Source organism: Bacillus sp. JST-5, from assembly GCF_057747715.1.
Map to the genome: position 1 here is coordinate 1 of NZ_JBYLHW010000015.1, position 42,871 is coordinate 42,871.

General features: G+C 36.2%; 39 protein-coding genes, 1 pseudogene and 1 riboswitch. Of the genes and pseudogenes, 2 read left to right on the forward strand and 38 right to left on the reverse strand.

Annotation, left to right across the window (positions count from 1 at the left end; genetic code table 11):
• Positions 1 to 108: 108 nt before the first annotated feature.
• From AC3ASS_RS05105 to hprK, 5 genes are all read right to left on the reverse strand, one after another.
• Positions 109 to 636, reverse strand: a complete 528-nt coding sequence (locus AC3ASS_RS05105) for an acyltransferase (protein WP_488282437.1) — start codon at positions 634 to 636, stop codon at positions 109 to 111.
• 1 nt (position 637) lies between these two features.
• A complete protein-coding gene (gene ppaX, locus AC3ASS_RS05110) occupies positions 638 to 1,285 on the reverse strand; it encodes a pyrophosphatase PpaX (protein WP_488282438.1) in 648 nt (215 codons plus the stop codon).
• On the reverse strand, positions 1,275 to 2,222 hold the full coding sequence (locus tag AC3ASS_RS05115) for a nucleoside recognition domain-containing protein (protein WP_488282439.1): 948 nt from the start codon (positions 2,220 to 2,222) through the stop codon (positions 1,275 to 1,277). Before AC3ASS_RS05115 ends, ppaX begins: the two co-directional genes overlap by 11 nt.
• A gap of 11 nt (positions 2,223 to 2,233) precedes the next feature.
• The gene (gene lgt / locus AC3ASS_RS05120; RefSeq protein WP_488282440.1) at positions 2,234 to 3,055 is read right to left on the reverse strand and encodes a prolipoprotein diacylglyceryl transferase; all 822 of its coding nucleotides are present in this window, start codon (positions 3,053 to 3,055) and stop codon (positions 2,234 to 2,236) included.
• 67 nt (positions 3,056 to 3,122) lie between these two features.
• Positions 3,123 to 4,052, reverse strand: a complete 930-nt coding sequence (hprK, locus tag AC3ASS_RS05125; protein WP_488282441.1) for an HPr(Ser) kinase/phosphatase — start codon at positions 4,050 to 4,052, stop codon at positions 3,123 to 3,125.
• Between the two features lie 167 nt (positions 4,053 to 4,219).
• Between hprK and nagB the strand changes: the two genes are divergently transcribed.
• Positions 4,220 to 4,963, forward strand: a complete 744-nt coding sequence (gene nagB, locus AC3ASS_RS05130; protein WP_488282442.1) for a glucosamine-6-phosphate deaminase — start codon at positions 4,220 to 4,222, stop codon at positions 4,961 to 4,963.
• Between the two features lie 139 nt (positions 4,964 to 5,102).
• Here the strand turns inward: nagB and AC3ASS_RS05135 are convergent, their stop codons facing one another.
• The 9 genes from AC3ASS_RS05135 to AC3ASS_RS05175 form a co-directional block, all read right to left on the reverse strand.
• Positions 5,103 to 5,459, reverse strand: a complete 357-nt coding sequence (locus AC3ASS_RS05135) for a phage holin family protein (RefSeq protein ID WP_488282443.1) — start codon at positions 5,457 to 5,459, stop codon at positions 5,103 to 5,105.
• Between the two features lie 13 nt (positions 5,460 to 5,472).
• Positions 5,473 to 6,555: a DUF4097 family beta strand repeat-containing protein gene (locus AC3ASS_RS05140; RefSeq protein WP_488282444.1), complete on the reverse strand. Its 1,083-nt coding sequence runs from the start codon at positions 6,553 to 6,555 to the stop codon at positions 5,473 to 5,475.
• 95 nt (positions 6,556 to 6,650) lie between these two features.
• Positions 6,651 to 9,527, reverse strand: coding sequence for an excinuclease ABC subunit UvrA (gene uvrA, locus AC3ASS_RS05145; protein WP_488282445.1), 2,877 nt, complete (start codon positions 9,525 to 9,527; stop codon positions 6,651 to 6,653).
• A gap of 7 nt (positions 9,528 to 9,534) precedes the next feature.
• Positions 9,535 to 11,511, reverse strand: a complete 1,977-nt coding sequence (gene uvrB, locus AC3ASS_RS05150; RefSeq protein ID WP_488282446.1) for an excinuclease ABC subunit UvrB — start codon at positions 11,509 to 11,511, stop codon at positions 9,535 to 9,537.
• A 476-nt stretch (positions 11,512 to 11,987) separates the two neighbouring features.
• Positions 11,988 to 12,734 (reverse strand): flagellar motor protein MotB, encoded by a 747-nt coding sequence (gene motB / locus AC3ASS_RS05155; protein ID WP_488282447.1) that lies wholly within the window; start codon positions 12,732 to 12,734, stop codon positions 11,988 to 11,990.
• A gap of 2 nt (positions 12,735 to 12,736) precedes the next feature.
• On the reverse strand, positions 12,737 to 13,519 hold the full coding sequence (gene motA, locus AC3ASS_RS05160) for a flagellar motor stator protein MotA (protein ID WP_488282448.1): 783 nt from the start codon (positions 13,517 to 13,519) through the stop codon (positions 12,737 to 12,739).
• A 180-nt stretch (positions 13,520 to 13,699) separates the two neighbouring features.
• Positions 13,700 to 13,927 (reverse strand): CsbA family protein, encoded by a 228-nt coding sequence (locus AC3ASS_RS05165; protein ID WP_488282474.1) that lies wholly within the window; start codon positions 13,925 to 13,927, stop codon positions 13,700 to 13,702.
• A gap of 71 nt (positions 13,928 to 13,998) precedes the next feature.
• Positions 13,999 to 14,826, reverse strand: coding sequence for a M15 family metallopeptidase (locus AC3ASS_RS05170; RefSeq protein ID WP_488282449.1), 828 nt, complete (start codon positions 14,824 to 14,826; stop codon positions 13,999 to 14,001).
• A 128-nt stretch (positions 14,827 to 14,954) separates the two neighbouring features.
• Positions 14,955 to 15,491, reverse strand: a complete 537-nt coding sequence (locus AC3ASS_RS05175) for an NADPH-dependent FMN reductase (protein ID WP_488282450.1) — start codon at positions 15,489 to 15,491, stop codon at positions 14,955 to 14,957.
• Positions 15,492 to 15,703: 212 nt separating this feature from the next.
• Between AC3ASS_RS05175 and AC3ASS_RS05180 the strand changes: the two genes are divergently transcribed.
• The gene (locus tag AC3ASS_RS05180; protein WP_488282451.1) at positions 15,704 to 15,946 is read left to right on the forward strand and encodes a YuzB family protein; all 243 of its coding nucleotides are present in this window, start codon (positions 15,704 to 15,706) and stop codon (positions 15,944 to 15,946) included.
• 237 nt (positions 15,947 to 16,183) lie between these two features.
• Here the strand turns inward: AC3ASS_RS05180 and AC3ASS_RS05185 are convergent, their stop codons facing one another.
• The 24 genes and pseudogenes from AC3ASS_RS05185 to AC3ASS_RS05300 all read right to left on the reverse strand — a co-directional run bounded on the left by AC3ASS_RS05185 (position 16,184) and on the right by AC3ASS_RS05300 (position 41,904).
• Positions 16,184 to 17,374 (reverse strand): PDZ domain-containing protein, encoded by a 1,191-nt coding sequence (locus AC3ASS_RS05185; protein WP_488282452.1) that lies wholly within the window; start codon positions 17,372 to 17,374, stop codon positions 16,184 to 16,186.
• A gap of 156 nt (positions 17,375 to 17,530) precedes the next feature.
• Positions 17,531 to 18,976, reverse strand: a complete 1,446-nt coding sequence (locus AC3ASS_RS05190) for a S41 family peptidase (RefSeq protein WP_488282453.1) — start codon at positions 18,974 to 18,976, stop codon at positions 17,531 to 17,533.
• A 303-nt stretch (positions 18,977 to 19,279) separates the two neighbouring features.
• Positions 19,280 to 20,518, reverse strand: coding sequence for a homoserine dehydrogenase (locus AC3ASS_RS05195; RefSeq protein WP_488282454.1), 1,239 nt, complete (start codon positions 20,516 to 20,518; stop codon positions 19,280 to 19,282).
• Positions 20,519 to 20,525: 7 nt separating this feature from the next.
• Complete coding sequence (metX, locus tag AC3ASS_RS05200) at positions 20,526 to 21,590, reverse strand: homoserine O-acetyltransferase MetX (RefSeq protein WP_488282455.1); 1,065 nt, start codon at positions 21,588 to 21,590, stop codon at positions 20,526 to 20,528.
• An 18-nt stretch (positions 21,591 to 21,608) separates the two neighbouring features.
• Positions 21,609 to 22,901, reverse strand: coding sequence for an O-acetylhomoserine aminocarboxypropyltransferase/cysteine synthase family protein (locus tag AC3ASS_RS05205; RefSeq protein ID WP_488282456.1), 1,293 nt, complete (start codon positions 22,899 to 22,901; stop codon positions 21,609 to 21,611).
• A gap of 142 nt (positions 22,902 to 23,043) precedes the next feature.
• Positions 23,044 to 23,155: riboswitch (SAM riboswitch) on the reverse strand.
• Between the two features lie 303 nt (positions 23,156 to 23,458).
• Entirely contained in the window at positions 23,459 to 24,400 is a 942-nt protein-coding gene (locus tag AC3ASS_RS05210; RefSeq protein ID WP_488282457.1) for a hypothetical protein, read from the reverse strand.
• A gap of 235 nt (positions 24,401 to 24,635) precedes the next feature.
• Positions 24,636 to 25,091 carry a pyridoxamine 5'-phosphate oxidase family protein gene (locus AC3ASS_RS05215; RefSeq protein WP_488282458.1) on the reverse strand — a complete coding sequence of 152 codons (456 nt, stop codon included), beginning with the start codon at positions 25,089 to 25,091 and terminating at the stop codon, positions 24,636 to 24,638.
• Positions 25,092 to 25,103: 12 nt separating this feature from the next.
• Positions 25,104 to 25,841, reverse strand: coding sequence for an ABC transporter ATP-binding protein (locus AC3ASS_RS05220; protein ID WP_488282459.1), 738 nt, complete (start codon positions 25,839 to 25,841; stop codon positions 25,104 to 25,106).
• Positions 25,842 to 26,615 carry an ABC transporter ATP-binding protein gene (locus AC3ASS_RS05225; protein ID WP_488282460.1) on the reverse strand — a complete coding sequence of 258 codons (774 nt, stop codon included), beginning with the start codon at positions 26,613 to 26,615 and terminating at the stop codon, positions 25,842 to 25,844.
• Positions 26,612 to 27,676: a branched-chain amino acid ABC transporter permease gene (locus tag AC3ASS_RS05230; RefSeq protein ID WP_488282461.1), complete on the reverse strand. Its 1,065-nt coding sequence runs from the start codon at positions 27,674 to 27,676 to the stop codon at positions 26,612 to 26,614. The genes AC3ASS_RS05225 and AC3ASS_RS05230 overlap by 4 nt, the downstream gene beginning before the upstream one ends.
• Before the next feature lie 12 nt (positions 27,677 to 27,688).
• A complete protein-coding gene (locus AC3ASS_RS05235) occupies positions 27,689 to 28,573 on the reverse strand; it encodes a branched-chain amino acid ABC transporter permease (RefSeq protein WP_488282462.1) in 885 nt (294 codons plus the stop codon).
• A gap of 110 nt (positions 28,574 to 28,683) precedes the next feature.
• Positions 28,684 to 29,856, reverse strand: a complete 1,173-nt coding sequence (locus AC3ASS_RS05240) for an ABC transporter substrate-binding protein (RefSeq protein WP_488282463.1) — start codon at positions 29,854 to 29,856, stop codon at positions 28,684 to 28,686.
• Between the two features lie 123 nt (positions 29,857 to 29,979).
• On the reverse strand, positions 29,980 to 30,963 hold the full coding sequence (hpaD, locus tag AC3ASS_RS05245; protein ID WP_488282464.1) for a 3,4-dihydroxyphenylacetate 2,3-dioxygenase: 984 nt from the start codon (positions 30,961 to 30,963) through the stop codon (positions 29,980 to 29,982).
• Between the two features lie 85 nt (positions 30,964 to 31,048).
• Positions 31,049 to 32,527 (reverse strand): 4-hydroxyphenylacetate 3-monooxygenase, oxygenase component, encoded by a 1,479-nt coding sequence (gene hpaB, locus AC3ASS_RS05250; protein ID WP_488282465.1) that lies wholly within the window; start codon positions 32,525 to 32,527, stop codon positions 31,049 to 31,051.
• 57 nt (positions 32,528 to 32,584) lie between these two features.
• Positions 32,585 to 34,090 (reverse strand): 5-carboxymethyl-2-hydroxymuconate semialdehyde dehydrogenase, encoded by a 1,506-nt coding sequence (hpaE, locus tag AC3ASS_RS05255; RefSeq protein ID WP_488282466.1) that lies wholly within the window; start codon positions 34,088 to 34,090, stop codon positions 32,585 to 32,587.
• Positions 34,080 to 34,868: a fumarylacetoacetate hydrolase family protein gene (locus AC3ASS_RS05260; RefSeq protein WP_488282467.1), complete on the reverse strand. Its 789-nt coding sequence runs from the start codon at positions 34,866 to 34,868 to the stop codon at positions 34,080 to 34,082. The genes hpaE and AC3ASS_RS05260 overlap by 11 nt, the downstream gene beginning before the upstream one ends.
• The gene (hpaI, locus tag AC3ASS_RS05265; RefSeq protein WP_488282468.1) at positions 34,868 to 35,797 is read right to left on the reverse strand and encodes a 2,4-dihydroxyhept-2-ene-1,7-dioic acid aldolase; all 930 of its coding nucleotides are present in this window, start codon (positions 35,795 to 35,797) and stop codon (positions 34,868 to 34,870) included. The genes AC3ASS_RS05260 and hpaI overlap by 1 nt, the downstream gene beginning before the upstream one ends.
• 90 nt (positions 35,798 to 35,887) lie before the next feature.
• On the reverse strand, positions 35,888 to 36,565 hold the full coding sequence (locus AC3ASS_RS05270) for a GntR family transcriptional regulator (RefSeq protein ID WP_488282469.1): 678 nt from the start codon (positions 36,563 to 36,565) through the stop codon (positions 35,888 to 35,890).
• A gap of 786 nt (positions 36,566 to 37,351) precedes the next feature.
• A complete protein-coding gene (locus AC3ASS_RS05275; RefSeq protein WP_488282475.1) occupies positions 37,352 to 37,777 on the reverse strand; it encodes a M23 family metallopeptidase in 426 nt (141 codons plus the stop codon).
• Positions 37,778 to 38,119: 342 nt separating this feature from the next.
• Positions 38,120 to 38,629: pseudogene (locus tag AC3ASS_RS05280) on the reverse strand (coiled-coil domain-containing protein); the annotation flags it as partial.
• Between the two features lie 92 nt (positions 38,630 to 38,721).
• On the reverse strand, positions 38,722 to 39,615 hold the full coding sequence (gene ftsX, locus AC3ASS_RS05285; RefSeq protein ID WP_488282470.1) for a permease-like cell division protein FtsX: 894 nt from the start codon (positions 39,613 to 39,615) through the stop codon (positions 38,722 to 38,724).
• Complete coding sequence (ftsE, locus tag AC3ASS_RS05290) at positions 39,605 to 40,291, reverse strand: cell division ATP-binding protein FtsE (protein WP_488282471.1); 687 nt, start codon at positions 40,289 to 40,291, stop codon at positions 39,605 to 39,607. The genes ftsX and ftsE overlap by 11 nt, the downstream gene beginning before the upstream one ends.
• A gap of 392 nt (positions 40,292 to 40,683) precedes the next feature.
• The gene (gene cccB / locus AC3ASS_RS05295) at positions 40,684 to 40,998 is read right to left on the reverse strand and encodes a cytochrome c551 (RefSeq protein WP_488282472.1); all 315 of its coding nucleotides are present in this window, start codon (positions 40,996 to 40,998) and stop codon (positions 40,684 to 40,686) included.
• A gap of 51 nt (positions 40,999 to 41,049) precedes the next feature.
• Complete coding sequence (locus tag AC3ASS_RS05300) at positions 41,050 to 41,904, reverse strand: YitT family protein (protein ID WP_488282473.1); 855 nt, start codon at positions 41,902 to 41,904, stop codon at positions 41,050 to 41,052.
• Positions 41,905 to 42,871: the final 967 nt, after the last annotated feature.

The following is a 42,871-nucleotide window of genomic DNA, read 5'->3' on the forward strand; positions in this document are numbered from 1 at the left end:
TATTTTTTTATCACTTTTTGTAAATCCATCTCTGCCCTTGAGATGATAAGCATGACCACCACATTTAGTATAGAGCCATAAAAAAAGAAAGGGGAACAATACCCTTTCTTAACTAGAATAGATTGGATCATTTTTTCTTCGTTCTTCTAATTCTTCTTTTGTATATATGATGCGCATTGGATTTCCACCGACGAAACTTCCTTCAGGGACATCTTTATGTACGAGTGTCCCTGCAGATACAATCGCACCATTACCTATCGTCACACCAGGTAATATCGTTGTATTCGCTCCGATCATAACTTCATCACCGATGACGACTTCACCTAACCGATATTCTTTAATTAAATATTCATGGGCTAAAATCGTTGTGTTGTAACCAATCACCGTATTTTTCCCGACAGAAATTTTTTCCGGAAACATGACATCTACCATAACCATTAACGCAAAAGAAGTTTTTTCTCCAACCTTCATTCGTAATAGTTTTCGATACATCCAATTTTTCACGGATAAAAACGGAGTATAACGTGCGAGCTGAATCACAATAAAGTTCTTTACCACTTTTAAAAAAGGAACGGTTTTATATACATGCCATAGTGAGTTAGCACCTTCAACTTTATATCTTGTCGTTTTTCTCATCTTATTCAACTCCGACAATCTTTAGCAAATCCTTCATTTCTTTTAAAATAAAATCTGGTTCAAAGCTTGCTAAGTAGTCTGCGCCTTTAATAGACCATCCAACACCCGCAGTCAGTGTACCCGCATTTTTTCCAGCTAATATATCGTGATAATTGTCACCAATCATGATCGCTTCATCCGGTTTGGAATCAAGCTTATCTAACGCTTTAAATACCGGCTCAGGATTTGGTTTAGCATGCTTTACATGATCAAGAGCGATGATTACTGGAAAATATTGATCGAGCTTTGTCAAAGTTAAGCCTTTCATCACCGTATCTAACATTTTCGTTGTAACAATTCCAAGTTTAAATCCTTGTTCGGATAAAATCTTTATCGTTTCATGAACCCCTTTATACTCCGTTACTAATTCATCATGGAAACGAAGATTATGCTCACGATAACATTGAATCAATTCATCTACTTTATCCTTTGCGATTGATTCAAACGTTTCCCGCAATGTTGGTCCGATAAAAGGAAGAATATCATCACGTGTATATTCGTTTGGAAAATATTTGTTTAACGTATGTGTAAACGACGAAATAATAAGTTCGTTCGTATTAATTAATGTTCCGTCTAAGTCAAATAACAATGTTGTAATATTACGATTCATATGATGGTTCCTTCTTTCCTTGAGCATTGACTCGTTTCCATATATTTGCCACTACCAATGTCAGCAATATAGCCGTAAATAAGCGAATGAAGAATAGTGGTATAATCGGAATTCCTAAAGGTATAAAAATTAATGTATCTTCAATGATAGCGTGACAGGCAACGAGAAAAATAAACGCCACTGTCGCATCTTTTTTTCCTACACCATCTTCTTTTATCGATTGAATAAGGACACCTGCCCCGAATGCCAAACCGAATAAAAGACCTGCTGCTAAAGTAGTAGACGTATTTGCACTCATTCCTAGCATTCTTGTTACAGGAGCCATCCATTTAGAAAAGACATCTAACCATTTAATATCTCGTAAAATTTGAATCATGATCATTAATGGAATGACAATGATGGCAAGTTGAAAAACACCGATAGCTGCTTTCTCCAACCCTTCGAGCAAAATTTGCCATAAACCATTCGGCTCATCGACCGTCTTCGGTACTAGTCCATATTGGGCTAATTGACTTCCCCCATGCCAAACTAGATGAATCAATATGGCAGAAACAATCGCTAAACCAATCCTTACACTTAAAATCACCCAGAGCTTGACTCCTGCTTTAATCGCAACACTAGATTCAATTAATAAGTTATGGGAAAACGAAAGCATAACGGCAATGATAAATACTTCTTTCACCGTTAAATCGAGCGTTAAAATCGCCCCAATGCCAGCATACAAATTCAGTAAGTTCCCTAAAACAATTGGGATAGCAGCATCCCCAGATAATCCTAGTAATCCCATAAACGGAGATACGATTTTAATCAACCATGGAAGCACCGGTGTAAATTGTAAGAAATATACGATTAACGTAACGGGAAAAATGATTTTCCCCAATGTCCATGTCGTTTTTAATCCACTAATTAACCCTTTTTGTAAAGATTGTTTGAACATGTCTTCTCTCCCTATTGGTTGTTATTACTTGAGTAGCGAGGTTCGTTTCTTTTCACTCTTCTCCAAATCCATAAGAAAATAGCTACAGCAATTAAAATTAATGACATGATTTGCGCTGTTCTTAACATTTCCCCAATCATAAGGCTATCTGTTCTCATTCCTTCAATAAAATAACGGCCAATGGAATACCAAATGACATACGATAAAAAGATTTCTCCGCGTTTTAAGTTCACTCTTCTTAACAATAGTAATAGGACAAATCCTATTAAATTCCAGATCGATTCATATAAAAAGGTTGGGTGATAATAAACACCGTCAATATACATTTGGTTAATAATAAAATCTGGAAGATATAGACTTTCTAAAAATTCTCTCGTTACTTCTCCACCGTGCGCCTCTTGATTAAAAAAGTTCCCCCAACGCCCAATCGCTTGAGCAAGAATAATACTTGGCGCAGCGATATCGGCTACCTTCCAAAACGATACGTTCTTTATTCTCGTATATACAATCGCAGTTAATGTTGCACCGATGAGCGCTCCATGAATAGCTAATCCACCTTCCCAGACCGCTATAATTTTTCCGGGACTTGCTCCATAATAATCCCATTGGAAAATAACATAATACAATCTAGCGCATATAATTGAAATCGGTATAGCCCAAATTAATAAGTCTGGTAATAAATCTTTATGTAATCCTCTTCTTTCACCTTCACGCATGGCAATCCAAAGCCCTATCGCTATCGCAGTGCCAATAATAATCCCATACCAATAAACCTGCAATGATCCAATTTTAAATGCGACCCGGTCGATTGGTTCAATTGATTGTAAGATCATATACATAACTCCTTACCATTCATTTACTGTACTACCATTTTAACATGAAAAATAATTTCAAATTCATTTATTCTTGTTCCGATTCTTCAATCACTTCTGACAATTTCATTGTGAATTGTTCCGCTGCATTAACTCCCATACGTTTCAACCGATAGTTCATAGCCGCAACCTCGATAATGACAGCTAAGTTTCTACCTGGTCTAACAGGAATGGTTAACCGTGGAATATACGTGTCAATAATTTTTATTTTTTCTTCCTCTAATCCTAGTCGATCGTATTGTTTGTTCTGATCCCATAATTCTAAATGAATACATAAAGTAATTCGTTTATAGGAACGAATCGCTCCTGCACCAAACAATGTCATGACGTTTATTATGCCTAGCCCACGAATCTCCAGCAAGTGTTCGATTAGTTCCGGTGCGCTACCAATGAGCGTATCTTGATCTTCTTGCCGAATTTCTACACAATCATCGGCAACAAGGCGATGTCCACGTTTAACTAACTCTAATGCTGTTTCACTTTTTCCGACACCGCTTTTTCCGGTAATTAATACTCCGACACCGTAAATATCAACAAGAACGCCATGGATGGCAGTTGTTGGGGCCAATTTCCCTTCTAAATAATTTGTTAAATGACTAGACAAACGAGTCGTTTTCATACTTGAACGCATGACCGGCACCGACTGTTTTTCTGCGGCATCGATTAATTCTTGAGGTACTTCAAGATTTCTAGTTACTATGATTCCCGGGGTAATATCTGTACATAATCGCTCCATTCGATCTTTTTTTACATGTACCGGTAATTGCTCAAAAAAAGAAATCTCGGTTTTTCCTAATAATTGAATACGATCGGAAGGATAGTATTCAAAGTATCCAGCGATTTCCAAACCCGGTCGATGAAGATCACTTGTGATAATGGAACGGTTAATTCCATCTTCTCCAACTATAAGTTCCAGTTGAAACTTTTCAATGATGTCTTTCGTTTTCACCTTTGCCAAGGAAGGTTCCCCCTTTATTGGTCCATATTGGCTTACGTTATCCTTCATTTTACCATGATTATTTGCAAATCGAAATGGATTGTCATCGAATCACTTAAGCATGAAATATTTATTTTTTTTATTTTAATGGCATAATAGGTGTTGAACATAAAATAGGAGTGTATGTCATGAAACTAATTATTGCAGAAGATTATTTAGACATGAGTCAAAAAGCAGCCAATATTTTCATCGAAAGAGTTCGTAAGCAGCCGTCAATTACTTTAGGACTAGCTACCGGCTCTACACCAAAAGGAGTTTACGAAATTCTCATTCACGATCATAAAAATAATGGAACCGACTACTCCCAAGTGAAAACGGTAAATTTAGATGAATATGTCGGTATTTCTATTGATGATCCAAATAGCTATCATCAATTTATGATGGACCAATTATTTCGATATATAAACATTGAAAAAGAAAATACATTTATTCCAAATGGAGAAGCCGAAGATTTACAAGAAGAATGTGAAAGATATGAACGTTTAATTCAATCATTAGGAGGAATTGATTTACAATTGCTTGGAATTGGAAATAACGGACATATTGGGTTTAATGAACCAAATACTCCTTTCCATAGCCGAACTCATATCGTTACTTTAGCAGAAAGTACTAGAATCGCGAATTCTCGCTTTTTCCATTCATTAGATGAAGTGCCTAAACAAGCAATCACGATGGGAATTGCGACCATTATGGAAGCAAAGGAAATTTTACTACTTGCATCAGGGAAAACAAAAGCCGATGCCATTTACAAACTTTTTAACGGTCCGGTAGACGAGAACTTCCCTGCTTCAATTTTACAAAAACATGCCAATGTTACAGTCATCGCCGATCAAGAGGCATGTTCATTATTAGAAAAAGAAGGAGTCCGCTAACCCCTTCACAACATCCAAAAAAGTAGTAGGCATCCGCTAGCTATTCTCAGAAAAAATCAAAGGAAAAAAACAGAAGTGGAGAAAACGATTTGTTATTCTCCACTTCTTTCTATGTATGGGACTTACCAGCCCATCCCTTTTACCTTTTTTTCATTGGTTCAAAAACCGCTTTTTGGATAATGATATTCGCTAAAGATAACAAGATCGCGATGATAAATGCTAATCCAAACCCATCTATTTCAAAGGCATCTCCCATTATTTTATCCGTCAATACTAATGTAATCGCATTAATCACAAATAAAAATAATCCCAATGTTAACAGCGTAACCGGTAATGTAAGAATTATTAAAATCGGACGTACTAAAATGTTTAAAATTGAAAGGACAAAACTTGCTCCGATTGCTGCTTGAACGCTTGATAAATAAAATCCTTCAAAAAACCCGCTAATTGCCATAAATAAAACAGCATTGATTAAAATTCCAATCAACCATTTCATGATTCGATCATCCTCACCAATTATTTTTCAACGGTTCCACTAAAATTGAACCTGTTTTCGACTCAACCAATAAAAGTAACGAATGTTGTTTTTGTGTGAACGATTGAAAGCTAATTTTCTTTTGAGCAAAGTCTTTTTTATCTTCAGTCAAATAAATTCCATCAAAGTTAATGTCAATATTTCCCAAATTCGTCTTTAATTCTCCACTCGGTTCAACGTTTTCATTTAATAAAATTTGAACCGAACTGGTAACCGTTTTGGCACAAATTTTTTCAACGGTATCATTTTGAGCCGTACAAAATATTTTTCCACTCATTGTTTTTAAGTCTAGCTCTTGGAACTCCCCCTCTGTTCGAATCGTCCCGTTTACTGTTTCTGCCTCTAAACTTTTAATTTCACTTTGTATTAAAGAAATCCGTCCGTTTCCGGTCTCAAATTCTCCATTCCTTCCTTTTAAATCACGCCCCTCGATATGACCGTTTATTGTTTTCACTTCCCATTCTTCTGCTGTTAATTTCTCGCATTTTATATGTCCATGAAATAATTTTGCTTTGATTTTTTCATATTGTGCGGATGGGATATATATAACAACATCTGTTTTAATTAACTTTTGCTTGGAACTAAACGATAATATACCATTTTCAATTTGAAATGAAATTCCTTCAAAAAACTTCCTTTTTGCTTCTTCCTTATCTTTTTCACTATAAACTTTCCCCATACATTCGACTCTAGTATCGGCTTGATCCCAAGAATAAATCGTTAATGAACCATGGGTGATATCGACATTTATTTCGTTAATATCCGGCATCTTTTCATAAAACACATGGTTAACATCTACGGAATGGTGAAAATCAAATTCGATTTCTTTCATTTTTTCAATTGCTTTGTTGATAAAATTGAAAAAATTTGTTTTGGTCGATGACGTATGGTTTGATTCATTAGAATCGGCTTTCGCTTCATCATATAAAATTAATTGCTGGATGGATTCTTTCTTCTTTTCAGCATCTTCTAATGTTTCTAACAAACTTAACGCTTCATCGATCGATATTTTCCCATCTTTAACCATTTGTAAAATTCGTTTTTTATCTTGTTCCAACCCCATCATCCTCACATTTCAAATCAGTTTTTATATTTTTATGATTTCTACATAATAAAAATGAGAGAAGGTAATTCCTCTCTCATTTTATCATACTATTTTATGGTTACAGCCTCTTCATTCTCTTGAATCCATGTTTTCATTCTTTCATGATCACGTTCTATGATTTTCTTTAAATATTTTCCGGTATGGGATGTTGGGTGATTCGCCACTTCTTCTGGTGTTCCTGTTGCAACAATCGTTCCACCATTATCTCCACCTTCTGGACCTAAGTCTATAATATAATCGGCTGTTTTAATAACATCAAGATTATGTTCAATGACGACAACGGTATCTCCGTTTTCTACAAGTCTTTGTAGGACGATTAATAATCTTGCAATGTCATCAACATGTAATCCAGTTGTAGGTTCATCTAAAATATATAAACTTCTTCCTGTGGAGCGACGATGTAATTCGGATGCTAGTTTCACACGTTGTGCTTCTCCACCAGATAAAGTTGTTGCTGGTTGACCGAGTTTCATATACCCGAGTCCAACATCATAGAGTGTTTGAATTTTCCGTTGAATTTTCGGGATGTTTTCGAAAAATTCCAGAGCATCTTCAACAGTCATATCTAAAACTTCGGATATATTTTTTCCTTTATATTTAACTTCCAATGTTTCACGGTTATAGCGTTTTCCATGGCAAACTTCGCACGGAACATAAACGTCTGGTAAGAAGTGCATTTCAATTTTAATAATCCCATCTCCACGACAAGCCTCACAACGTCCGCCTTTAACGTTAAAACTGAATCGTCCTTTTTTATATCCACGAACTTTCGATTCATTCGTTGCGGCGAATACATCACGAATATCATCGAATACTCCTGTATACGTAGCTGGGTTGGATCTTGGTGTTCGGCCGATTGGTGATTGGTCGATATCAATGACTTTATCTAAATGTTCAATCCCTTTCAATTCTTTATGTTGTCCAGGCTTAACTTTAGCGTTGTTCAGCTTTTGAGCTAATGCTTTATATAATATTTCATTTACAAGTGTACTTTTTCCGGAGCCGGAAACGCCGGTTACAGCTGTAAATGTCCCAAGAGGAATTTTAATATTAACATTTTTTAAGTTATTTTCCCTTGCACCTTTTATTTCTAAAAAGCGGTCTCCTTTATTTCGTTTTAATGGAAGAGGAATGAATTTTTTCCCCGATAAATATTGTCCCGTCAATGATTTTTCGTTTGCCATCACTTCTTCAGGTGTTCCAGATGCGACTACTTCTCCTCCGCGAACACCTGCTCCCGGTCCAATATCAATTAAATAATCGGCCGCAAGCATCGTGTCTTCATCATGTTCCACGACAATTAATGTATTTCCAATGTCACGCATATTTTTTAACGTATCTATTAAACGATCATTGTCTCGCTGATGAAGTCCGATCGACGGTTCGTCTAAAATATAGAGAACACCTGTTAAACGTGAGCCTATTTGTGTGGCAAGGCGGATACGTTGTGCTTCTCCCCCAGATAACGTACCGGCAGCACGGCTTAATGTTAAATATTCAAGTCCAACATTTAACAAAAATCCAAGTCGTTCTTTAATTTCTTTAAATATTAATTTAGATATCGCTAAGTCTTTTTCTGATAACGTTAACTGATTGAAAAATTCTAACGCTTCACGAATAGATAGCTCAGTAACTTCGCTTATATGCTTTCCGCCAATTTTCACCGCTAATGCTTCTTCTTTAAGACGGTAGCCTTTACATTTCGGACAGGCTTGTTGAGCCATATATTTTTCCATTTGTTCTCGAATATAATCAGATGTTGTTTCTTTAAATCTTCGTTCTACGTTAGGAATCACCCCTTCAAATTCAACATATCCTTCACGTATTTGCCCAAAATCATTTTCATATTTGAAATAAATTTTTTCTCCATCTGATCCGTATAACACTTTGTCTAATAAGTGTTTTGGGATTTCTTTTACAGGAATATCCATATCGATTCCATAATGTTGGCAAACCGCTGCAAGTAAAGATGGATAGTATTGAGAACTGTTTGGCTCCCACGGGGCAATAGCATGTTCTTTTAATGATAAGTCCCAATTTGGAATGACTAAATCAAGATCTACTTCTAATTTTGTTCCAAGTCCATCACATTCAGGGCATGCACCATATGGGCTATTAAACGAAAACATTCTCGGTTCTAATTCCCCAATGGAGAATCCACAGATTGGACATGCATGATTTTCACTAAACAACAGTTCTTCCTCGCCAATAACATCGATAATGACGCGCCCGCCGCCAATTTTTAATGCGGTTTCTAACGAGTCGGCAAGTCGAGCTGAAATTCCCTCTTTTATTACAATACGGTCTACAATAACTTCAATGGAATGTTTTTTATTTTTATCTAATTCAATTTCATCATTAATATCATACATTTCTCCGTCTACACGAATACGAACAAACCCTTGCTTTTTAATTTCTTCCATTGTTTTTACATGGGTTCCTTTTCGGCCGGATACAACAGGAGCTAATATTTGCATTTTTGTTCTTTCCGGATATTGTTCAAGGCGGTCAATCATTTGCTCAATGGTTTGTGAAGTAATTTCAATCCCATGATTCGGACAAATTGGTTTCCCGATTCGTGCAAATAATAAACGTAAATAATCATATATTTCCGTAACGGTTCCTACAGTTGATCGGGGGTTTCTGCTTGTTGTTTTTTGGTCAATAGAGATGGCAGGTGAAAGACCATCAATGGAATCAACATCCGGTTTATCCATTTGTCCTAAAAATTGTCGAGCATAAGCGGACAAAGACTCTACATAACGTCTTTGTCCTTCTGCATAAATCGTGTCAAATGCTAATGAAGATTTTCCTGAACCAGATAGTCCGGTGACGACGACTAACTGATCTCTAGGGATTTTTACATCAATGTTTTTTAAATTATGAGTTCTTGCTCCTTTAACTACAATTTCTTTCATCACCATACATCTGTCATCCTTCCGCTTTTAACTCTAAAATGAGATCACGCAGCTCTGCCGCTCTTTCAAACTGCAAGTTTTTCGCAGCTTCCTTCATTTCTTTTTCCAAGTTGGCTATTAATTTTTCTCTTTCTTTTTTGTTGAGTTTTCCTCCTGGTTTCACTACATAAGATTCTTCTTCCTCTGCTGCATACGTTGCACGAATGACATCTCGAATTTCTTTTTGAATTGTTTTCGGTGTAATTCCATGTTTAAGGTTATATTCTTCTTGAATCTTTCTTCTTCTTCTCGTTTCCTTAATCGCTACTTCCATTGAATGTGTCACTTTATCTGCATACATAATGACTTTTCCGTTCGCATTACGTGCTGCACGTCCAATCGTTTGAATTAAAGAACGTTCAGAACGTAAAAATCCTTCTTTATCTGCGTCTAAGATTGCCACCAATGATACTTCTGGAATGTCCAAACCTTCTCTTAATAAGTTAATTCCGACTAACACATCAAATTTTCCTAGTCGTAAATCTCGTATAATTTCAATTCGTTCTAATGTTTTTACTTCAGAGTGTAGATATTGAACATTAATTCCAATTTCTTTTAAATAGTCGGTTAAATCTTCTGCCATTTTTTTCGTTAACGTCGTCACAAGCACACGCTCGTTTTTCTTGATTCGGTCTTGAATTTCGCCAATTAAATCATCAATCTGTCCTTCAATTGGGCGCACTTCCACGGTAGGATCCAATAGACCAGTTGGACGGATAATTTGCTCAACCATTTCCGGACAATGTTCTAACTCATAAGGTCCTGGGGTAGCTGATACATAGATGATTTGATTGATATGCTTCTCAAATTCTTCAAAGGTAAGTGGACGGTTATCTAAAGCAGATGGTAATCGGAATCCGTGATCCACTAATACTTGTTTTCTTGCTCTGTCCCCATTGTACATTCCTCGAATTTGCGGCAATGTAACATGGGATTCATCAATGACAATTAAGAAATCATCCGGGAAATAATCAAGTAATGTGTATGGTGTAGAGCCCGGTGGACGTAAAGTTAGATGTCTTGAATAGTTTTCAATTCCGGAGCAAAATCCCATTTCTTTCATCATTTCTAAATCATAACGTGTCCGTTGCTCAAGACGTTGCGCTTCGAGAAGCTTATTTTGAGATCGTAATTCTTCTAATCGTTCTTCTAACTCTTTTTCAATACTTTCAATCGCTAATTTCATTTTTTCTTCTCTTGTGACGAAGTGAGATGCTGGGAAAATCGCAACGTGCTCTCTGTCGCCGATTATCTCACCAGTCAAAGCATCTACTTCACGAATGCGGTCAATTTCATCACCGAAAAATTCAACACGAATACAATGTTCATCTTTAGAGGCAGGGAATATTTCTACAACATCCCCTCGTACGCGAAAGGTTCCGCGCTGAAAATCGATATCATTTCTTGAATATTGGATATCTACTAATTTATGTAATAATTTATTTCGTTCAATTTCCATGCCTACACGTAATGAAACGACCATTTCTCGATATTCTTCTGGAGAACCTAAACCATAAATGCAAGAGACACTGGCGATAATAATAACATCCTTCCGTTCAAATAAAGATGATGTGGCGGAATGTCGCAATTTATCAATTTCATCGTTGATACTTGCATCTTTTTCGATATATGTGTCTGTTTGTGGAACATATGCTTCCGGTTGATAATAGTCGTAATAACTGACAAAGTATTCAACCGCGTTATTAGGGAAAAATTCTTTGAACTCACTATAAAGTTGTCCTGCTAATGTTTTGTTATGCGCAATGACTAATGTCGGTTTATTGACTTCTTGAATGACATTTGAGATCGTAAACGTTTTTCCTGTTCCAGTTGCCCCTAATAACGTTTGATGTTTTTTTCCATTCTTGATTCCTTCCACTAATTTTTTAATCGCATCTGGTTGGTCTCCTTGAGGTTTGTATTTAGAGACAAGTTCAAATTTATGGTCCACCTTTATCGCCACCTCTCCATTCGTACAGTCTAAACAATATTTATATTTTATCACATATAGTGGATAAAAACTACAAAAAAGCGAACAAACATTCGTTTTTCTTCTTCTCTATCTTTCACTATTGCCAATTTGGATGGAATATAGTTATTTTTTTGGAATATTGGTTGTCACTAATATTAAATTTTTTGTAAAAAAAATTATTTTATATGGATTCCCATTTCGGGCGAACGCTTTCCGCGGGCACGGCCTCAACTAATTTTTGTCAGCTTATACCTCCAAAAATGGATTTTCGGCTCGTGCTTTTCCCGCAGGAGTCGTCGCCCTACATTTCAACCATACAGTTTTTGTTTACAAAACTAATTCCTAACTTTCAAACCAATATTTTTATGAAAATGTTGCAAAAAAAAATTAAGTGAGAGGCGACCAATTGATTGCTGTGACTACCAATTTGACAAAATAAAAAACTAGCATTGCTGCTAGTTTTTTGTTCTTGGTAATATTAAAATTTCTACCCTTCTATTTTTTTGTCTACCTTTTTCGGTATCGTTACTTGCAATTGGAGCATGTTCACCATATCCTTTTGCACTAAACCAAGCGGAATCGAGTTTCTCGTTTTCTAATAAAATTTTTAAAAAGTTCACTGCTCTCATAACACTCAATTCCCAGTTAGAAGCAAATTGTGCTGTATGTATTGGAACGTTATCCGTATGCCCGCTAATAACTATATTTCTTGGAGGTTCGATAACTAGCAATTCACTAATTTCTCTTGCGGTTTCCATATACTCTTCACGTACGGTCGCGCTTCCTGATTCAAATAAAATACTATCTTTAATTCTTACTAGCAATCCTTCATCCGTTAACGATGTTTGAAGATCATTGGATAATCCTCTTTCGTTAATAAAATGATTAATTTTTCCTTGAATCATTTTAAGTTCTTCCGTATCCAATCTTTTTTCAATTGCATCTTTAGCTTTCTTTTTCTCTTCTATAGGGCTGATTTGATCTTCCGGCATTGGGTTTTGGTATTCTAACAATCCCGTACCGCTTGTAAACATTCCGCTGAACACTTTTGATAACTGTTCAAACCTTTTAGAATCTATTTCACTCATGGAAAATAATACGATGAATAGTGCTAATAATAGCGTTAAAATATCGGCGTATGGAATTAACCATGACTCATTAATATGGTTTTGTTCATCTTTTCTCTTTCTCTTTTTGGTCATCATTATTCCCGACCTTTTTCAAAAAATTTTTTCCGTTCATTTGTTGGAAGATAGGAAGCTAATTTTTGCTCAATAACATTTGGGACTTCCCCTTCCAAAATGGATAAAATTCCTTCAATCATAATCATTTTCAAACGAGCTTCTTGTTTTGATTTCCTTTTTAGCTTATTGGCAAATGGATGCCAAAGAACATAACCAGTAAAGATCCCTAACAATGTCGCTACGAAAGCCGAACTAATTGCTAATCCTAATGCAGATGTATCTTCCATATTTCCAAGAGCAGCAATTAATCCAACAACCGCCCCTAATACCCCTAATGTCGGAGCATAGGTTCCTGCTTGAGTAAAAATGGATGCCAACGACTCATGTCTTTCTTCCATCGCTTCCACTTCTTCATAGAGAACATCTCTTATATACTCCGCGCTTTTTCCATCAATGACTAACATTAATCCATTTTTTAAAAAAGGATCTTCAATTTCTTCCACTTTTGATTCTAGGACAAGAATTCCTTCTCTTCTTGCGATTTGAGACCAATCTGAAAACATTTTTATAAGTTTTACAGGATCTTCTTGCTTTTTATCTTTAAAAATAATGCCAAATAACTTTGGAATTTTTTTTATATCGCTCGTTGGAAATGCAATAAGAACTGATGCAATTGTACCTAAAACAATGATTAAAATGGCAGCTGGATTAATTAAAGCAGATAAACTAATTCCTTTCAAAACCATACCAATACCAACTGCAATAATTCCAATCAATAAACCTATAAATGATGTTTTATCCATAGTCTTCACCTATCTTATTCTAAAGTCAAATCCATTATCGTTACTTTTTATTTCGACAAAATTAGAAAAATATTTAGTGTTTATATTGTTTTTGTCACGAAATCATGTTCTATGAAAATGATTAATAAGTTTAGATGTAGAAATAAAAAACTGTACGACCATTGGACGTACAGTTCGAAGTTATTTTTTGTATTTTTTTGTCATTTTGCTTGCATACCAAAAGCCTACCGTTAATGAAAATGCATCGATAATAATTAATGGCCAAGAATGTGTGTATCCTTTATATGCAGATGCTGCTATTAAAGCACTTGTTAAAATGAGTGCAACATATCGATTATATGTAACTCTTGTAAATAAAATAACTAATAGCCCTGGAAAAATTAATCCAGCAATAAGTTTTCCTATCAATGATGGCACCTCGCACTTCCCATCTATGCTAACAACATCATACCACTGTCATTGCGAGAAGGAAATAGATGTTACATTTCTTTCACAATTCCAAAAAACTCTTCAAATGTCCAGTCATTTTCATAAATAATTTTTGCAATTTCTTTCCCTACGTAACGGAAGTGCCATGGTTCGTAACTATATTGAGTGATCGATTCTTTTCCCTTTGGATATCGGAGAATAAACCCATATTTATGGGCGTTTTTCTTTAACCAAATGCCTTCTTTTGTCTTTTCAAAAGATTCATCTGTATCAAAATTGACGCTTTCTGCTGTTATGTCCATTGTAAGTCCAGTTTGGTGCTCACTAGTACCTGGTTTAGCAACGACTAAAATTGCTTTTTCATAGCCTTCTAGATTGATTTGACGGTTAAAAATTAATTGTTGTGTCTGATAAGAGCGATATCCTGATAAAGCATATAAATGGATATTTTGTGCTTTTGCATCATCAAACATTTTCTTTAATGCATCTGCCGCTTCTTTTCTCAGAAAATTTTCTTCCGCTGATTCGTATGCAACCGGTACTTTGACTTTCACTAAGTCTTTCGGCTTGTAATCCGAAGGAAGTGAAAATTCTTTATTCACTAAAACTAAAGGATTTTCAGGATTTTGTATGACTTTCTCTTTTCCAACCGTTTTCAATTGATTGAAATACTGTTTGAATAAAAACCATTCTCCATTAACCTTTTTGATCATTTTCCCTTCAAATTCTACTTGGTCGATTGGGTCTTTTTGTAAGTCATCTGAATGTTGACCTTCTTCGTGAAGTTGAGAAGGATGATCCGCTGACTTTTTTTCACCGTTACAACCGGCAAGAATTAAACCGAATACCATGAATAATGCAAATGTTTGCCATTTCATCTAATCATCCTAACTGATACTTTTTTGCAACTATTTTATTTTAATAAACTATTGGAAGAAAATACAGACGAAAAAAATTAGTAATATATGGTACAGTTTTTTCCGGTCGAAAAAATTTTTAAACATGATTAGCCATTTAAACGTTGATGCATATGTACAATTTCGGAACCTAGTAGTTGAATTCGTTGACGAATTTCTTCATCTTGAATTTGATTATTTTGATCGAATTGATTCATTGTCACAAAAACGCTAGTGGCAGGAATATACGCTTTTAAAAAGCTTACAATGGATTTTAGATGCGTTTCTGTTACTAAATAGTGGCGGTCGGTTCCACCGTTCATAACTAGACCCACTACCTTTTTATGAAACACATCATAAGGTAAATGGTCAAATAAGTTTTTTAACGCACCAGTAATGGAAGCTTGATAAACAGGTGAACCGATCACATATAAATCCGCTTCTTTAATCTTTTGAATTACTTTTTTTGTATCTTCATTGTATTGATCAAATGGTCTTCCATCGACAAATTCTACATTGTAATCTCCTAAAAATAACAATTCCGTTTCTAATTCAGGATATGCTTTTTTCGCACTTTCTAACACTTCATTCACTACAACGCTCGTTTTATTTCCAATCAGCGCACCGGCTATTCCTAATAATTTCATTTTTGCTCCTCCTTCATTCTCGCATCCAATATCTTTCAACCATTAATTTTACTATAAAAAACAACCTATGAAAATTTTCGTTAAGCCAGTTTAAACATTAGAATTATTAAAGCAAACGAATTATACTCATAATAGGTAATGGCTGAACATTATTTTGTTAATACTCTATTCATTATAATGAAAATTTTTTGAAATGAGAAAGGATAAAGTTTATGGGATTCATCCTTGTTGAAATTTGTGACAATAATTTAATGGCGACAATTGATTTAGAAGGTGAATTTAAAGATCAACCAGAAGTCGCTGTTTTACGATATGAATGTTTAAATTTGTGCGGACTATGTGCCATTCGACCATATGCACTTGTCAATGGAGAAAGAGTCTTTGCTAAAACCATTGAGGAATGTTTGGAATTAATTAAAATCAAAGTCGCAGAAGAACTGGAGCAGTATTTATAATTAACGGTTCACATTTATAAGAGTGACATGCTTCAATCTGTCACTCTTTTATTTTCTGTGAAATTATTATGATACTATTATTTTGTTGAATTCTTAATGCGTAGAAAATTTGGCAATGGATGTACAATTTAAATCCATTTCCCTGAATAGAAAAAGGAATGACCAACTTTTCGATGTCATTCCCTCATAAAGAAAAATATTCTATTGAATGCAGATGTTAATAAACATTTCCAATCCTTAACCCGCATAAGATTCCCAATGTTTTTCTTCCCCGATAAATAGCAATCCTAGTTCATGATGTTCCCCTTCAAATAGAGCTCGCTGAGCAAAACGAATTTCTCCGTTCGTATCTAAAACTTCTAACTTACAAAATGCACTATTTTTTTGTAAAGCAATATAAAAATCTCTTCCATTATTGACAGTCGTTCCGTTAACTTTTGTAATGATTTCTCCTACTTGTAGTCCCATATGGTCTGCAGCCGAATAAGGGATAATTCCTAAAATCATTAAACCGTTATTTCGCTTTGAAAAATATGTTGACATAGAGTCATCCTTATATCGTTGAATAAAGCTAATGCACTCTCTTCCAATGATAGCAACTGCAACCGCAATAATGGATGCAACTGGATACCAAATACCGACAATCGAGATGGCAAGAACGAGAGCTGCTAATAAAAGGACCCGATTCCCTGTCAAACGAATGGATTCTTTTGGTAACATTCCTTGGATTTGTTGGGCAAAACCTATCCAGTATGGAACAAGAATTAAAGAATAGCTTGTCTCTCCTAGCGTTAAAACCGGCCACCAATCAAATGGTGCATGGAAAAATCCTTCTGGTAGTAAGAACAAAATTGGTACCATCCAAAGACGTTTCGATTCATGAACTCCTACTCTTTGACCTCTTTTACTTAATACAATTTTTGGTGATGTATTTTTTGTTCCGTTAGTTATGATTAAAATTCCTTCAGCCATAACCAACAATCCGATAATCACTGCCATTAACGGGATAAAATTTGCATTTACTTGTTGAAAAGCTTCTTCAAATATAGGTGGAGCATATTCAAATTCGGTCATTATGTATAAAATGAAAAATGACAACCCTGCTGTTAAGGAAGCAGACAGCATTTGTGGACGAATAAAGAAGGCAAGTAAAATGGATACTACTGCGACAGTTATGATAAACGCAAAAGGGACAGGAATTCCGACTAGAATAATGACCGCCGATACAACAAGTCCAATGGTTATCCCTTTGAATCCATACGTTCTCCATTCATATAATCCATCCTGTGCACGAATGTGAAAATTTTTCCGTTCCCTTTTCACACGTAAATAACCTAAAAAAATAGCATAAAACGCGCCTATATATAATAAAGGGTGTAAAAATATCTTTCCTATCCCTAATAACAATTCACCGAGCCACTCAAACATATGCACACCACCTGTCCGTCTAACATCTATTACTATATATTCTAGCAAATGTTATATTGAAAACATATACCTATTCCATAGGAAATTGGATAGAATTCTTTTTCTTATAGATTTTAAACATTTTCGGTCAAAAAAATAGAGAGGAAAGCCCTCTCTTTATCTATTTGATAATTGATATGTGAGAAAATGGATAGCTGTTTGAAGTTGCCGATCATTACTCTCTAATTTCATCGCTTCAACTACTTTTCCTTCAAGTAATTTCGCTGTTTCCTTATCAATGATTCCCGTTACTTTTAATTGATTTTCTGATTGGAACGCTCTCACTGCCATTTCTGTCGTTTCGCTAAAATAACCATCTTGTCTTCCCGGTTCATAGCCGATGCTTTTCAAAATTTCTTGAGCATGTTTGACTTGTTCACTATTCATATCTCTTTTTAACGGTTGATCGATATTAATCGGATGGGTTTTATACAGTTCTCCTTTTTCTACTTTTATATCCGGTTCAATTCCTTTTTGATGAATCCAGTTCCCATCTGGTGTCAGCCATTTATAAAGAGTTAGTTTCAAATGGCTTCCGTCGCCTAAAGGTAACGCTTGTTGTACTGTACCTTTACCAAACGTTTTCTCTCCAATGATCGTACTATTTTCAATTTCTTTTAATGCTCCCACTAATATTTCAGATGCAGAAGCACTACCTTCATCCGTTAATACGACTATTGGATAGTTTTTTCCTTCTTTTCTTTTAGAATAAGATGATTGGCGATCTCCGTTTCTCTGTTCGATTTGGACATAAGGTTTTTTATTGGAGACTAATTCTTGTAAAATTTCTTCAACACTTGTTAATAGTCCCCCCGGGTTCCCTCGAACGTCAATAATTAATGCTTGTATTCCTTCTTTCTCTAATTCTTTTAATTTTTTCTTAAAATCATTTCCTGTTTCTTTGGAAAAAGAAGTGATTTCCATATATCCGATTTGTTTTTGCTCTCTTTCTATCATTTTTGAAAACACAGTTTCTATTGGAATTGTATCCCGCTTGACTTCTATGACAATAGGTTCAGACAATCCCGCACGTTTAATTTCTAATTGAACCTTTGTCCCTTTTTCCCCTCTAATTTTTAATGTAGTTTCATATAAATCAAGATTTTCTACACTTTCTCCATCTACTTTAATAATTTCGTCATTTGGTTTTATACCTGCCTTTTCCGCTGGAGAATTTTTAAACGGGGCTATGATAATTTTCTTTCCGTTCACAATACCGATTTCAGCCCCAATTCCTTCAAAGGATGAATCGAGTGATTCATTAAATTTTTCTGCTTTCACTTCATCCATATAAACAGAATAGGGATCCTTTAATGTTGAGACCATTCCTTCGATAGCCCCTTCGATTAATTGTTCTGGCTCTACTTCATGAACGTAACCATTGTATATCGCTTCGTACGCTCGTTTAATTTTTTCAACATCAAAGTTGCTAGAACTGTTTATCGTAATAGGAACTACTTCTTTCGCATCTTTTTTGCCCATCCAGTTCATGCCTGCATACGTTCCGGCAGATGCAAAGACCATTGAACTGATCATAAGAGCGATGATCCATCTTTTTCTCAAGTTAGTGCCTCCTCCCGACTACCATTACACTATTTCAATATATGAACCGGATGGACGAGTTATGATAATGCTTAGGAATCGTATTTGGAAATTGGAATTCAGTTACAAAAATTTTATAGGGGTGACAAATAAAGTTAATAAGGAATTTAAAAACTTTTTCGTTCTTGCAAAGGTCGCAAATTTGTATATAAAAATTACCAATGATTGAATGATTAGGGAACAATATTCCCATTGTCACTAGAAACCATCAAAGTTGCAAATAAATCCTAACGAAATATTTTTCCAAAAGAAAAAGAGAATGCATCATGATACATTCTCTTTAATATTTGCCACTTTATTTACGTTCAAAATTTCATAAACGTGGACACTGTATTTTTGTTTTAATTGATTCATCCATTCATGCGTTCCTTCTAATTGCAGGAAAACTATCTTACCGTTTTTTCTTTCTTGAATAATGGGAGATTCGCTTTTAATCATACTTGCCGTTTCTTGGTCTGTAAAAATTGCCCAATCACTGTTTCTGATTTCACTTTCATGTTTCCGTTCATCTATAAACGGTAAAACATGTGGAAACAAATGATTTTTTTGCTGAAAAATTTGAACGAAGTCTTCGATCATGGCACTCGCAGTTGGATATCGACCAGCACCTGCACCTGTAAAAGTTAAGCCTCCAACTAAAGTTCCTTGAATATGAATGGTGTTATCCACCCCGTCTATAGAATAAAACGGATGAGTTTCATCTACTAGTACAGGTTTTACCCAGCAATCTTTTGCATCCAGAGAAATATGAGCAACGTGACGAAATCTTAGTCCAAAAACTTGGGCAAGTTCCACATATTGTTGCGTAATCGTGGATATGCCTTCTCGTTCAATTACTTTCCAGTTTGGTTCTCTTCCAAAAATACACCGATATAAAATGATTAATTTGTAGTACGCATCATAACCATCTACATCATTCGTTGGGTCTTGTTCCGCATATCCAAGCTGTTTCGCTAGTTTTAATGCCTCTTCAAATGTACATCCATGTTTCCGCATTTCCGTTAAAATAAAATTAGACGTTCCATTTAAAATCCCTTCAAGTTTTAAAATATGATTCGTTTTTAAAATGGAACATAAGGTGCTGATGATCGGTACTCCACCTGCAACGGTTGCCTCATACCGTACCGTCACCCCTTTTTCTTGCGCTAAGTTCACTAACTCAATTCCATGATGGGCAAGCATCACTTTATTAGCGGTAATGACGTGGCATCCTTTTTCTATAAATCTTTTTAAATACGTAAAGCATGGCTCCGTACCGACAATAGCTTCAAAGACAATTTGCAAATCAGGAATTTTTAGAATTTCCTCTATGTTATTAGTCACCAATACTTCTCGTTCAATTGTACGATCTTTCGTAATGTCTTTCACCAAAACGGCACAAATTTGAATCGGTTCTCCAATTAATTGTTCTAATCGTTTTTCATTGGTTTTTATTCCTTCGTAAACGCCCTGGCCAACTGTACCAAAACCTAAGATGGCAATCTTTTTTACGATCGGTCCCACCTCCTTTTCAATCTGTAAGGGCCCTTTGAATCATAGGACCCCATTGATCAAATTCGACTAAAAACCCATCATGACCGAACTTTGTCGGAACTTCGACGTAATTTCCATCATGAACATATGGCATATATTTTTCCATGACTTCCCCTTTATATAATAGGTCGCCTTGAAAACAAATGGATGTAAGTTTCGGTTGATATTGTTTAAAAACTTCTTCTAAATTTCCTCGATCTCTGCCAATGTCATGGCTGTTCATTGCGTGTAATAAATATAAATAACTGTTCGGATCAAATCGATGCAACAGCTTTTTCCCTTGATAATGCAAGTATGATTCAACTTGATAATATGGAGGCTGATGTAATTCCTGATGACGAATTTCTCGCTGAAATCGTTCTTCAAACAATTCCCCCGTTCGGTACGTAACCATTCCTACCATTCGAGCAATGGAAAGACCGTTGACATCCGAAGCGTTTTCGTAATATCCGTTTTTCCAATTAGGGTCATGCAAAATGGCTTCAATTCCGATTCGATTAAACGCAATACCGTAGTCACTCAAATATGGAGTTACAGCTAAAGCAATGACATGTTCAACGGTATCCGGATATAATACTCCCCATTCTAATGCTTGCATTCCTCCTAATGAGCCACCGATTACTGCTTTCACGTGGTGAATTCCAAGTTGAGCGAGAGCTTTTTTTTGAAAATGAACCATATCTCGGATTGTAAAGAACGGAAACTGTGTACGGTATTCCTTTCCTGTATCAGGATTGATACTTGTCGGCCCGGTGGAACCAGAGCATCCTCCGAGTACATTAAAAGTAATAACTAAATATTGATTCGTATCAATATACAGGTTAGGTCCTACCATTCCCCGCCACCAACCGGGATGGTCGTCTGTTCCATATGTTCGTTCATTCCCGGTTAGTGCGTGAAAAATTAAAATAACTGGACCATTTTTATTTCCTACCATTTCATAGGAGGCAAGTGTATCTTTTAAAACCTCCCCGCTTTCTAGCTGTATATCTCCAACAAAAATAGTTCCATATGTGTGTTCATCTGTTATCTTCTGCAACATAATGATTCGCTCCTATTTTTATACCGTTACAGCTGCCACCGCCTTTGTAATGGCTTGATCAAGATCTGCGATGATGTCATCAACATTTTCAATACCTATGGAAAGACGAATGAGTTCTTCTGTCACCCCAGTTAAAGCTAGCTCTTCTTTACTTAATTGTTGGTGAGTGGTTGATGCTGGATGAATAATTAATGATTTAGCATCTCCAACGTTAGCGACATGAGAGAACAAAGAAATATGATCGATTACCTTTCTACCTGCTTCTCGTCCGCCTTTAATACCAAATACAACCATTGAACCGAATCCATGTTTTAAATATTTTTGTGCTAAAGGGTATGTTGGATGATCTTCGAATCCTGGATATGTGACCCAGTCAACATCCGGATGGTTTTTCAAAAATTGGGCTACTTTCAATGCATTTTCATTATGTCGTTCTAAGCGAAGGTGCAACGTTTCTAATCCTTGAAGCAAATAAAAGGCATTTTGCGGACTTAAACAAGGACCTATATCGCGTAACAATTGAACACGGAGTTTTACTGCATAAGCTACGTTTCCTAAATCGGCATATTTGAGTCCGTTGTAGCTAGGGTCTGGTTCGATGAAACCTTTGAATTTTTCATTGTTCCAATCAAAGTTTCCTCCATCCACAACGACTCCTCCGATTGAGTTTCCATGGCCGCCGATCCATTTCGTAGCTGAATGAACAACAATATTGGCTCCCCATTCAATCGGCTTACATCCGTAAGGTGTAGCAAAAGTATTATCGATGATTAAAGGAATCCCTGCTTCTTTTGCAATGTCAGCAACGGCCTCTACATCAAATACTTGTAAACTTGGATTTCCGATAATTTCTCCATATAACGCTTTTGTTTTTGGAGTAATCGCTTTTCTGAAATTTTCTGGATCAATCGCATCAACAAATTTAACTTTTATCCCGAATCGTGGAAGGGTTAAGGAAAATAAATTGAAGGTTCCGCCGTATAAATTTGTCGCCGCTACAATTTCATCCCCTGTTTCAGCGATGTTCAAGATTGCTAACGTAATAGCGGACATTCCGGATGCAGTTGCCACTGCTGCTGTTCCACCTTCTAGTGCTGCTACACGTTTTTCAAAAACATCCACCGTTGGATTCGTAATCCGAGTATAAATATTTCCTGTTTCCGCTAGTGCAAATAAATTTTGTGCATGTTCTGTATCGTTGAATACATACGACGTTGTTTGGTAAATCGGTACTGCTCTTGATCCAGTGGCAGGATCCACCTCTTGCCCTCCATGAAGCAATAATGTTTCATCTTTCAATGAATTAGTCATTTCACATACCTCCTAAAGTTTTCATTAAAGGGTGATAAGTGAGTATTTGGCAGATGGAATGAGAGGGAAGAGGAAGGATTTAGTAGGATATTTGTAATAAAAAACCCTCTTCATAAGAAGAGGGCGTAGTTTTTAGTTCCTCCTCTTATCTCTCAGATCATTTTGACCTGTAGGAATTGGCACCTTTTCAAACACGTCGTTTGAAGGTTGCCGGGTTTCATCGGGCCTAGTCCCTCCACCTCTCTTGATAAGAGTCAATACTCACTTATGAAATTGTTGTTAAACTGAATTATAATGAACGGACAAATTCTCGTCAATCAAATTTTTATAATTTTTTAAATAATAATGCAATGATGATTATTCGACTATTTTGCTAACGAGTTTTGTTTTTTGCATAAAGCTTGTAAGTTTGAATAGTCTTGTTTGAAGTCCCAAACATTTCGTGCATGGCCAAAATAAAAGCCTCTTCCTAACGAAGAGGCTATGAAAAGAAGCATAATAATTGACGAATAATCTATATATATCAAACTTGAATTCTCTAAGTCAAAAAATTAGTCTTATAATAAACCAATTTCCCTTTGGTTGTTTAGATCATCGGTTGAACGATCCAAAAGAATTTTTGCCGCTCGTTGGATATCCTCCATTTTTAATTGTTGCCATTCCGTTTGATCACCCGATAAATTATACATCGTCTTAATATTTTCTCTTATTAAATAAGCTGCATAACTATGTGGAAATTGTTGATCATTCTTTGCTTCTGCTAATATATTTCCCCAAACTCTTCCTCTATCTTCCATTAATTCTACTAATTTCGCACGGTACTCAAGGACATATCCAGGTAGATTCGGATAATGCTCATAATCATAGAAATGTTGCGCTTCATGTTTCAGAAAGGAAACGTTGAACACTTCATCATCTAATGGTTCATATGCTTCTTTCACACAGTAAAGTGCATCTTCTTTTGCCCACCCTCCTGCATAATGTTCGCCAAACGTTGCATAATGAAGCCAGCTTTGCATGATAAAGTTGGACATAAATATTACATCTACATTTTGTGTTCCTAAAGGCAGTTCGACTATATAGCTTTTTTTCTCATTCGTTTTCCAAATAAATGGTCCACGAAAAGGGGCCGTTACTCCGCCTAAAAAGTTCCATCCTTTATCTTCAAAGATCGATTGCAGTTCTTTTTCCACTTCATCAATATTTGAGCATGCAGGAACGAGTTCACTTAAATGTTGAAAAAGCCATTTCTCTCCCTTTTTAACATCTAGCTTTTTCATTAAAACAAGTAGAAAATATGTCTGATAAATGGATAATACTGAGTTAATAAACGGATCCTCTAGTTTTGACGGTTCATCTTCCTTACATGTAATAAATCGCTCCATTAGTCTTCCTTTCCACCGAACGACTTCAGGATGATCATCGGGCAATTCGTTTAAATATTGGATTGCTCCTAGCACATCTCCATTAAATAAAAAGTGCTTCACGTGTTGACTCAAAACATCAGCACCTCATCTTCCCCTTATGTATGTCTATTAGACGGAATAGCTAGTTTTATTGTTACATACATAGTCATTATTTGATAGAATAGTCCATCCATATAAAAAACAAAAATCACCATTTTCCAAGATAAAAGAAAATGGTGATTGATCGATATCATTTTCGGGGGATCCATACGTTATAATATGGGGCGATTGAATTTTAGTGCATGGCTTAAAAAAGAATTTTGTTCAATTAACTCATTAACGCTGTATACACTTGGACATCAAGCTCTTTTGCCTTTTTTGGATTGTACGTTTTTACATATTCAGGCTCTTTTGTAATTTTTGCTCCCCAAAACATACTTTCAAATACAGCTGAAACTTCTAATTCAATTTTCGCTAGTTTAATTGCCACTCCGTCCATTTTTTCTTCTAAAATTTTTGCCATCCCATGAATGGAATAAACGGTTTCATTAGCAATAACGGTTAATACAACGTTCGGATTTGCTTCTATATTTTTATAAAGTCTTGATTGATTCGTGACTGAAAACCGAATATGTTTTTCATCGACAGCCTTCACCCATGAAATAGCTGTAACATTAGGAGTTTTCGTTTCCCATTCGATGGTAGTTAATAACACTAGTTTTTCACCTTCAAAAAATTCCACCAAATCGGGAGAGAGTTGTTTAGGTATCTCTTTTTGTGCCATCAACATTCCTCCTTATGAAGTCTTTGATTCTATTTGACGTTTCCCTAAATATGTTTCAGCAATTTTTTCATCATTCAATAAATCTTTTGCTGCTCCTTCCATCGCAATTTCTCCGCGATCTAATACACATGCACGGTCAGCGATTTGCAAAGCAGCTTTGACGTTTTGCTCGACTAAAATTATCGTTGTTCCAAACTCATCTCTCATATCTTTTAACAGATTCATAATATCTTTGACTACTAATGGTGCAAGACCTAATGACGGTTCATCCAACATCATGAGTTCTGGTTTGGCCATTAAGCCGCGTCCAATCGCAAGCATTTGTTGTTCACCGCCACTTAATAATCCACCAGGGCGATCTAACATCGTTTTCAACTTCGGAAAAAATGATAAAACATGTTCTAGATCATTATGAATGGATGCTTTATCTCGTTTATAACGATGATACGCTCCTAGCAATAAATTATCTTTAACGGATAAATCATCAAAAATTTGTCTTCGTTCCGGAACGAGGCTGATTCCTTGTTGCACTACTTTTTCTACCGGAAGACCGGAAATTTGCTTACCTTTATAAAAAATTGTTCCTTCTTTTGGTGCATAAACACCTGCAATCGTGCCTAATAATGTACTTTTTCCTGCTCCGTTTGAACCAACTATCGCAAAAATTTCACCTAGATTCAGCGAAAAACTTAATCCCTTTAATACATGTAAATACCCGTGATTCACATGGAGGTTTTTTACTTCTAACATTTACACAACCTCCTCTTCGCCAAGATAAGCAGCAATCACATCCGGATTTTTCGACACTTCCTCAGGTGTTCCTTCGGCAATTTTCTTACCATAATCTAAAACGACAATATGGTCCGCTAACGACATAACCGTTTCCATATCGTGTTCTACGAAAAGAAAAGTCATGCCATTTTCTCTCATATTTTTTAAAACTTGAACTAGTTTTCTTGATTCTTCTGGATTTAATCCAGCCATCGGTTCATCAAGCAAAATAATCGCCGGTTCTGATACAGCGGCACGAGCTATTTCTAACAGACGTTGATTTCCGTAAGGGAGTGTCGCAGCCATTTCAAAAGCTAAATGATCAATTCCAACTAAAGCTAAATGATGCATGGCTTTTTCAAACGTTAATTTTTCTTCTTTTAAAACGCTCGGTAACCGAAGACCTGCAGCTAATATACCGGATTTCAAACGATGGTGGAGGCCGGTCATTACATTCTCAATAACAGTCATGTTTCCAAATACTTGTAAGTTTTGAAACGTTCGAGTAATGCCTAGTTTGGCAATTTGATAAGGTTTTTTTCCTGTAATCGGTACATCTTTAAACATAACTGAACCGCTTGTAGCAGGTAGAACGCCGGTAATCATATTAAACAACGTCGTTTTCCCAGCACCGTTTGGCCCAATCACAGCGGTAATTTTCCCTTCTTCAATGGAAAAGGAAACGTCATCTACCGCTTTTACCCCGCCAAACGTTTTGGTTAGTTGTTGAATTTTTAAAATTTCACGGCTCATCCATTGTCACCCCCAATAGATGGAGAGTTGCCTTCTTGCACATCTACTGTCTTATTTTTTTCTTTTTTCAATTTTGATCCAATGTAAGAAAGTCCTTTACTTAATGGCTGTGCTAACCCATTTGGCATATAAATTAAAATAACAACTAATAAAATTCCAAAGAAGACTGTTTCAAATTCTCCACCTGCGTTTGGTAAAAACATCGGGACAAGATCTTTTAACCATTCGCTTAAATAGACATAAACGAAGGCGCCAATTAGTCCACCCCAAACGCTACTGACTCCACCGATGACAACCATGATGAGAAACATAATCGATTGCATCGCATCGAAAAGTTCAGGGTTAATAAATAACGAATAATGAGAATATAAACTACCCGCCACTGAAGCATAAACCGCACTTAGCATAAATGTTTGAAGTTTATAGTTTTGTATATTGACACCAATCGAATCGGAAGCAATTTCACTTCCATGAATCGATTGGAGAGCTCTTCCAATTCTTGATTGAATCACATTCCGTGCAAAAATGATTCCTACAATCACCAAAAACCATACGAGAAAGTAAAAATGTTGGGTTTGAAAGGTAAAACCGAATAGTTCAAACCGCGGAATACCAAAAAATCCGTTTAACCCGCCTGTAATACCTTTCCACTCTTTAAAAAACGTATAAACGATAATACCAAACCCTAAAGTTGCTAGCGCTAAATAATTTTCCTTTAGCTTAAACGTCGGAATTCCAATAATGACTGCGATGATGACGGAGATGAAGATCCCGACTAAAATTCCGATGATTGGAGACAGCCCCATTTTCACCGTCATATACGCCGATGCATAAGCTCCTATTCCATAAAAGGCTGCTTGCCCTAGTGAAATTTGCCCAGCATAGCCCATTAATAAATTTAATCCCGTACAAACAAGAGCGTAAATTCCAACAAGGATCAATGTACTTAACACATAATTATTCGAACTAAAAATAAACGGTAAAATAAAAATGATAACTGCTATGGAAAGGGGACCTAGTAAACTACGATTATATAAGTTTGCTAATCCTTCTTTTTTCATGTCACTCTCCCCCTATACTCGTTTGCCCGATGCTTTGGCAAAGATTCCATTTGGTGCAACAAATAAAACAATTAACAATAACGCAAAACTGATCGCATCTTTATAACCGGACGAAAAATATCCTTCGGTAAATGATTCTAAAATTCCGATAATAAACGCACCGACAACGGCCGCTGGTGCATTTGTTAAACCGCCAATCACAGCTGCGATAAAGGCTTTAATTCCTAGCATTAACCCCATGTTATACGACGCACCGGAAATTGGAGCGATAATAATTCCTGCTAATGCTCCGAGACCTGCACTGACAGCAATCGCTAAAAAAGACATTTTTAACGGATTAATTCCCATTAATCGAGCGGAAAAACGATTGACGACTATGGCTGTTAACGCTTTTCCAATATACGTTTTATTAAAGAAATATCCCATCGCTATAAGTGCTAATAACGAAATACCAATGGCCCATAAACTTTGCGGCTGCAAAGCAGCATTGATTATCCGAATTGGTTCATTCCCTGTAAACGGTTTTAACGTATGAGGTTGAGTTCCCCAAATAAAAATGGCGATACCACGAAAAGCAAACGAAACCCCGATGGTAATAATGATTAAAGTTGCCAGCGAAGAGTTTCTTGCCGGTCGGATCGCTAATCGTTCGAATCCCCCACCGATAATGACTACGATTAAAATGCTTAAGATGATCGCGATCATTAACGGTAAATTCATATTGACGAGAGAAATACATATTAATGCCCCTAACATGGCGAATTCCCCTTGGGCAAAATTCAAAATTCCCGTCACATTATAAATCGTGACAAACCCAACGGCGATTAACGCATAAATACTTCCAACCGTTAAGCCGGTAAATAACAATTGTAAAAATTGGGTGAGAAATTCTTCCACTCTGCGTCACCTTCTTCCTAGTTTATTTCTTTCACAGATTGGATGAAGGGCGGGAATTGAATATTCACCGCCCAACTATTTATGGTGAACCCCTTTTTTGACCGTTTTTTTTACTCCCCTAATGTCCATTTTCCATCTTTAATTTCAACCATCACTAAGCTATCTGCATCTAATCCGTTATGATTTTCTTTACTCATATTAAAGATTCCTGATATACCGACAAAATCTTTAATATTGTTTTCAATATAGTCACGAACTTTTTCTTTATCTGTACCTGCATTTTCTAGAGCTTCAAATAAAATTTGCACTGCATCCCAACAATGTCCGCCAAATGTACTTGCATCGTAAGAATATTTGCTCTCAAAATCTTTTTTGTATTGAACTAATGTTTCTTTTTGTGGATCAGAATCTGGAAGTTCATCAATGACAAGTAAACGTCCTGCAGGGAATAGTACCCCGTTTGCTGCATCCCCAGCTAGTTCGATAAATTCTGGTGACCCAATTCCATGGCTATTAATAATTGGAACATCGATCCCAATTTCACGAATGTTTTTCGTTACGATAGCTGATTCTTGTGTCGTTCCCCACACGATAATCGCTTGTGGATTAGCTTTTTGAACACGAGTTAACATCGCTTTCGCATCTGTTACTGTTGCCTCAAACTCTTCTTTTATGATCGCTTCTACCCCATAGTCGGATGCGTATGCTTCAAATTCTGCTAAACCGCTAGTTCCATATGGGTTTGCAACGTTTAACCATGCGACTTTTGTTAACCCATTTTCTTTTAAATACGATAAAACTTTAGGGATAACGACGTCGTCCCCTTGTGCAGTTTTGAATGTCCAATGTCTAGAAGATTTGTCATCTGGGAATACCACTTGCTTACTTGCTGCAAGTGATAAATATGGAATTTCAGCTTCTTCTATAATTGGAATCATTGCTAAGCTATTTCCACTAATGGTTCCTCCAACAATCGCCATTACTTTATCTTGTTCAATAAGCTTTCTTGTCGATAATAGCGCTTCATTTTGGTCAGATTTATCATCGTAGGCAATCAGTTCAATCTTTTTCCCGTCAATTCCTCCCTTTTCATTAATTTGTTCGACTAACATTTTGATCGTATCCATTTCAGGTTTCCCTAATGGAGCTGAACTCCCTGATGCTGAGAATATTCCTCCGATTTTAATAACATCGTCTCCATCTCCAGAAGTGGAATCACTAGAACAGGCTGCCAAACTAAACAAGAGAATGACTGAAAGCATTAATAACAAAAATTTTTTCATACATTTCCCCCTCCCTCCAACAGGAACATTTTTAATATTCTGAAAAATTTATGTTGAAAGAAAGCTGCTACATGGGAAAATCCTACATAGCAGCTAATCTAAGATGGATACGCTTACATTTGATTAAATAACAAAATCTGGCTTCTTTTTCGTTAATCGTGGAGGTTCTATTTTCACATATTCACCTGTTTCTATATCTAGTACAGGTGTCGCTTCGTTAAACCAGCTATCTGGTGCTGCGTGGCCCCAGAATGTTTGACGGCGTGGGTCATCGATATGCCATTTTACTGGTTTAAAATCTGGATCACTTGTTAAGTAATCACCGTTGTAAAGTTCAATTCTGTTTCCATCTGGATCTCTTAAATATAAGAAGAACGCATTAGAAAGTCCATGTCTACCAGGACCTCTTTCAATGGAATGAGCATACCCCATAGACGCTAATACGTCGCAAGCATGGATTAAGCTCATAGGATCGCTTAACCAAAATCCAATATGATGAAGTCTTGGGCCATCTCCATTCATAAACGCTTGGTCATGAACGTTTGGCTTTCGATGAAGCCATGCTGCCCAAATTTCTTCCTCATCAGTAGTTGTATATTCAGAGCAACGGAAATCAAGCTCGTTGATGTAAAAGTTATAAGCTTTCTCAACATCTGGCACTAAGCAATTGACATGGTCAATTCTTTGAATTCTTGCTCCTCGATATAAATCATAGCGTTGGAGTAATCGTTCCACCGTCTCCATTTCATGGAAAAATTCTAAAGGTACTCCGTTTGGATCTTGTACGCGCAGTGCTCTACCTAAAGCATATTGCGTGCCTTTTTCCAACCATTTTGTTTTAAACCCTTTTGCTTTGAAAAATTCATACAAAGAATCTAAATCAGATTCATTCATAACTTTATATCCTAAAGCATGTACTCCGGGTTTGTCACCTTTTTTTAGCACTAAGCTATGGTGAACATGTTCTTCCAACCCTCTTAAGTAAATATGGTTTTCATCATGAGCTGTTTCGATAAAACCTAATGCGTTTACGTAAAAATCACGAGCCTGATTAAAATCTGTTACATTCATGACCACTCGAGCGATACGGATAATATTAAAACTCATTGTAACCCTCCTGAATCCTCAATAATATTGAATTAATATTTCCATTATTCTAAAAATTTAATGGATGAAATGAGGGAATTTTCCTTTATACGTTTGCAAATTGGTCTTTAGCTGACGCTTTTAAACGTTTCAAGAAGTCAGCAACCATTTCTTTATATGGCTCTTTATTAAAGGTATCGTAATACACATTGGACATACGGACTGGATCACCAAAGAAATAATATTCATACAATGCTTGTCGTCCTCCAAAAGAACTTAAGCAAATGTCCCATGCCAAGCGGAACAATTGTGTCTTTTCGTAACCGTCAATATGTGCTCCTTGTGTATAACGATGAACAAGCGCTCCAATTTCTTCGTTATTGAAATCAGCTTGGGTTGGGAGTCCAATTAATCCTGAAGCACCTAGTATTCTCATAATCTCAACAATACGTTGATAAATTTTTGGATACCAGTTTCTAGCCGCATTTAACGGTGCAAAATCTGGTGTCATGTTTCCGTATTTATCAATGGATGCATTGTTCTCCGCACGATATAAATGAGAACGCATCGTTTCTAAAATAATCATAATTTCGGATGCTTTCTCTTTTACATGCATGAATTGTTCAATTCCGATAGCTTCCATCATGCTTAAAACGACACCTAGCGCAAATTCCGTTTTTACCGTATTTTTTGCGATAACTTGGTGAGACATATGTACGATGGCGTTCGTTTCTACATAAGTTCTATTACAAATTTCAGTGCTTCCAGCAACAAATACTCTATCCCATGGGACAAGGACGTTGTCAAAAATGACGATACAGTCTGGTTCTTCAAATTGCGATGTTAATGGGTGATCCCATTGATTTCTACCTTGGTAATACGCTTCTCTAGCTACAAATTTTAAACCTGGTGTATTGTTCGGAATCGCAAATGCCATCGCATATGGATCATCATTTGATGAAGCTTTATTTAGTGTAGATGGAAAAACAACGATTTCATCCGTAATTCCCCCGAGCGTTGCTAACAGGCGAGCACCGCTTATGACAATTCCATCTTTATTCTTTTCTACAATTCTAGCAGATACAAATGGATCTTTTTGTTCAGATTGAGCTTTTGAACGATTGACTTGCGGATGAATGAGTGTATGGGTTAATGTAACATCGTTTTCACGACAATATTCATAATATTTTCTTGCGTTTTCACCGAACATTGGATCTTGTTGAGCAAAAAATGATTCAGCGGTTCCAAACGCCATCACACTTGTATTTAAATAATCCGGAGTTCTCCCCATCATACCGCCAGTATATTTCGCCCATTCTTGGATCATTTCACGTCGGCGAACTAAATCTTCTTTTGTTTTAGGAGCAATAAAAGATAATCCTACTTTTCCGCCAGATGTCGGAGAAGTATATAGCATTTTATCTTCTTTTTCCCATTGAAGATCCATTAAGTTAGCCATTGTATGAACGATATTTTTAAAGACAGGATGGGTGGTAACATCTTCTACTTTTTCACCGTGAATATATACTTCGTTTTTAGCATTTTTTAAGCCTTCAACATATTGTTTACCGGTTCTTGCTGGCAATGTTCCTCACTCCTCAATTAAATTTTTTTCTAAAAAGGGAAAATAACTTTCCCTTTATCATCCTTTCATTTCAGCCACAACTGTTTTTGATTTTTTTCCGAATTGCGGAATGTGGTGATCTCCAATTGCAACATGAACGACTTTCATTTCTGTATAGAATTCGAATGCATAGTGGCCGCCTTCGCGTCCAATTCCGGAATATTTCGATCCGCCAAACGGAATTCGTAAATCACGTACGTTTTGTGAGTTCACCCACAACATCCCTGCTTCAACAGCTTGTGCGACACGATGACCGCGTTTAATGTCATTTGTCCAAACATATCCAGCTAATCCATATTTCACATCATTCGCGTATTCAATAACTTCTTCTTCTGTTTGGAAGGACATTACACACATAACTGGTCCGAAAATTTCTTCTTGAGCCACTCTCATTTTGTTATGCACATTGAGCAATAAAGTTGGTGCGACAAAATTTCCTTTCCTATATTCACTTGGAATATGGCCGCTAAAAATTTCAGCACCTTCTTCTTCAGCGATTTTTAAGTAATTTTTCACATTGTTATAATGTTCGCGTGAAATAAGCGGTCCAACTTCAGTATTTGGGTCTTGCGGATCTCCGACGATGATGTTTTGGACTCGTTCTTTCAGTCGTGCAACAAATTCGTCTTTTATCGATTCATGAACAAAAAGTCTAGAGTTTGCTGTACAACGTTCTCCATTGAAAGAGAAGATTCCCCATACACAAGCATCTAGCGCTCGTTCAAAATCAGCATCTTCAAAGACGATAATTGGAGATTTGCCTCCTAATTCCATAGAGAATCGTTTTAATGTATCAGCACCATTTTTCATAATTTCTGAACCCGTTTTTGTTTCACCTGTAAAGGAAATCAGTTGTACATCTTCATGTGCTACAAGGGATGCACCGGCTGTTTCTCCATACCCATGAACAACGTTAAACACCCCTTTTGGTAGCCCTGCTTCATGAACAATTTCCGCTAATTTATTGGCTGTTAGTGGAGACCATTCGGCAGGTTTTAATACAACCGTATTTCCTGTTGCTAAAGCTGGAGCAACTTTCCATGTTTCTAACATAAATGGTGCGTTCCAAGGCGTAATAAGCCCAGCAACTCCCACTGGTTTTTGAACAGTATAGTTCATGAATTCTCCGTCAACATGGTACACTTCTCCAACCATTCGGTTTTTCACCATTTCAGCATAAAACCGGAAGTTATCTGCCGCACGGGCAACCATTTTTTTCGTTTGAGAAATTGGTAACCCTGTATCATATGATTCTAGTTGTGCAATCTCAGGTAAATATTGATCGATTAAATCAGCGATTTTATACACATACTTAAGTCGCTCAGAAACTTTCATCGAACCCCATGGCCCATTTTTGAAAGCTTCTTTTGCAGCTTTTACCGCTAGTTCTATATCTTCTTTTCGCCCTTCACTAACAGTATTAATAACTTCATTCGTAAAAGGGTTAATATTTTCAAACACAGCCCCAGATTGAGCTTCAACAAATTCACCATTGATATAAAGTTTTACGTGATCATGCTTCATGTTTTTCGGCACCTCCAACGCTAACCGTTTCGGTACGACCATCTAAAACTTTATTTTCTAAAGCACCTAAATAGTCAATTTCTAATCTAACGACATCCCCCGGATACACATGGGAAATTCCTTTTGGCGTACCAGTCCAGATGACATCATTCGGTTCAAGAGTCATAAATGAGCTAATGAATTCAATCAGTTCAGGAATGGTGTAGATTAAATCTTTTGTATTGCCACGCTGTCTTAATTCTCCGTTTACATAAGTGCGTAGCTCTAGATTACTCACATCCGGAATATCTTCTTTATCAACGAAATATGGTCCCATTGGTCCAAACGTGTCATGACCTTTCGCACGAACCGGTGGACGGTAATAGTTGTTTACGAAATCCCGGACAGTAACGTCATTGGCAATTGTGTATCCGCTTACATAATCAAGCGCATCTTCTTTTTTAATGTTGCGTCCGTGTTTTCCAATTACAACAGCTAATTCGTTCTCATAATGCATGTATGTGGCACCGTTTGGATAGTAAATCGGCGCTTTATGTCCAATGATTGAAGAATTTGGTTTAATGAATAGCACCGGCTCTTTCGGTTTTTCTAAGCCTAATTCATCCGCGTGATCGGCGTAGTTTAAAGCGAGGCCAATCATTTTGTTAGGCTTAATCGGCGGCAACCATACTTCTATCTCATCAAGTTCATACACTTTTCCAGATGTTGCGACGATTTTATCCTCTTTTACAACTCCAGTTTGTTCTCTTCCTTCAACTATAAATCTCGCATGTTTCATTAGGCATGACTCCCTACGTTATTTGTTAAAATTCCCATGTTCTCTAAGACGGAACGGATTTCCTTTTGCAGCGATTCAGTTGGAAGATCCATTGGTAAACGTAATCTTGGATAGATTTTTCCCATCATTCCTAACGCTGCTTTTACTGGTGCTGGATTTGTATCGGCAAATAAAATATCGTTTAACGGCATTAATTCAAAATGTAAATCTTGGCAACGTTTAATGTCACCTGCAACCCATGCATCGTACAATTCGGCGACCTTTTTCGGTTCGACATTGGCGGTTGCACTAATAAATCCAGCTCCTCCGATGGCTAACATTGGATAGCAAAGGAGTTCGATTCCGGAATATAGCAAGAAATCTCTTCCGCAATGCAAAAGCACTCGATTCACGTGTTCAAAATCTTTATTCGATTCTTTAGCACCGATAATATTCGGACAATCTTCTACTAATCGAGCTAATGTTTTTACTTCCATGTTAATGGCTGTTCTTCCAGGGATGTTGTAAACAATGATAGGTATGTCAACGGCATCTGCAATAGTTTTAAAATGTTTGTAGAGGGCATGTTGTGAAGGCTTGTTGTAATACGGGACAATGACCATAGCTGCATCTGCCCCAAGTTCTTGAGCTTTTTTCGTGAGGTATAGTGCTTCGTTGTGGTTCGTTGATCCAGTTCCAGGGATAAATGGAACTCGTTTGTTGACGGTTTGTGCTGCTAGTTCCATCACTCTTACTCGTTCTTCTAAGGTTAGTGAACTCGGTTCCCCAGAAGTTCCTGTACAAGAAATTCCGTGAGTTCCGCTTTCAATTTGCCAATTAATGAGAGCAACAAACGTTTTTTCGTCAATTTGATCGTTCTCATCAAAAGGTGTGATGACTGGTGCGATTGAGCCTCTCAGTCGTTCTTTCGCTTCAGCATATTTATTCATGTATTTCAACCTCCATCATCTCTTTTGAGTTTATCTAATAGATTGATAGAAATAACTGTGAAAGTTCCCTCCTTTCATATGAAGTTGATACTACATAAATTTTTCTTTTTCAGCGAGCTGCTTTCGTCTTAAGAAAGCATTAACAGTATTTAATTTGTGATTTCGGACAAACTGCTCAATTTCTTCTTGAGGCCGTTTCTCCTTTAATATGCGGATGATTTCTTCATGCTCTTCGATTGATTCTTTTGCACGTACAGTAAAAAAGGCAGAACCCGCTCGGCGAATCAGGTCTAGTCGATTCCATGTTGCTTTAATGTTCTCTACTAAATATTGGTTGTCACAATACTCATACGTTAAAGAATGGAACGCTCGGTTAAGCTCGCCAAATTTTACGAAATCTAGTTCTTCAATCGCTTCTTTCATTTTATCGTTGAAATTCTTCAATTCTATTAATCGATCATCTGGGAAATGCTTCGAGCTAAGGGCTGTCGCATAACCTTCGATGACCGCCAGAAAAGAAAGCGTTTCCAAATATTCGTTTTCATTTGGCGGCGTAACAACGGCTCCACTATAAGGTTTGTATTGAATGAGTCCATCCGATTCTAATTGACGAATGGCTTCTCTAACAGGTATCGCACTTGTTTGGATTTCTTTCGCGATTTGATCAATCACTAGACGAAACCCCGGACCGTACGTACCATCTAGAATCCTTGAGCGAAGAAGTTTATACGCATATTGTTGTTTGCTTTGAGCTGGATCTCTTTTCATATTTATATGATATATAAAATCATATATGATTTCAATATTATTTTTATAAAATTTAGAAAATAAAGATGTATACGAATGTTCTTATAAATGTGAAGATGGTTTGATTTTATTGAGATGAAGCATTAGTAAAATGTCTTTGCATGAGCTTTTTTCAAATTTTTGTTCGATCCGATGGGATTGGTAGTAACCATTCCCACCTTTTTTCCGTACCTTTGTTTAAGTTGCAAGTATATTAATTGGGTTGCAAATAATGTTTTTGCATCTACAAGTTTATCTTAGAAAGTTACAAATAAATTTTTGTAAGTTGCAAGTTGCAGTTCCATCAACTGTTACAAGTTGCAAGTACGTCTTCAAAAGTTGCAAGCAATTTTTCCAAAGTAACTAATATCACTTTGAAAGTTGCAAATATCATTTCTATCAGAAAGGATTCGCACTTACCAGCCTTCATATTTTCCTTAAAACGTACAAGTTGCAAGTATATGAATCGAGTTGCAAATAATTTTTCGCACTTACAAGATTTTCTTCGATAGTTACAAATATTTCTTTGTAAGTTACTAATTGCATTACCGTCAGATAATGAAATTTGCAAATAAAATTTATTCGTCTGTAAATTCCTATTCGAAGCTTGCAAGTATCTTGATAATTAAATGAGATTAGCTTCTAAAACCCCATCATTTTTTCGTTCCTAGTTCAAGTTGCAAATATATCGATCAACTTGCAAATTTTTTTTGCACAAAAAAATACTAGATTTACCGTTAACCGATAAATCTAGTATTCTTCTTTCAACTAAAATTGTCCACCTACTGGAGGGAAACTAATATAATTCCTTGGATTGACTCCGCCATGATAACTCCATCCACCTGGATGAATTTCAAAGTGAAGATGCGGTCCAGTTGAATCTCCCGTATTTCCAAGCGTACCGATTTGTTGACCTTGTTTTACGACTTGTCCGCTACTTACTTGGACACTATTTAAATGAGCATATACAGTTGTAAATGAAGATCCATTTACATTGTGATGATAGATGTAAATGTGATTTCCGTATCTACCGCCACAAGCTTTATTCCCGACGACACATCCCGTTTGTACTTGAATAACGACTCCGTCCGCAGCAGCGTACACTGGTGATCCAACAGGATATCCGATGTCAATTCCATAATGAGTTGTTCCCCATCTTGATCCGTAATCGGATGTTACAATACCATGTTGCATTGGGCGGATAAATCCACCATTAGGATTTGGAGCTAAACTTCCTCCACCGTTTCCGTTATTTCCACCATTTTGTTTCTGTTTTTCTAATTCAGCTAAACGTTGTTTTTCTAATTCGATTGCTTTTTGAATGGCTGCTTCTTGCGCTTTTAGTAATTTCTGCTGTTCAGCTAAACTCATGACATGTTCATGCGCATGTTGTTCTTTTTCCACTAATTCGTCCACAAGCGATTTTTGCTTAGCTTTTTGGTTTTCCATTTCTTTCTTAGCTGACTCTAATTGTTTCTTTGATTCTTCTAATATTGCAACCTTTTTTTCTACTTCTTTTTTATTATTTTCTAGTTTTTCCTGATCAGCTAAATGCTCGTTGATAATTTCTTTGTCAGCTTCCAATATTTTTGTCAGTGTGTTAAAACGATCAATGAAATCACTAAAACTTGATGAACCTAATAATACATCTAAATAGCTAATATTACCGCCAGTTTCTTGCATGGTACGAGCGCGATCTTTAAGAATTTCATTTCGTTTCTCAATGCGCTCTTCCAATTCTTTAATTTCTTCTTTTAATTTTTCAATTTGTGCCTTAGTGTTTTGAATTTCTTTGTTTTTTTCCTCAATTTCCTGATTTGTCTTTTCAATATTTCTTTCAATTTGCTGAATTTCAGCGATTAATCTTTCTTGTTCGTTCTTGATTGCTTTTAATTCATTTTGAGCTTCATTTAATTCTGACTGCACACCTTTTTTCTCATTTTCTACGGATTTTTTCTTCTGCTCTAATTCTTGTATTTTTGATGCTTCAGCAATTGGTCCTGTAAGAAGCGTTCCAATTGACAAAATGAAAATGGAAAAAAGCATCAACCATTTACTTTTCACTCTCTTTTACCCTCCCGACTATGTATCGTAGGTAGTGTGAGGAATCATTTCCCCACACAAAAAACAAAATTTATCTATGCTTTTAAGAATTTACGTACACTCATTACACTGCCCCATACACCTATTAACGCTCCCATGAGTAATAACACCGCAGCGATTTGATAGGCGAATGGATCAAAACTTAATATTTGAATAAAATGGTTTGATAACTTCGCAGTCAAATAATCATGAGCATATTTGTAAAGTGACACAACTACGGTAATAGGAATGATAGAGCCTAAAACACCTAACCATAAACCTTCTAAGAAAAATGGCCAGCGAATAAATCCGTTAGTGGCTCCAACCAATCTCATAATCTCAATTTCTCTTTTTCTTGCAATAATTGTAATTTTAATCGTATTAGAAATGAGGAAAATTGCCGTAAATAGTAGACCAACAATTAATACGGCTCCTACGTTTCGACTAATTTCTAAAAATCGGAACAATTTTTCTACATTGGCTTGTCCGTAATTAACTTTTGAAGCATGTTTCAGCTTTTCAATTTGCTTAGCAATTTTACCTGTATCATGTGGATTTTTTGCTTTCACGACGAATACGTCATTGAGAGGGTTATCTTGTTCAAAAAGACGAAACACTTCTCCCTCTTTTCCTAAACTTTTAATCATATTTTCAAGTTCTTCTTCTTTTGAAGAATACGTGATACTATCAACACCTGGAATGGCTTCAATTTGTTTTTTTAATTCATTTTGTTCATCATCTGTTGCCACAAGGTCAATATGAACACGAATGATGACATCTTCCTCAATGGATGTCGCCACTTTATTTAAATTCATCATAATGACGAAAAAGACACCGACTAATAAAAGCGTAACGGTGACAGCACTGACAGATGCAAAAGTCATCCATCCATTTCGCACGATATTTTTTAAACTTTCTTTTGTATGGCGGCCAATTGTTCTAATTTTCATATCCGTATTCACCTCGTTGCTCGTCACGTACAATTAAGCCACCTTCAATAGCGATGACACGATGTTTTAATGTATTAACAATTTCTTTATTATGGGTTGCCATAACAACTGTCGTTCCACGAGCATTAATTTCTTCAAACAATTTCATAATTTCCCATGATGTATCTGGATCTAAGTTTCCTGTAGGCTCGTCGGCGATCACCACTCTTGGTGAATTGACAATGGCTCTTGCAATGGAAACACGTTGCTGTTCCCCGCCGGATAATTCTGTCGGCAACATTCTAGCTTTATGTTTGAGATTTACTAAGTCTAAAACTTCCATAACTCTTCTTTTTATATTTTTCGGGGACTCTTCTATTACTTCTAAAGCAAATGCTACATTTTCGTAGACTGTAAGACGCGGCAATAATTTAAAATCTTGGAACACAACTCCGATATTTCTACGAAAAAGAGGAACTTTACTATTTTTTAATTTTGCGATGTTTAGTCCGTTAACTAAAATCGTCCCTTTCGTTGGTTTTTCTTCACGGTACATCATTTTAATAAATGTAGACTTCCCCGCTCCACTAGGACCAACGACATAGACAAACTCCCCTTGATCAATATGAACGTCTATCCCGTTTGCCGCTACAATTCCGTTTGGATATTTTTTATAAACATTTTGCATAACAATCATTTTTTATCACCTTATCTATGAGTCTATTTTTCAAGCTGTATTATGCGGGTGATTTACATTTATTCGACAAAGGCACCAAATCTTTACAAGATTCTTCATCTCTCGCATAAAATAATTATAACATCATATTTTTGAACGTTAAGGTCTAAAAATATTACATTTTTATTTCAAACTTACGAATACTGACATATTTCAACTAAATGGTAAAATTTCCAAAAGAATATGTCGAAATTTTTCGTTTTTTATTATATAACATCGATAGGTAAATAGAAATGGGTATTTATGGGGATTTCTGATATAGAATAGGTGAAAAAAGTCTAGTTTTCAAAACTTGCTCAACTCATTCAATAAAAAAACACGCTTCCAAATCGAAGCGCGTTGGACTAAACTTATTATTTTTTATTGGCTAACCATTCAGCTACACTTGATGCATCTTCACCTTTTAATAATCCTTTTGGCATTTGCCCTTGTCCTTCAAGGATGATTTTCTCAATGTCTTCTTTTGATAGCTTAGATCCAATGTGAGCTAATTCTGGTCCAAAGGCACCTTCTAAATTTTTTCCATGGCAGTTCATACATTTTTGATTGTATAATTGCTCTGGTCCAGAACTCGCTGTATCTGTTGCGTTATCTTCATCTCCACCACCACAAGCAGCGAGAACTAAAGAAAAGGAAGTAATTAATAAAACAGATAACAGTTTTTTCACGTTTTTTCCTCCTAATCAACCGTAATTATTTCTACCATAATTATACTTTACCTATGCTTTTTTGAAACCCTCGCCAAGGACCTCTGAAGCCTCTGTAACCACGACAAATGCAGATGTATCAATGCTTTTCACCAGTTGTTTCAATTTTGTGAATTCTGTTTGATCGATAACGACCATTAAAATATTTCGTTCGTGGTCGGTATATCCACCATATGCTATTAGTTTTGTAACACCTCGGTCAATTTTATTCAAAATAGCTTCTCTTACTGAATCTTCTTTGTTGGTAATGATCATAACCATTTTTGAACGGCTAATTCCAATTTGCACAAGATCAATCGTTTTACTTGTTACAAAAAGGCTGATTAGTGCGTATAATCCTTTTTCAATGTTAAACACTGCGGCAGCTGAAAGAACGATTAATCCGTCTATGATGGCAACGGTGGTGCCTAAAGATAAACCAGTAAATTTTGTAACGATTTGTGCAGCTAAGTCAGTCCCACCTGTTGAGCCTTTCCCGCGAAAGACAATTCCTAGACCAAGACCAATGCCAATTCCACCGAAGAGTGCTCCTAGTAGCGGATTTAATGTCCACGGTTCCCAATCTTTAGTTAAAAAAACAACGAACGGAAGAAATAATGTTCCGATTAATGTTTTTAGTCCAAATTGATAACCTAAAAATATAAGACCTGCAATAAAGAGCGGAATATTTAAAGACCATTGAACAAACGCCGGCTCCCAATTAAATACACCTTTTAAAATGGTACTAATTCCACTTACTCCACCAGATGCAATTTCATTTGGTAAAAGGAAAACGTTGAATGCGATAGCTATAACGCTTGCTCCAACTAATATATGGGCATACTCTACTAGTTTTTTGATGAAAATGTGATCTTGAATTTTCTCCATGACGCCTCTACTCCTTCTGTCTTCTTAGTATGTAATGGCCGTCGTTCGTTTACTCATAATAATGAAACCTATGAGAGTATAGCACCACTCTTTTCTTCTGTAAATAACAATGAATTAATGTGTTAAAGCGATGAAAACTTGCAAGAACAAAAGCATTGATGAGCGCTGAATGACAGACGAAAGGTGAATGATTTTATTAATCAGACGGAAATCATTTATGAATGTTATTTTCGAGTATCAGCATTCTAACTATCGATTAGCAAATAAAGCAGGGATTAGTTGCGAATTTTTCGACCATAAACTTACAAATAAATGAAACAAGGGGCAAATATTTTGAACAGTTGATATATTTCCGCGAACCAACTACTTACAAATAAACAAATTCTAGTGCAAATTTTTCGTTCACTCGGCTAAGCCATTCACTCGTGATCCATAGACTTACAAGTAAATGAAAAAGAGTTGCAAGATTTTTTGTCAACTTGCAAATTCATGTTTAAGAGTTACAAATATTTTGTTAATAGTTACAAGTTTTGTTCTTCCACTTGCAAATACGATTCATTGTAGTTGCAAATAATTTTTTCAAAGTTACAAATACACTTCATAAACTTGCAAAATCAAAGATCAAACTTGCAAATATTCATCCAAGCGATAAGAGATGACCTCAGCCTATCCTTCCTTTTTTAGAAAAAATGATCCTTGAACGATCCAGTTGCAAATATATCAATATGAGTTGCAAGTTTTTTCGAACACTGGGTTAACAAATTCAACTTCGAACGAACAACTTGCAAATAAATCATGCTAGAAGCAAGAGTTATTAATCACTTTTTAAACCAACCCCACACGCGAAACATCAACTCGCAAATAAAATTTTCCAAGTTGCAAGATTTTTTGGCTCTCTGTCAATTGTGGTGGTGTAAATATTTCCAATACTCTCCCTTTGGAAGGAATGTAGGTTAACCTACATTCC

Coding starts and splice junctions, on each gene's coding strand:
- AC3ASS_RS05230 (WP_488282461.1), bottom strand. CDS start 27,676: ATGAAAAAAGAAGGATTAGCAAACTTATATAATCGTAGTTTACTAGGT.
- AC3ASS_RS05220 (WP_488282459.1), bottom strand. CDS start 25,841: ATGTTAGAAGTAAAAAACCTCCATGTGAATCACGGGTATTTACATGTA.
- lgt (WP_488282440.1), bottom strand. CDS start 3,055: ATGATCTTACAATCAATTGAACCAATCGACCGGGTCGCATTTAAAATT.
- AC3ASS_RS05225 (WP_488282460.1), bottom strand. CDS start 26,615: ATGAGCCGTGAAATTTTAAAAATTCAACAACTAACCAAAACGTTTGGC.
- hpaI (WP_488282468.1), bottom strand. CDS start 35,797: ATGAATAAATATGCTGAAGCGAAAGAACGACTGAGAGGCTCAATCGCA.
- AC3ASS_RS05275 (WP_488282475.1), bottom strand. CDS start 37,777: ATGCAACATGGTATTGTAACATCCGATTACGGATCAAGATGGGGAACA.
- AC3ASS_RS05185 (WP_488282452.1), bottom strand. CDS start 17,374: ATGTTTGAGTGGCTCGGTGAATTGTTATTAGGGATAGGAAAGATATTT.
- AC3ASS_RS05270 (WP_488282469.1), bottom strand. CDS start 36,565: ATGAAAAGAGATCCAGCTCAAAGCAAACAACAATATGCGTATAAACTT.
- AC3ASS_RS05105 (WP_488282437.1), bottom strand. CDS start 636: ATGAGAAAAACGACAAGATATAAAGTTGAAGGTGCTAACTCACTATGG.
- metX (WP_488282455.1), bottom strand. CDS start 21,590: ATGTTGCAGAAGATAACAGATGAACACACATATGGAACTATTTTTGTT.
- ppaX (WP_488282438.1), bottom strand. CDS start 1,285: ATGAATCGTAATATTACAACATTGTTATTTGACTTAGACGGAACATTA.
- AC3ASS_RS05170 (WP_488282449.1), bottom strand. CDS start 14,826: ATGAAATGGCAAACATTTGCATTATTCATGGTATTCGGTTTAATTCTT.
- AC3ASS_RS05180 (WP_488282451.1), top strand. CDS start 15,704: ATGGGATTCATCCTTGTTGAAATTTGTGACAATAATTTAATGGCGACA.
- AC3ASS_RS05175 (WP_488282450.1), bottom strand. CDS start 15,491: ATGAAATTATTAGGAATAGCCGGTGCGCTGATTGGAAATAAAACGAGC.
- AC3ASS_RS05115 (WP_488282439.1), bottom strand. CDS start 2,222: ATGTTCAAACAATCTTTACAAAAAGGGTTAATTAGTGGATTAAAAACG.
- hpaD (WP_488282464.1), bottom strand. CDS start 30,963: ATGAGTTTTAATATTATCCGTATCGCTCGAGTGGTCATGAATGTAACA.
- AC3ASS_RS05215 (WP_488282458.1), bottom strand. CDS start 25,091: ATGGCACAAAAAGAGATACCTAAACAACTCTCTCCCGATTTGGTGGAA.
- ftsE (WP_488282471.1), bottom strand. CDS start 40,291: ATGATTGTTATGCAAAATGTTTATAAAAAATATCCAAACGGAATTGTA.
- motA (WP_488282448.1), bottom strand. CDS start 13,519: ATGGATAAAACATCATTTATAGGTTTATTGATTGGAATTATTGCAGTT.
- AC3ASS_RS05260 (WP_488282467.1), bottom strand. CDS start 34,868: ATGAAACATGCGAGATTTATAGTTGAAGGAAGAGAACAAACTGGAGTT.
- nagB (WP_488282442.1), top strand. CDS start 4,220: ATGAAACTAATTATTGCAGAAGATTATTTAGACATGAGTCAAAAAGCA.
- motB (WP_488282447.1), bottom strand. CDS start 12,734: ATGACCAAAAAGAGAAAGAGAAAAGATGAACAAAACCATATTAATGAG.
- hpaE (WP_488282466.1), bottom strand. CDS start 34,090: ATGAAGCATGATCACGTAAAACTTTATATCAATGGTGAATTTGTTGAA.
- AC3ASS_RS05300 (WP_488282473.1), bottom strand. CDS start 41,904: ATGGAGAAAATTCAAGATCACATTTTCATCAAAAAACTAGTAGAGTAT.
- ftsX (WP_488282470.1), bottom strand. CDS start 39,615: ATGAAAATTAGAACAATTGGCCGCCATACAAAAGAAAGTTTAAAAAAT.
- AC3ASS_RS05135 (WP_488282443.1), bottom strand. CDS start 5,459: ATGAAATGGTTGATTGGAATTTTAATCAATGCTGTTTTATTTATGGCA.
- AC3ASS_RS05205 (WP_488282456.1), bottom strand. CDS start 22,901: ATGACTAATTCATTGAAAGATGAAACATTATTGCTTCATGGAGGGCAA.
- AC3ASS_RS05240 (WP_488282463.1), bottom strand. CDS start 29,856: ATGAAAAAATTTTTGTTATTAATGCTTTCAGTCATTCTCTTGTTTAGT.
- uvrA (WP_488282445.1), bottom strand. CDS start 9,527: ATGGTGATGAAAGAAATTGTAGTTAAAGGAGCAAGAACTCATAATTTA.